The following is a 42,135-nucleotide window of genomic DNA, read 5'->3' as shown; positions in this document are numbered from 1 at the left end:
CCGCTGCAAATATCGGCGGCTGAAACCGGTGAAGAAAGCCCGTCGCGCCTACAAAAACGCGGTCCGGAAATACCCTGCCATGTTCCGACACTGGCAGTGGACACCGCATGCCTGGCGAACAGGATGACAAGAGCCGGGTAACGGGAGGCTGTTACGCCCGGATCTGTGGGAGCCCAGGGGTGAGATTCCCCTGGGCCACCCGACTGGCATAGCCCTGGTCAGGAGTGGTCCGTCGTTTTGGGCTATGGGGCAGTGTGTTTGGTGCTTGGCTTGGCTGCCGATGATGATGGTCGGCGCGGTGGAGGTTGTGGTTCGTGGCGCTGGGGTGTATGCAGCACCAACACGAAAACCGGCTTGTACCAGTGCGCTACGCCATATCCGCCCAAAATTCGGCCGATACTACGGCGACCCCAAGCTGTCTGGATCTGATCGCCGAACATTACGACGACCTGCTCCGGCTTGCGGGATCGCTGAAGTTCGGGCACGTCACCGCGTCACTACTGGTCGGCAAACTGTCGGTCTCCGGGCGGCAGAACGCCCTGGCATCTGGAATCCCAAACCGAACAGGCGTGGCGATCATGCCGCTGATGCCAGCGTTGACGTCTTCGCTGGTGATGTCGACGACGGTGGCGTGCATGATCTGCACGATGTCACCGACCTGGTCAGTGAAGATGTTGGTGATGGTGAGCAGGTCCTTGCCGGCGATACGGCGCACCGAGACACCGGGAAAAGCATTACCGATCGGGCGGCCGGTCGCTACATCCCGTACGCGCACAGTTTGTTCCGTGAAGGGTATCGGGCCTTTGATCCCACCCGAGGTTGGTTCGCCAGCGTCCACTATCGCGTTCGCCTACCGACGGGGTGAGCCCTGAGGCCGTTTGCTCCTGGCGAGTGGATGCGGTTCGCCGGTGTGTACTTGGCCCGGTTCAGACATGAAGTCGCATCGAGCCGATGCAGGCCCCGCCCGACCGCGGCGACGATCCCTCCGTGCTAGCCGACGTCGGCATCGGGAAGGTGTCCGGGCCTCTCAATGACACCCACCGCGCGGCATTTTTGCCCCCGCTAACGTGTCCGAACCCCTGCCAAAGACCAAAAAACACGGTTCCGTGGCAGATTTGCCACGGAACCGTGTTATTGAGTGTCCGGAGGGGGTATCGACCAGTACGCCAACCTGCTGCAACACCGAAAACTGCTGGTCATCGGCCAATAGCTTTGCCCGCTTGAATCCGCCCCGTTTCGGACGACCGCCGTCACGTGATCGTTGTGGTACCCGCGATGCCACAACGGGCAGTTGCATGGATGAGTTCGTGCGCCTCTCGATGCGCGTTGTTGATCTCGATGAATTCGATTGTGGTGGAGTCGGTTCGGGGGCGCGTCTCGTTCCGGTCACCTGTCAGGTGTGCGGAGGCAAGTCGCCGTTTTGTCTGGCGAGGAGCCGGTCGGTCAGCTCGTTGGTCGCGAGGTACCACCAGAAGATCCAGTCGAGGTAGGCGGTGTCGTAGTCGATCTTCTGTTTGGCGTCTCGGTGACGGATGCCGAACTTGTTTGCGATCAGGAAGAGATCGCCTTCGTCGGCTTTGAACAGTTCCTGCTTCAGCAGTGCGCGGCGTTCCTCGAGCAAGCCGGCCAGGGTGACGCACGCGCTGCGCTTCTCGTCGATCGTCGCGTTGCGGCTGCGGAACAGTGCGATTGCGTGGGCTACCGAGGCTTTGCGTGCCGGGGCGGGGGTGTTCATAGCGGCCTCGACGAGATCGGCTCGTGCGTCGTCGGTCTCGCTGACCAGGCGGCCGACATCTTCTCCGCTCTTGGCGAGACGTACACCGATGTTGTTGCGTGTCAGGATGCGATTGACGGTCCATCGGTAGAGGATCCGGGCAGGTCGGGGAGTGAAGTTCGAGTAGTGCCATCCGCAACCGTTGTAGTTGTGGAAATGGCGCTGTCGTGGTCGGGCCACGAGGTCGTGGAAGATCTCGACGAGGTCGAAGAACGTTGCCTCCTCCCAGCTTTCGGGCCGAGGTGACCACAGACCTCGCTGACGAAGCCGGTCGGTGATCACGGTGTCGAGGACCTCCTCCGGGAACCCGCCGGAATAGTCGTCATCGACACAGGGATCGGGTGCAGCCTTTCCCAGATAGCCGCGCTGTTGGAAATCATTGATCGCGGCCACCCATTCGCGTTGCGCCGACTCGAGATCAGGTTCCACCAGCGGCACGTGAGTTGTCGGACCAGCCATGCGCTGCGAGTAGTAAAGCTTCGGAGCATGCTGCTCGGGGAACTGCGATGAGGTAGCGACGAGTTGTTCGAGGAACTCGCGTTCGGGGAAACTTGAAGTCTTGTGCGGTGGCGTAGCTGATCCCCACGGGTCATCAACCTCCGGTTTCGCCCGTGCCGACGACACCGGCCATGCCGAGTCCAGGTTCTCGAAATCCTGTGCCGGTGTCTCGGAAACGAACGCTTCGGTCAGAAGAAGACCGACCTCACCGACCCACCCCCCGCTCTTTCCAAGGGACGGAGGTGCTCCGGCCAGAAGCGCCTTCGCTTCCAGGACGAACAGTTCCCGCGGCCACCGCAGGACATAGTCAGCAATCCGATCGGCAATGTCGAACACAATGCAGACACTAACGAACTCACCAAGAGTCCCTTGCGCCAAAGGGACGGATCCGCGGCAACTTCGATACGTTGGCGATGTTTGGCGAGGTGAGGGCACCTCTACTCAGTACGGTGTTGCACTATGGTGCGATTGCGCTACCTCACAGACTGTGACGAAGCCGTCCGATCGAAGGTCCTCGGCTGGGCACACACCGACGAATACGTTGCGCGGATCGGGATGCCCGACCGCTACCTTCAGTGCCCGCCTGGTGCCGAAAACTCGCTCGGCGGAAGGATATTCAACTGGGTGATCTTCGCTGGTGAACAGCCGGTGGGGGTAGTATCTGCGACGGTCCAAGACCGGCCGTACAACCGATCCGATACGGAAATGGACGATCCAGCCGACTACCCGTCGCTGGGTATGGTGACCTACATAGACCCGGCGCACCGCTGTCGCGGATACGCCTCGGCATCCAAGCAGGCCATCAGCGAACATCCTGCGGCGAGTGGAGTTCGTACTTTTGGCTGTGTGATCGCCGCCGACAACACCGCCAGTCTGAAATCGATCGAGAAAGCCGGATATGAGTGCGTCCGTGTCATGCCCGTCGAGGGCAAGCCGGATCGGCTTCATTTCCGACGCTGGACGTGCGCTCGCTAGAGCATTGCTGCGGGCCGATGTGCCGGAGATCCCGCCACCGCGGCGAGTTCCTGCCGTTCCGTCGCCGGGCGATCCGGTGCACCCGGTACCGGTCGCTGCTTCGCCGAGCTGATCGAGATTAGTCGCTATCGGGTGGTGGGATTTCAATCACCCTGTCGTCCTCGGGTTTCGGATCGAGTCCCTCGTCTGGGTATCCGGTCATGTGAGGTGCGGAAGGCTTGGTTCGGCAGGGGCGGAAGAGGTCATGGACCTGGGTGCGTCGAGTCCGGTCAATTGCTCGTCGAAGCCGATTTCGCCCTGGGCTAAGGGGCGATGTGGTGTGCAGCGAGTGGTAATCGTCGGTGAATACTCGGTTTGACGTCCGTCGGCGCTAGCTGGTTGCCTGCAGTTCCCATCTCCGTCCAGCGGTGGGCGACAGTCGGGAAACTCGACATTTCGATAAGTACGTGTTCCTTGTCTTATTCGCGAAGTATGACAACACAAATGAGATGCACACAGAGTTGGCTGGGCTTGGCGCCGAAGCTGAGAATCTGGGTGCTGGCGTCGACGTATCCTCCGCCACTACGTTTCAAGCTGCGCGGAAACTGATCGTCGAGGCGCTTGCGGACACGGGCCTTGAAGCCAAAAACGATGCGGCTGTCGCGGAGTTGGTGCCCGAGGATGTCGTGGTTGCGTAAAGCCGGGCGGGCCGAGGTCGTCGGCGGGCTCAGCGCCGCCTCGCCGCCACGAATTGAGCGCTCGGCGTCCGTCCGGTCACAGCGTCGGTACCGGACGATGGAGTGATCGGTGCCGGCGCCCGACCAGTTCACGGCCGTGCCGCAGAGCTGCAGCAGGGGAGTCCTCTCGGGTTGGATGTTAGGTCCGTTAAGAGGAAAGCCGGTGGCTGACAACACAATCGTGAGAGCATCTCCGATGTGAGCATCTTGTCGTGCATGGTCTGTGGGGCGAGCGAGGGAGCACAGGAACGACCTGTTCCTCTCCGGACCGTTGCCTGCGATAAATGTTGGGGCGAGGCGGTCAATTTCCCCGACCGTGAACCTGAGAAGATCGATATCGAGCTAACAGCTGACCAACTCCGTGTCGCCCCAGCCGCTGATATCCGAGAAGGCACGCCAAGCGCCTGCAAGCATTGCGAGGCCGAATGCTCCTGGCATCGAACGGTGCATGGGCGCTGGCTGCTGCTTGAACCCGGCGGTTACCCCACTTCAAAGATTCCACCAGGCAAGCGCTGGCGCGTCGCTGGGGACGGCACAGCTGTCAACTTGGGCGGCGCCAACCCGACGGACGAATGCAGGATCACCCACTTCGACGTCTGCCCTGCTAAGCGAGCTCCCGAAGACGGCGCACTGTTGCTCGCTATATGGCGCGGTAATCACAGGGACTGGATGGCCAGACAGGCTCACTGACAACTGAATCCCCCGGCGAGTCCGGGGACTTCATCTTCTGTGAAGGATGGAGTCGTGTCGTCGAGGAAGAAGTACACGGCCGAGCTGCGTGAGCGGGGTGAGGTGTGACGATCGAGGCGATTCCCTCGTTCGTCGGTCCGCGTCAAACAATCCTTTGATAGTCGACTGCATGGAAGGTTGAACTCCATGGCGGCCCGTACCGATCCGATCAATCCCATCCAACTGGAGGTTCTCCGGTGGGTGGACAGCGGTTGTCCGGATGGCGTAATGACGGGCAGCGCTTACAAATTGACGGCGAAGGCGCTCGAATGGCGCGGGTTGGTCGCGGTGTCGAAGAAGCAGGGGATTTGGCGGGCCGAAATCACCGAGGCTGGCCGGCACTACCTGGAGTACGGCCGATACCCCGACGGTCATGGGGCGAAGAAGCCCTTACGGCGGCGAACAACTCGTACGACCACGCGCGATGCGTCGAGTGCTCCGCCATCCGCTTCGAAGACGACCGCGGCGAAGGCCCCATCGGATGACGAAGGATCCGGGACGGGGCGGCGCGCTCCGACGGCGCGCATCTCGGCAGAGCGACGCATGGCCGCGTGTGAGCTGATCGAAGAGCTGATCGTGAATGAGCAGTTGGTGATCCGCCAACCTGACGAATCGGAGGTCGCGCGGTGGCGGAGGACCGTGGACTTCGCCAAGCGGCACAAGATGGTTCCGGACGGGCATCGTCTCGAGAAGCAACGCATGTATGGCGGCGATTTGCGGATCATGCTGGTGAAGGGGGTGCACTTCAATACCGCGGCGGCAGCCGGCCCGGCCCCTGCCGCCGAAGTGCCGGACACCATCGAGGAGTGGCATACCTTGCTGGTCGACCTGAAGGACCCGAACGGTGCGTTTGAGGTATCGGCGCCGTTGGTTTCGCGTGTGTTGCGGTTCCTCCACGTGTTCCTAACCGAATGCACCAATCGCGGATGCGTCGTGCAGTGGGCAGAGGGTGTTAAGAACGGGATTCGGATCGAGGTGGAGGGTTTCGAGTATCGTCTGACGGTTGCCGAAGAGATCGAGAAACGTGACGTCCTGCCGTCTCCAGGCGAGTTGTCGGGGCGGAAAACGTATGCCTGGCAACGGGTTCAGGCCGAATCCCGGATGGTGCCCAATGGGCGGCTGGTGGTTTCACTGTTCAGTTCGCGCTGGAGCAACCACAAGTGGGCAGATCGTACGCGCTGGACCATCGAAGACAAGATTCCGGCGATGCTGGCGAAGATCGATGATCGGGTCGCAGCGGAACGTGAGCGCCGAGCCGCTGCCGAACGAGATAGGAAGGAGCAAGAACGCCAACGGGAAGCTGCCATGGAACGCGCAACCAGCCGCTTTCGAGAAGATCGGAGGATCGCGGCGCTGGACGCCCAACTCGGCGATTGGGAGAAGGCCGCGATGATTCGCGAGTTCTGCGACGCATGCGAGAACAGCTCGACGGCCGGCCAGGATGCCACGGGGACAGACGCGTGGTTGAAGTGGTGTCGTGACTATGCAGACCGCATCGACCCGATGGTGCAAGGCGCGGTGGCTCCTGCCGAGAAGGAACCGAATCTCGACGACCTGCAACCCTATCTACCTCGGGACATGCAGAAATACACGCCGGGGACTAGCCAGGGGTCTCCTGCTGCCGGGCTTGCTGGAGGGTCTCTAGCGGGATACCCAGTTCCTTCTCAATGGCATCCGCGTCGGCGCTTTTGGCACGGCGGAGGGCGGTGATCGCACGCTCTATGAGCGTGCCGAGGCGGAGCACCTCGGCGCGCAGCGCGATGAGTTCGTCATGTCGGTCACGGGCCTCGGCGCCGCACCACTGCCGGACGAGTTCACGGACAGGAACCCATCTCTGGCGTGTTTCGGCGCAGATTTCGGGAGATATCCAGTACTTTCCGCTTTGGTACCCGTAGCGACTTTCCCGTTGATCTCGTTGTTCGTCAGCATCGAGCTCGGCTAGCAGTATGTCGGCGTGCTTCTCCGCGATGCGACGCATGATCGTCTCGGACAGCCGCCATGGAAGGACCCAACGTCCTTCCTCGTCGATGAAGGCCAAGTCGTCATCGATCACGGTGTTGCGGTCCAGTTCGAGATCGGTGACGAGGACGTCGAGGTTCGAGATGCTCAGGACGCCGGAGGCGTGGTAGTCGAGTTCCTTGACCAGAGAGACACCGCGCAGGTTGTCGAACACCATGTGCCACGCGTCCTCCTCCATCTCGGAAAGATCCGACGCGGAATACACCGCCGACCATTGGCTTTGCCGACGCTGCCACGCATCCACACCAGCCCACGGGACCTTGAGCCGGGCTGGTGGAACCCATTCCTGTCGGCCTTCAAACGCGTCATCGACGAATTTGATCTGTACTCGCGCAGGTTTGGTGGTGCCGAGGCGAACTACTTCGACGCATGTAACCGGGTCCGTCTGCTTTTGCCGGTAGGCCCACCGCTCGCCGACGGTCAGGTCACTCAGATCGCGAGGCATGGGGCACTCCCAATAGACGACGGATTCGACACTGCCACTGTAGTTTCGGTAGGCGTCCTATCCAGTACCAGCCGCGAGCGAGTGCTGATAGCAAGCGCATCAAGAGGGTGGCGCATGGAACGAGTCCGGAGCTGTTGCGACAGGTAATTACAGGCGGCGGTTGCCGGGCTGCTGGCGATTCTGTGGAATGTCAGGACCGGGTCCGTCCGTGGGTGTCGCGAGTACGGACGCCGCGTTCGCGCAGCCGGCTCAGCACAGTGACCGGATCGACGGCGAGGTGTCGGGCGACTTGAGCGAGGGACCAGCCGAGGCTGTACAGGTCGATCGCCTCGTCAACTTGTTCGGGGGACAGGCCGCGTCGTCGCATCGGAATGTTGTGTCGATGAAGGATCGCGCTGACGGTACGCCGGTCTATACCGAACCTGTCGCCCAGCTCATATGTCGTCGCGCCCGCAACGTAGCCCTCGACCAAGATCGGGATTTGGTCCTGATCGGGCTGGCGTGCCCGCCGTGGTGGGAGCCGGTCGGCGTGCAGCTTTGTCCACCGAGACCGGACCGGCGGATTCGATAGCAATCGTCTTGACCCACCGCCCTGGATGTCGCATGGCTGCGATGGAGCTGTCGATTGTCGTCGAGGGACGGTGGTCGTGCCACTGTTGATCGCGCTGGACACGGCAGTCGACCTGGGCGGTGCCAACCCGATTTACGAATGCAGACCCAACCATTCCAACGACGTGCGCCCGGCCAATGGCAGCGCCCTGGCCGAGCTGCTGCGCCCTTGCCTCCCCGTTGTGCACGCCGCCCGCAGCGCAAGTTGAAGGGGTAGGTTGCTGCGTCGGCTGTGGCCTCGCTCTCGCTAGTCGAGGAAGTAGGCGTCGACCTTCTCGTCGGAATCCAGGATCTCGTCCGGAGCCACGCCGAGTTCCACCGCTAGCTCGACCGATCCGACCAGCGCGACCTGCACGTCGGGCGAGAAGGCTCGTTCGAGCAGCCCGAGATAGTTCGACATGCTCTGGTCCAGCTTTTCCAGTATGGCCTGGTACTCCGCGGCGAGTTGTTCGTCGAGCGTGCGCTGCTCGTCGAGGTAGTGCTCGATCAGTGCCGCCTCTCGCTTCGTCAACGACGTTGCGACGGCCTTGTACATCACAGTGCCGACCGTGGTGCCGATGACGGCGCCTAGAACCGGGATGGGGATGGTCGCCTGGCCGACGAAAGAGGACAGCGCGCGTACTGCGGCCTCCAAGGCGATGATCTCGGAGTTCTCGATGAACTCGAGTTCGTCGATCTGGTCCCGGCGCAACTTGTTCGCTTGCTCTGCGATGCGCAAGGATGTGGTAACGATCGAGCTGGCGACGGCTGCAGAGGTCGCGGTGAAATTCGTGAGCGCGTAGATGCTCAGTCCTCGGACGCCACCCCTGCCGAAACCCGAGCCGGTCTCGCCTGCGAGGTCGATCCAGTCGCGCCCGCTGAACTCATTGAGCCGCTTGCCTTCCCGACGCTTGGCGACCACGGCCAGTACGAACGCGGTCCCGCCCGCGGTCGCGGCGGCCGTGAGTGCGGCCGTGCCTCCTTCTCGCAGCGTCGGCCGGCTGCGCTCGTAGGCATCGTCGCGCAGGGACCGGTCCGTGGCGCGGAGCAAGTCCTTTTCAGCCGCCATGGTCGAGGCGTAGACATCGCGCTGCACTTCGTTGTACTCGAGCGTCGAGGGTTCAAGCGATTCGAAGCCGACCGACCTGTTCTGGAAGAACGCCTGGACCCGCTGCCAGTCTCTGAGGGAAGGTCCATCGCCGCTGCGTGACAGTAGCTTGCTCGCTTCCTCGGGCGACAAGGCATGTAGCCGCTGGATCACCTCGAAATGATCACGAGGGATCTGGTATTTCCCACCGTTGCGCACGTATTCGGGATACTTCTGGAAGTGCTCGGCGATCGCGCCCAGCGAGAAGCGGCCACCCGCTGCGACGAACTTCTGCTGGATCTCGACACTTCCGCGCATCAGATCGACGGGTCCGTTGTCGTTGACCCACTGGTAGACGGCCTCGTGGCCGAGGATCTGCTTTCGGGCGTTGCCAATCCCGACCTCGGCGATCTCGGCGATGAAGCCGTGCATGCCATGCTGTCCGCCGCGGTTGGCGGCGACCACCTCGAGATCGATCTTCCTGACGGCTTCATCGACACTGGTGAGCGCGTCCCGAAGGTGCTCGTCCTGCTGGCTGAACGCGCTCAAAAGGTTGTCTATGCGGAACTGGTTGAGATAGCTCACCCAGGAAGCAACTGCCTGCTCCTGGGTGCCCGTGACGAACTCGGCAGCGTCACTCACTATCGGCAGCCTGTTCGATGCGCATGCTCAGCATGGTCGCGCACGACTTCGTGTTATTCACCAACGTAGCGAGTGTCGACCGCTCGGCAGGGGCGAGCGCGTGGAAATCGGCGCGGAAGTGCACCAAGGCTTCGCCGTAACTCTTTACCAGCCCTTCGCGGAGCAAGTTCGTCCGCTGGAGAAGGTCGTCGATCTGAGCATCCATGCCTTTGACAAGGGCGGTGTTGTGCTTTATCGCAGTCAGCGCTTCGTGCTTCGCCTCTCGATTCTCGAACTTCTTCTTCGCGAACAGGGCGATCGACGCGAGTAGAGTTGCGCCCGCGATTGTCCAGCCGATCGGGCCGGCAAGCGCGAGCAGTGTAGTGCCTGCCGCAGTGCCGCCGCCACCGGCGGCCAGCGCGCCGCCACCGAGCCACGCCAGTGCTGCCTGACTGGCTGCCGCCCCGGAAAGAGTCGAGATCGCGGTGCCGGTCGACGCTGTCCCGAAGGTGGTGGCGACCCACATCGCCGCCGACGGCGCCAGGCCCGCTACCGCGGTGCCCGCCGCGAACCCGGCGCTGGCGCCGGCAGCCGACAACCGCGCCGCTTCCAGCTCTTTCTGAGCGAAATCCTCCGCGTTCAGGAACCGTTTCCGATGTACCTCGATCTCGTCGAAGTCGGTATCGAATGATTTCGGGGTATTGGCGATGCTGTTCACCAACTGCTCGACCAGCTCGATCAGGTCAGTCGAACGTTCGCGCTGACGCAACAGAGACAGGCCCCTGTCGGCCATCACCGTGAAGACGCCGTTGTATTCCGCCACGGCCACTTCGTAGGGGTCTGGCCCTTTCGCGGTCAGCTTCTCGACCCTGCCTCTGGCAGCGTCCTTGGCGTTGCCGACCTGCCCGGCGAACTGCGATGAAGCGGTTCGCGCTGCCTTGCCGATACCGTCGACGGTCCTGCCGATGCCCTCCTTGGCGTTGCCTACGTTGAGCTTGGCGTTGCCTACGTCGCGCTGTTCTACCATCGCCCCCTCCAAGACCATTGCGGCTCAACGACATAACGGAGACTATCGACCAGGTGTGACAGATTGGACGGGATGCACACTCCGATCCACCCAGGGCGGCGGCCCCCGGGTTGACTCACCGAGTGCCTTTGCCGGTCCGCTCCACGGCTCGCCTTCGTAGGGCCAGCCCCCGCCGGGCGTGCCGCTACGAACGAATCGAGATACCCACCGCCGCAACAATAGAACCCCGACCCACACTCCCACCACGATCCGAGCGACCACCAGCAGGCCCGAACCCCTGAGCTGTCGATACTTTCAGCAGCGAACCGAACCACATCAACCGTCGGGCAGGCTCTCTGCTGCGGAGGCAGGGCTGAGGATCGCGGAGGCGAGTGTGTTGACGCTGTCGCGTTCGGTGGCACCGGAGTCGGCGTCCTCGCTGTCCGGCCTGAACTGTCGGAAGCAGTGCCGCCGAGCTCGCGTCTAGCGAGAAGCTGGACTGCGCGCTCCCGGGAGGCCGTCTTGAGCGTTCTGCTGACCAAGGAAACTCCGGTTGCAGGTTCGTGACCACAGGAATCGAACCTGCAACACCCCACCTGGGGTTTTGCGGCCAGCGGCGGCCTCGCGTGGGAGTGTGTTGACCCGGAAAACGTGCTGACCTGCGGCAATTGCTGTCGCAGGTTGGTGCCCTCGGCAGGGCACCACAAGGATGGGACCGGCGCTGAACAGCGGTTTTCGTGGGGAACGCTGACGATTGAAGCGGGATTCGGTTATTCCAGGTCGGACTAATCCCCTTTAGGCATATTGTGACTGGACCGTCGGGGGCACCTGATTTTTGTGACTCACGTGTCCCCGACGTGCTGTCCGAGAGCGGCGAACGCTATCGCAGCGAGGCACTCTGTCGAGCGGTGCGCGATAGCTTGCCGCGTCGGTCAATGATCAGCTGGCGATGACCTTGTTCGACTTGCTGCGGTTGCACCGCCAGCACAGGGTCTGGAGGGTTGTCGGGCGCGGTCAATCCGCCTTTGGACACCGGCATGATGTGGTCAACCTCGAGCAGTAGGTGAGGCTCGGCTGCGAGCGAGATGGAGCAGTACTTGCAGGTGTGGTTGTCGCGCCTTGATCGTCGTCCGCAGCCTTGAGGTCATCAGTGCCCGCTGACCCGCCGCGCTCTTGCGGTCCTCATGGCGTCGCCAGGCGCTTGTCCTCGACGTACTTCGGTGCTAGTACTTCCATTTGGTCGATGACCTGCCGAATGGCGGCGGGCTGCTTGTCCGGCGGGTAGCCGTACTTGCGGAGTAGGCGTTTGATGGTTGAGCGGAGTTTGGCGCGGACGTCGTCGCGGACGGTCCAGTCAGTCTTCACGTCACGCTTCATCACGGCGACCAGTTCTCGGGCGATATCGCCGAGGACATCGTCGCCCAATTCGATGACAGCGGACTCGTTTTCGTGGACGGCGTCGTAGAAGGCGAGTTCGTCTTCGTCCAGGCGTGGGTTGAAGGTCGCCCCGCGGTCGCGTTCTTTCGCCGCTTCCCGGGCCAGCTCGATCAGCGCGGAGATGACCTGAGCGGAGGTGAGTTGCTGGTTGGTGTACTTGTTCATCAGTTCGCGCAGGCGTTCGGAGAAAGCCTTCTGTCGGACCAGGTTGTTGCGGCGCGACGGCGACTCCTACCGCCTCAACAATCTCGACCTGCCCGAACTCGATCTGGTCACCATGGGCGCCAGCTTCCACTGGACCGACCGAACCGCCCTGCTCGCCGTCCTCGACCACCGTGTCACTGCCGGGGGCGCGGTCGTGTTGGCCAGCGGGGGAGCACCGGCCACCGCCACACCACCGCCCTGGGACGACATCGTCACGCAGGTACGCACCGCCCACCTCGGCCCGCAGCGCCGCGCCGGCGACACCACCTACGTCCATCCCCGCCTCACCCACACCGAAGTCCTGGCCACCTCGGCGTTCTCCGAGATCGACACCCGGACCTGGAACTGGGACATCCACCGCGACATCGACTCTGTTGTCGGGCTCCAGTTCTCCTTCTCCTACAGCACACCCGCCCAATTCAGCGACGAAAATGCCCGCGCCGCATTCGAATCCAACTTGCGGGCCGCACTGGTGGATCGGTTCGGCAGCGAAGCGGTGCTCACCGAACACCTCACCACCGAACTGATCATCGCCACCCGCCCGAACGGAGGGTCATGACCCGCATCCCGCTCCGGATCACCCCGGTCGCTGACACCGACACCAATCGTGTCGTCATCGAATGGATCATGAGCAGCGTCTGCAACTACGCCTGCCACTATTGCCCGATTTACCTGCACGACAACCGCGTTCGCTGGCCCGACTACGACTCCGTGCACCAATTCGTCGCCACCGTCGCCGAGCACTACCGCGGCAACGACATCACCTTCCTGCTCAGCGGCGGCGAAATCACGCTGTGGCCGCACCTGCCACGCATGGCCGCCGACCTCCGTGCCCACGGAATCGACGTCGCGATCCTGTCCAACGGCACACGCCCCCTGACCTGGTGGAAGACCCACGCACCGACGTTCGACCACGTGCTGCTCAGCTACCACCACGAGCGCGCCCAGCCCGACCACTTCCGCGCTGTCGTCGACACCATCGCCGCCACGACCAGCGTCGATGTGAACATCGTGATCGACCCCGCCGCCTTCGACACCACCATGGACCTCGCCGCGACCATCCAGGCCGACGGCAACGCGCCGGTGCACCGCAAGATCATGTTCCTCGACGGCTGGGCACGCCCCGCCGACTACGGCCCCATCCAGCACACCGCGCTCACCGAAGCACTCGCCGGGGAAGTCGACCAGCCAGGCTCCCGCGAAGTCGCCCTACTGAAAGGCGATCTCGACATCGAATACATCGACGGCACCCACCAGGTCCTGACCCCGTCGCAGATCATCGACACCGGCTCCAACAGTTGGCCCGGCTGGACCTGCAACGTCGGCGCCGAATCGCTGTTCATCCGATTCGACGAGATCTGGCCCGCGTCGTGCCGCGAAGGAAGGCGTATCGGGTCGATCTTCGACGCCAACCTGCGCCTGCCCACCGCGGGCGTCACCTGCGCCGCCGAATCCTGCAACTGCATCGCCGGCATCAAAGCCACCAAAACGGCACCGACCGCCGCCCACCACTGATACCCGAGGTGAACAGCATGTACACCGTTTCCGACCTACGCCAACTCCACCTCGAGGTCTCCACACGCTGCAACGCCGAATGCCCCATGTGCGCCCGAAACCTGTTCGGCTCCACCGCACCCGGACTCGTCGAGACCTCCATGACGCTGGACAAATTCCGCACGTGTCTACCCGACGACGTCCTGGCACAGCTCGAGATCGTCGACATCTGCGGCGCCTACGGCGACCCCGCGATCGCCCCCGAACTGCTCGACATCTGCCGCCACATCCACGCCACCAGTCCCACAGCCCGCATCCGGATCTACTCCAACGGTGGTTTGCGCACCCCGCAGTGGTGGACACAGCTCGCCGAAATCCCTGACATCGCCACGATTTTCGCTATCGACGGCCTGGCCACCAACGAGGTGTACCGGCGCAAGGTCGACATCGACAAAGTCCTGCGCAACGCCAAAGCATTCATCGACGCCGGTGGCCGCGCACAGTGGGACTACATCGCCTTCGCGCACAACGAACACGAGATCGACGCTGCCCGTGCCCACGCAGCCGAACTCGGGTTCGACGAGTTCCAGGTCAAGAAGACCGCTCGCTTCCTGCGGCCGCTGTATGAACCTGCACCGGAGCTGCGCCCTGGCGACGGTATCGACGCCGCCCCGATCTACGACCGCACCGGCAGGGTAGTCGGGGAATTGCGGCCACCGGCTGACGAGCGGCTGGTCAACGAGGTCGTGCTGTGGGCACGCAGCATCGAAGCCCGCGCCGAATACTTCGACGAGTTCTTCGATACCTGCACCATCCAATGTCAGGCCCTGGATTCGAGTGCGATCTTCCTCGCCGCTACCGGACACGTCTATCCGTGCTGCTGGCTCTACGTCCAAGCGACCCTGCCCCAGCTCTACGGCACACAAGCTGTGACCGACCAACAGGTCCATGATCTGCTCACCGCATCCGGAGGACCCGCCACCCTTGATGCCGCGCAACACCCCCTCGACGACATCCTGGCCAGCAGCTTCTTCACCGCCGTGGAACGCAGCTGGACCGCCGACTCTATTGGCGGCGGGAAACTCAAGGTGTGCTCGCGGGTCTGCGGCGAGGGGTTCAGTGCCTACCGGCGCCAATTCGACCGTCCCGACCTTGTTCCCTGATGTCAGGAACCGCCCGCACGGGAAGGGCCGGGATCGTTGGGCAAGCCCATGCATCGGAAGTTTTATCGGATCGCGAGAGTAAGGAATGATGACGCCATGACCGAGACCTCGTCGTCTGCGTCAACTCCGCCGAGCTGGCCTGTGCAGCCTGGTTACCGCGAGGATCTATTTCGTGGGACGGCGGAGTACTACAGCCGGTATCGCCCGGCCTACCCTCAGCCCCTGTTCGAGGACCTACTGAGCCGGTCGGGCGAGGGTGGTCTTCTAGTCGACCTCGCCTGCGGCACGGGAGAGATCGCGATACCGCTGCACGAACGGTTCACACACGTCCAAGCTGTTGACCTCGAATCGGACATGATCGAGGTCGGGCGCACCAAGGCTGTCGAGGTCAGTGCGGACAACATCGCCTGGAGCGTCGGCAGGGCAGAGGACCTGACGGTCACCGAACCGGCGCAACTGGTCACGATCGGTAACGCCTTCCATCGCCTGGACCGACCGCTAGTCGCCGACCGCGCCCGCGAGTGGCTGGCACCTGGTAGGTGCCTAGCGATCCTTGGCAGCAGCACGCCCTGGAGTGGAACCGAGCCGTGGCAGACGATCGCCGTCGATGTCGTGGCCCGGTGGTCCGGCGAACCAGGACGCCCACCCAGTGCATCGGAACCGACCGCTGGTGGCGGCGGCCCAGCGCGGCGAACCCATGAGGAGATCTTGTGCGAGGCAGGGTTCGCCGACGTCACCGAGTACCAGTTTCCGACACCACACGCCTGGACGGTGGACGAGTTCCTCGGTTTCTTGTGGTCGACCTCGTACACGGCCCGGATTCGCCAGGATCCTGCTCTCGCTGAAGAATTCGAGAAGGACCTTCGAGCGCAGCTGCTCGAATGCGAGCCGTCTGGACAGCTACGGGAGTCGATCGCGCACTACTACATCCTTGCCCGCAAGCCTGACGCTGCGCGTTGATCTCAGTGGGCGGGGGCAACCGTATCGATGCCGCCCGCAGCGGCGGCCAGCGTCGCGGCGATGCACGGTGACGCGCGGCCGGTATGCCGGTCACCCACGAAGAAGCGACAAGCTAGCCGGGGGCGCGCGAGGAAGCTCGACCGGATCTCGGACAGTATCCGTAAGCTGTCCGGCTAGCGCGTCCTCGAACCCGGAATCCGTCGATGTGAGGGAAGTAGCGGTGCAGCCGTAGATGGTTTCTGCGCCATCGGGTTCCAAGCATGTCGAAAAGTGAATGAAAATTGGAGGATTGAACAGAAAGTACGCTGGTCAGGAAGTGCGCTCCCCGCACGCGCGGGGATGAGCCCATCGACCACTGGCCGTGCATGTGGTCGACCTCGCGGTCCCCGCACGCGCGGGGATGAGCCGAAGGCGTGCTCGTACCAGCACGCAACTACTCCGCGCTCCCCGCACGCGCGGGGATGAGCCCTTGACCGTGTGCTGCCACTGGGTGACGGTCTTGCGCTCCCCGCACGCGCGGGGATGAGCCCTTGATCGCATGTGGGTTCGCCGACAAGGTGTCGCGCTCCCCGCACGCGCGGGGATGAGCCCATCGTGAAGTGGGCGGACCTTCCGAAGCAGTACGCTCCCCGCACGCGCGGGGATGAGCCCTGCTCAGCGGCAACGTGGTTCGCGGCTTCCATGCGCTCCCCGCACGCGCGGGGATGAGCCCTACCCCGACGCCAACCCCACCGCCTACCAACCGCGCTCCCCGCACGCGCGGGGATGAGCCGCCTACGAGCAGGGTCTTTCGCTGTTCGACCTCGCGCTCCCCGCACGCGCGGGGATGAGCCCTCTGCTAGCTCCGGCTGGCTGAGTCCGGCTCGGCGCTCCCCGCACGCGCGGGGATGAGCCCACCAAGCAGTTGGAGGCCATCGGGAAGGCGATGCGCTCCCCGCACGCGCGGGGATGAGCCCGACAACGACCGCTCCCTGGCCGACCTCATCGCGCGCTCCCCGCACGCGCGGGGATGAGCCCGCGACCTGGACGAAACCCGTTGGGCTGCGCGCGCGCTCCCCGCACGCGCGGGGATGAGCCCGTTGCCTGTAGTAACAGACGAACGGGCGCGGCGCGCTCCCCGCACGCGCGGGGATGAGCCCAAAACCTGGTACCGGCTTAGGCTCTGGATTGAGCGCTCCCCGCACGCGCGGGGATGAGCCCACGACGGCGTCGGTGGGAGAACTTGACATGGCGCGCTCCCCGCACGCGCGGGGATGAGCCCTTGCTGAGCATGTCTTCTTTGCGGTGCGGACGGCGCTCCCCGCACGCGCGGGGATGAGCCCACCTGACGTTCCATTTTCGGTATGGCGGTCTGGCGCTCCCCGCACGCGCGGGGATGAGCCCGGATTGTGCGACGGGTCGAGATGGCGTCGACGGCGCTCCCCGCACGCGCGGGGATGAGCCCCCTGACGGCTAGCCGTGTCGGATCGGTAGCATGCGCTCCCCGCACGCGCGGGGATGAGCCCGTATTCGCCATGATTACCTCCTATTTGGAAGGGTGCTCCCCGCACGCGCGGGGATGAGCCCAGCGATAAACCAGGGGCGTTGCGCCACCGTCGGCGCTCCCCGCACGCGCGGGGATGAGCCCAACGCGAACTATCACGTGATCGGTATCGAGGCGCGCTCCCCGCATGTGCGGGGATGAGCCCCTCGCCGAGATGGGATCGATTGGGCGGCAACTGCGCTCCCCGCACGCGCGGGGATGGGCTGTGGATCCCGGTCGTTGCAGTGACCGATCGAGTGCGGACGTCCCATACTCCGTCAATGGCGAACTGGTGTCGATGACCGAGCACAACGATCCTGGGAATGGAGGATTCCAATGGGCCGTAGGCAATCGGTGGCATGCTCCGACAGGTCTACGCTGCAGATAGCTTCGACTGCAGCGCTTCGTCATTCGAACCCGACGAGGTTCAGCGGATCTTCGGAACCAAGGACGTTGTCGGTGGGTAGCAGTACGCTGCGGGCGATTCTGTTGATGTGACACGCTATCCAGTGAAGGTTTGCTGTGCTTTCAGCTTCGACGTTGTCTGCGTGGGCGAAGACCGACCGAGATGGGGGGAGTTTGTCGCTGGTGCGGCATCTCGCGGATTCGGCAGCGGTCGCAGGGTATGTGTGGGATCGCTGGTTGCCGGCCAGTACCAAACGCGCGATCTCGGCGGAGTTGCCTCGGGGTGTCGAGGATGGGCGAGTGTTGCTGCGTTGGCTGGCGGGTGTTCATGACATCGGGAAGTTGACTCCGGCGTTCGCGTGTCAGGTCGGGTCACTGGCGGAGGTTATGCACGACAAGGGTCTGACCATGCGAAGTGCTCCAGCAAACCGGAAGGCTTTGCCGCACGGGTTGGCTGGCCAGGTCGAGGTGGAGCGGTTCCTGATCGAGCGCGGGTGGGGCAGGAAAGTCGCGAAAACATATTCGATCGTTGTGGGCAGTCATCACGGCAAACCGCCGACACTGGCCGAGTCACATGATGCCCCGAGACAGCGAGTGTTGCTCGGCACTGATGCTGAGTGGGCGCGGTGCCGGGATGAATTGCTCACGCATGTCACGGTTTCCGTCGGTGCCGAGGAGCGCCTTGATGAATGGCGGTATGTTCCGCTATCGATGACCGTGCAGGTGTTGTTGACCGCGGCAGTGATCGTGTCGGATTGGATCGCGAGTAACCAGGACTTGTTTCCCCTCGATAGCGCGCGTCTCTCCGACACCGCGGCTGGTGTGGCATGGGATGAGCTGGGGCTCGCGGGCCCGTGGACCCCTTCGGTGACAGTGCCCGACGAGGGGTTGTTTCGGGCTCGGTTCGATCTGCCCGAGCATGCGATCATTCGCCCTCTGCAGGCTGAATGTGTAAGTCTCGCAGCGCGAGTGCTCGAGCCGGGGCTGATGATCATCGAAGCGCCGATGGGTGAGGGTAAGACGGAGGCGGCGTTGCTGGCCGCCGAGATTCTCGCGCGCCGGTTCGGATTCGGCGGGGTGTTCGTGGCACTGCCCACGATGGCGACCTCCAACGCGATGTTCGATCGAGTGCGTGAGTGGGCCGACCGGCTCACCGATTCACCGAGCAGCATGTTCCTCGCCCATGGGAAGGCCGCACTGAATCCGAGCTTCGTGGAGCTCAAACACAAGGGGTTCGCCTCGATCGGCGCCGATTGTGATGACGACGGCGTCACCGCCCACTCCTGGTACGTCGGCAAAAAGGGCCCGTTGGCGAACATCGTGGTGGGCACGATCGATCAGATCTTGCGGGGAGCGCTCAAAGCGCGCCACGTCATGCTCCGGCACCTGGCGTTGGCGAACAAAGTGGTCGTGATCGATGAGGTGCATGCCGCTGACAGTTACATGTCGACCTACCTGTGCCGCTGTCTGGAATGGCTCGGCGCCTACCATGTTCCGGTACTACTTCTCTCGGCTACACTGCCACCGGCACAACGGGTTTCGTTGATCGAGGCGTATCAGAGGGGCAGGTTGGGGGGCGCGGTCGAGGCCCTTGTCGCGCCGCCGCAGGGTTACCCGAGTATAAGTGTCTGGCCGTTGGAGGGGACTTCCATAGGGGTGCCAGCTTCGGGCCGATCGATCGAGGTTCACATCGAAAAGATCAGCGACGACATCGCCGAAGTGGTTGCTACGGTGCGCAAGACAGTGGCGGCGGGTGGTGTTGTCGGGATCGTGTGCAACACGGTCGCGCGGGCGCAGACGGTCTTCGGTGCGCTTGTCGATGATGAAGGTTTGGCAGCGGATCAGTTGTTGTTGCTGCATTCTCGCTTCGTGGCGTCGCAACGTACCGTGTTGGAGAATCAGTTGCGCACACTACTGGGGCCGCCGGAGAAGGCGACTCGGCCGACCGGGGGGTTCGTGGTCGTCGGGACGCAGGTGATCGAGCAGTCCCTGGATATCGATGTGGACCTGCTGATCACCGATCTCGCCCCGATCGACCTGATGCTGCAACGCATCGGCCGTCTTCACCGGCACGCCCGCGACAACCGCCCCGACGGAGTTACCTCGGCGCGCTGTCTCATTCGTGGCGCCGACTGGTCAAGTACCGCACCAATTCCGGACAAGGGTTCGGCAGCGGTATACGAATCCGCGCGCTTGCTGCGGGCCGCCGCCGTGATCGACACGCAACCCCGCGCTGTGATAGCAGTTCCCGACGATGTCCCGACATTGGTTGAGCAGGCGTACGCGGAGCCGTTCGCGACACCGCGGGGATGGACCGACGTGATGGACACGGCCGAGGACAGGTGGCGCACGTTTACCACCAAGCAGCAGGAGCGGGCACGAACATATCTGCTGCCCCGCCCGTATGGGGAGGAGTCGACCCTGTGTGGCTGGCTGACCGCCGGCGTTCCGGATGACGTCAGGGGTGTGGGAGGTCAGGCGCAGGTCCGCGACGCCGAGGACACCATCGAGGCGATCGTGGTCCGGCAGGTCGGCGGTGCGGTGTACGCGCTCTCGGAGGTGCCGGACTATGGAGGCCGGTTGATCCCGATCGAGGGACCGCCCGAATCGGGTTTCGCAAAAGCACTGGCGGCCTGCACCATTCGACTGCCCGCATCGTTGACGAACTACGGGCGTATGGAAAAAGTGATCAACGCCTTGGAAGCCACGTATTACCCAGGTTGGCAACAATCACCGTGGCTTGCCGGAGAACTTGTCCTGGCGCTCGATGAGGAGAACTCGGCAGTCGTGGCCGGTTACCGGTTGCGCTACGACGAACGGTTCGGGCTGCTGATCAATCAAATTGAGAGCGAGAGATGAGCACTCCGTCAATAGGTTTCGATTTGCTCGAGCAACCGTGGATCCGGGCTAACGACCGCGATGGTCGTCCGCGCACGTTGTCGCTGCGTGAGGTCTTCCGATACGCCCATGAGCTGTCGGCGTTGACCGGAGAGGTGCCGACGCAGTCGTTGGCGATCCTGCGGTTGCTGCTCGCGATCCTGCACCGCAGCGTCAAGGACCGCACTGGTGTCACCGCGGAGATCTGGGGAGATTTGTGGCGCACCGAGACGACGGTGAGTGGCGAGAAGCACAGGACGCTGCCACTCGAGGAGATAGACCGCTATCTCACCGATAACGGCGATCGGTTTGGTCTGTTCGACCCGAAGAAACCCTTCTTCCAGGTCGCCGGCCTGCGGTCGGAGAAGGACGCGGTGAGCGGCTTGGACAAGTTGATTGCCGATGTTCCTAACGGGGAGAAGTACTTCACTACACGTGCTGGAGTGAGCGTGGACCGGATCGACTTCGCCGAAGCGGCGCGATGGCTGGTTCATGTGCATGCGTTCGACCCGTCCGGGATCAAGACCGGTGCGGTCGGGGACCCGCGTGTGAAAAAGGGGAAGGGCTACCCGATCGGTGTGGCCTGGACCGGGTGTTTGGGTGGGGTTTTCCTCGAGGGTGCGACGCTGCGGGAGACGCTGCTGCTCAACCTGGTGTTGCGCGATATGAACGCGGAACGTTTCTCCGACAACGACTTTCCGCCGTGGGAGCGCGAACCCGACGGCGCGGCGGCGCGGGGGAGCGCGGCACCGACCGGCCCGGTCGATCTGTGCACCTGGCAGAGCCGCCGAGTTCGGCTCGTGCATGACGGCACGCACGTGACCGGGGTCGTGCTGTGCAACGGGGATGCGCTGGAACCGTTCAATCAGCAGCGTTCCGAGCCGATGACCGGGTGGCGTTTCAGCGAGCTGCAGACGAAGAAGGCGGGCCAAGCCCGCCACTACCCCATGACGCATGAACCGGAACGTGCACTGTGGCGCGGGCTTGCCTCCCTGATCGGTGAAGTCGCGAACCCGACCGGAACGGGGGGTCGGGCGATCGCCCCGGGAGTCATCGAGTGGCTGTCGTATCTGGTCGTCGAGGACGAACTCGACCCCACACATCCGGTGCGGCTGCACGCCACCGGAATGCAATACATCAACAACCAGTCGGTCGTCGGCGATATCTTCGACGACGCGATCGGATTCCGGGTCGCGTTGCTCTCAGCCGACCCGGAATTACGCACCCTCGCAGTCAATGCGGTGCAGGTCGCCGACAATGCGGTGTATGCCTTGGCGACCTTGGCGGGGAACCTCGCGACCGCGGCCGGCGGAGAGTCCGACGGGGCGCGGGGCAGAGCGAAGGAACGCGGTTACTTCGCTCTCGACGAACCCTACCGACGATGGCTCGCGGCATTGAAGCCCGCGGGCGCGCCAGATTACGACGAATACGACGCCGGCTGGGCGCGGCTTGTTCGCAGCGTGATCGAGCCGCTCGGAGCTGATCTGATCGCCTCGGCAGGTCTACCTGCGTGGGTCGGCCGCGAGGCACGTGGTCATTACATCGATTCCAGTCAAGCTGCGCGTTGGTTCCGTCGACGGTTGGAGGAACTCCTTCCCGCCGCATATCCCCGTAGTGCCGACGAAGGAGGGTCCGCAGCGTGAATACCTACCGGGACAGAGATATTGAACTGGAAAAGTTCGTTGGTAGCCGTGTCGTCGAACTCCAGGCCCGCTACCTTCGCGATGAAGCGGGAGCAGTCGCTGCGATGGCCCGCCTGCGGCGCGGTGTCGGGGCCGTGCCAGGCAGCCGCCCAGACATCTGGGAGTGGACCTTGGGGGACCTGCCTGAGGCGCTCATCGATCGCAGCGATTACTCACGTGCCGAACGCGATGGTGCACCGACTTCGTGGGAGGCGGCGGCCCACGACGCAATCACCTTGCACGCCTGGCACCAGCAGTCACGCTCTGAACCGATGCACCTGCGGGGCAGGACCTTCGGCAAGGCGGTATGGACACTCGGCGAACGAACCAACTCTGCCGAGGCCGTCCGACGCCGGTTTCATGCACTAGGAACCGCAACCCAACATGACGCCCGACTGACCTATCTACGGGCACTCATCAATCAGTTTCGCGCGCACTCGGTCCCACTCGACTACGCCAAACTCGCACGCGACCTGCGCCGACTCGACGATCACACCTATGCCGCCAATGTGTTGCTGGAATGGGGCCGCGACTACCACCAAAAACCACCGGTGACCACAGATTCCAACGGCAAGCAGCACAAAACCCCGAAAGGCGAAGACCAGTGACCCGACTGTTCGTAGACGTGCACATCTTGCAGACAGTGCCGCCCAGCAATATCAACCGTGACGACACCGGCAGCCCGAAATCCGCTGTCTACGGCGGTGTTCCGCGTGCGCGGGTGTCGAGCCAATCATGGAAACGCGCTACTCGCCAGATGTTCCGCGAACTCCTGGATCCGGCGACCCTTGGCGTGCGAACCAAACGAGTGGTCGAGTTGATCGCGCAACGCATCACAGATCTCGCACCAGATGTCACCGAGCCCGAGGCGCTGGCCGGGCAGGCGTTGAAGGCCGCGGGGATCGAGCTGGAGAAGCCCACTCGTGCCAAGAAGCGCGAGCCCGCGGCCGAGGAATCGGAGCAGTCGAAGTACTTGCTGTTCCTGAGTGCCTCGCAAATCGAGCGGCTGGCGACGCTGGCTATCGAGTCGACCCGCACCGAGTCCGCGATCGACAAGGCGGCAGCGCGCGCGGCGGCACAGGGCGCCAACAGCATCGATGTCGCTTTGTTCGGCCGGATGGTCGCCGATGCGACAGATCTGAATATTGATGCCGCCGCACAAGTCGCACACGCGATCAGCGTGCACACGGTGAACAACGAGTTCGACTACTTCACCGCCGTTGACGACCGCGCACCCCAGGACAACGCGGGCGCGGGCATGATCGGCCTGGTCGAGTTCAACTCCTCGACTCTGTACCGCTACGCCACCGTTAATGTGGCAATGCTGCGTGAAAACCTGGGCGAGGACACCGCCACCGTCGCCGCGGTCGAATCCTTTCTGACCGCCTTCGTCAAGAGCATGCCCAGCGGCAAGCAGAACACTTTCGCCAACCGCACCCTGCCCGACGCGGTGCTGATCAGCATGCGCACCGATCAACCGGTGAACCTGGTGACAGCGTTCGAAGAGCCAGTCAACGCCGCGGGTTCTGCGCGCGCGATCGCCGCGGCAAAGGCTCTGGTCGCCCGCTACACGGCCATCGAAGACGCCTACGGAAACGGATCCACCCAGACTTTCGTCATCGCGGCCGGCGACGGGATCAACGAACTCGCCGAACTCGCCGAACCGACACCGTTCCGGGACACCATCGGCGCAGTCGCTGCCCGCGTACAAGCCGTGCTCGGTGAGAAGTCGTGAGCGTTCTGCTGTTGAAACTCGCTGCGCCACTGCAATCGTGGGGTGTGGCGAGTAGATTCGCGCGGCGCGACACACAGCAGTACCCCTCCAAGAGCGGGGTTCTCGGGCTGATCGCTGCCGCGCAGGGGCGGCGCCGCACCGATCCGATCGAAGAAGAACTCGTCGGGTTGGCTTTTGGTGTTCGTATCGATCAGCAGGGCACGATGGTTCGTGACTTCCAGGTGGCGGTGAGCCTCGATGAGCGCACCAAATACCCACTGTCCCAGCGGTATTACATCGCTGATGCCGTCTTCATCGCGGGCATCCAAGGTGAACCGAGCCTGCTCGAAGGCATCCGAGACGCACTGCTACGCCCCAAGTTCCCGCTGTATCTGGGCCGCCGCTCGTGCCCGGTAGCCGAACCCCTCGTGCTCGGCGATCTGCGCGAAGGTTCCCTGCGGGATGTTCTGCTCGACACCAGCAATTGGCAAGCCTCCGAATGGTTCAAGCGACGACAACCCGCGCTCCTTCGCCTGCCGATCTACCGCGACCGCCTGCCCGACGAAATGCCCGACGTGCTCGAAGAGCAGGTCCGAGACGTCCCGTTGAGCTTCGATCCCGTCCGCCGCGAATACGGCTGGCGCACAGTCCTCAACGAACACGCACAGGTACTGAACCCTCAGGGTAAGGCCGCTAACCATGATCCGTTGGCCGCGTTCGGAGGTGCCTGATGTATTTATCTCGTGTCCCCCTCAACCCAGCCCGCCGCGGCACCCGTAAGTTCCTCACCTCACCACAGGTGATCCACGCAGCCGTCCTGAGTTCCTTCCCGCCCGGCACACTGGAACAACCCGACAACCAGGGCCGCGTCCTGTGGCGGATCGACCAGCACGACAACGCTATGCACCTCTACGTCGTCAGCCCCGCCGAACCGGACTTCACCCATATCGTCGAGCAAACGGGCTGGCCGACCACCACGGCATGGGCGACCCGCAAATACGGCGAACTACTCGACACCCTCGTCACCGGGCAACGCTGGCACTTCCGCCTGACCGCAAACCCCGTCCGGCGCACCATGAATCCGACCGGTGCGTCAACGAGAAAGCGCGGGGCTGTCGGCGGATTGAAAGCTGACGAGCAGCTGGACTGGCTGCGTCGTAAAGCATCTGATAACGGATTCGAGCTCGCCCCGTGTGGCCCAGTTGATCTCGTGGAGGACGATGTCAGGATTGTCGGTCGTCAAAGCTTGCAGTTTCGTCGGGGCGCCGCCAGCGTGTCGCTGTCGACGGCCACGTTTGAAGGGGTTCTGATTGTCTCCGACCCCGCGCGGCTCCGCTCAGCCCTGACTCATGGCATCGGACGTGCCAAGGGCTATGGCTGCGGCTTGCTGACACTCGCGCCTAACCGGTGATGGAGGTACACAGTCGACCCCTTGGTCACTCGCCAGAAAGTGAATGAAAAAGGCGCGATCAATCAGACAAAGCACTGTTCAGGAAGTGTGCTCCCCGCACGCGTGGGGATGAGCCCCCACCCGTTCATCAGGAAAGGAAAAACCATGCGTGCTCCCCGCACGCGTGGGGATGAGCCCCTACCGCGACCGAGACCCACGCGTCCGACATGGTGCTCCCCGCACGCGTGGGGATGAGCCCCGAAGGGGGCAACAGAAATGAAGATCGTGACGTGCTCCCCGCCGCGTGGGGATGAGCCCGGTATGACTCGCGCGGGCCGGGTGGGACTCAGGTGCTCCCCGCACGCGTGGGGATGAGCCCACCGGATTTCCCGGTACCTGACCGCGCCTGCTGTGCTCCCCGCACGCGTGGGGATGGGGGTTCCGGTAGTAATCGCGCGGAAAACAACGACAATGGCTTGACCAGCGGTTATTTCGGTGAGTTGGCTGTGTTCAGAACCACACTTCGGTTCCGCCGCGCCGTTCTCGTCTAGGGACGCCAACTTGCAGGGGTCGTCGACTGGCTTTCGCGGAAGATCGGGCGGATTTGCCGTAGTTGCTGGTTGAGGGCGGGTGCGGGGTTCAGGTTGTGGTGAGGTGGCGGTAGATGGTTTTGCGGGAGACGCTGAAGGTGTCGGCGATCTGGGAGACGGTGTATTTGCGTTTGCCGTGGTGGTCGAGTTCGTCGTACATCTCGCGAGCCTTGAGCGCCTGCAGTGCGGTCAGGGCGGGTGGCCGGCCACCGATCCGGCCGCGGGCTCGTGCGGATTCCAGGCCTTCGAGGGTGCCTTCGCTGATGAGGTCGGCGGTCATCTCGTCCATGGCGGCGATGACGTGGAACAGGAATCGTCCGGCGGGGGTGGTGGTGTCGATGCCTTGTTTGAGCACGATGAGGTCGATGCCGCGTTCGTCGAGCGCGGCGGCGAGTTCGGTCATGTGCCGCAGCGACCGGAACGGCCGGGAGAGCCGGGTGATGACCAGTTCGTCGCCGCGGCGTAGGTGCTCGAAGCATTTGTCCCATTCCGGGCGGCGGGCGAGTTTGCCGGAGGCCTTGTCCACCCAGATCCGTTCGCACCCGGCGGCGGTGAGGGCGTCAGTCTGGGAGTCGTCTTTCTGCCCACGTGTGGAGACCCGCGCGTATCCGAACCGTGCCATGCCCGGAACTGTCCCATAAAGGGGTGACATGCCGGGTTTTCGTCCCGTAGATTCCGCACACGAGTTATGACCCGCTAACGGGTTTCGCTGACCTGCAGATTCGTTTGTCGATGTTCGAAGTCGTCTGCACGCATGTCCGAAGTCATCTGCACCCAAGCTGATCTGTAGGGCGGCATGCGCCTGCCGCCGCAGGTGTGGGCGCTGCGCCACCTACACTGCGGTCATCCAGCTCGGTAAGCCTGCACGAACTCGACACCGCGCCGCTCAGGGCCTGGCCTGAGCGGTCTCAGCACCGGGGGGAGTCGCCCGCTAGCTGGAACTCGAACCGGATCGCACCTGGGCTCGGCGAGGGCAGCCCAGGGCTGAGCAGACTGCGGCAGCCGAGGCTGATAGCAGGGCGAGAACGCTGGCGCTCACGCTGATCATGACTGCCGCGAAACCTGTGGTGTAGCGCGCAGACGACTGCGAACAACACGCTCACCGTAGGTCCATGAGCTGGCCCGCGGTCGGTCTAGCATTGATGGAACGGTTGGACCACCAACGACCCCAGGGGCGTGGCCAAGATGACCAAGACCGCCGGGAAACACGACTCCTCCGACGAGGCTGACGATCGACGAATACATGAACTAAGTTCAGATGTCGCCAACGCCGTCCGCGGTGCGGCGGATGTCTTTGAGCGCGAACTATCTTCCAGCCTGGCCGGAGCACGCACCCTTCAACGACAACTCTTCGACGACCATCGGGTCCGTGACGAAGACTTCACGGCAGTTACCGGCCGCTTTCGGGAGACCGCTCACCAAACCATTACTGCGTTCTCGGATCGTCTCGCCGATCAGAGTGCTGACGGGAACAAGGATCTCGCGCACCGGTTTTCCCGTGACGCCCAAGATGCCTTCGACGCCTTCATGGATTTGGTGGACAGGGCACCGTCCCTGATCAACTTTCTCGCCAAGAGTGCCGAGAACCTCAGTCAGCGAGTCAACTCGACTACACCCGCCCCCGGGACAGGCGAGGATCAGGACACCGGACATAAGTGAACGAGTGCCGCGCAGTCGTTGAAGAGTCACTCGCACGCTACGCCACGTTGTCGCGAGAGACCCTCCTGCGAGACTTGCCCCGACAAGACCCCGCGTATCTCTATGCTTTGCTCGCCGACTATCCCGGGCGGAGCGCGAAGAGCCTACGCCCCGCGCTGTGCCTTGCGACCTGCGGAGCTTTCGGGGGTGACATTCGCCGGGCTCTCAACTCCGCCGTCGCTGCCGAACTGTTTCATAACGCCTTCCTGATCCATGACGACATTCAGGACAACAGCGATCAGCGCCGTGGCTTGCCTACTCTGCACACCCTGCATGGTGTCGCGATTGCCCTGAATGTCGGCGCGGCAACAAACCTGCTTGGGCTGCAGCGCATCATGGCAAATCGTGAGGTTCTCGGCAGCCGCCTGGCGTGGGAGATAGCCACCGAGACCCAATCCATGATCCGCCATTCTTTGGAGGGACAAGCCCTCGAACTCGGGTGGATCCGCGACAACGTTTGCGATCTCAGCGACGAGGACTACTACCGTATGTGTCTGAAGAAGACCAGCTGGTACACGTGTATCTACCCGTGCCGAATGGGGGCGTTGATCGCCGGACGACCAACGCCTTACGGCAGCAACCTCGACCGGTTCGCGTGGTATCTCGGCGCCGCGTTTCAGATTCGGGACGACCTGCTCAACCTGACCGGCGACTACGACGTCTACGGCAAGGAAATCCTCGGGGACCTGTGGGAGGGAAAGCGAACCCTCATGGTGATCCATCTGCTGCAAACTCTCGACGAACCCGACGCGACGCGTCTACGCACGTTTCTGGGGCTGCGCCGTGATCAGCGCACGGATCGGCAGGTGCGATGGGTGCTGGAGAGCATGCTCAAGGCTGGCAGTCTTACTCATGCCGAGCGGTGCGCCCGCGAGCTCGCGGGCGCGGCACGAAGCGAAATCGATGCGGCCCTCGATGGTACGTCGGAATCGGACGATCGTATTTTTCTGATGTCCATGCCTGAATACGTGATCACCCGAGATCATTGACCCCCAGGGCATCCACGCCCTTACCTAGATCTGCTTCATTGTCGATGTTCGAAGTCGACTACACGGATGCCCGAAGTCCTCTGCCTACTTCCACTCTTGGGGTACGATTGGCAGACTCCACACCGTTCGATGGCGTCGAAATTGACCAGCTCGCAAAAGCCTGTCGCCGTGCCGAACCGTTTACGAAATTGGCCCGGCAACCGGGATATCAAAATTCGTCGGATCAGCCAATGAGAGGGCGTAAATGACCGCAGAAACTACAGGTTTCGACAGGCCGACCTTCGAGGACGCACAACTGCTTGTGCAATTATACGCAATGTATCAAACAGGCCCGATTCGAAAAGGGTTTCTCTGGTACCTCGACAATTTCAAGGAAGACATCGACCCGTCCCGGGTCGACTATGCTGCGCTAAGCGCGCGCCATCCGCGAATATCGGATGGTTACGACGGATGGACGTCGGTCGCGTCCTTCTTCGAAACAGTCGGCGTTCTGGTGCGCAACAATGTCCTAAACGGTGGTCTGGTGTACGAGCGTTGGCCGATCGAGTGGTACTGGCGGTACCTCGGGCCGCTGGTCGACGGGGAACGCCAGAAAGGCAGGGTCTGCGACACCGCCTGTTTCGCGGACAATTTCGAGTGGCTGGCGGAACAGGCAAAAGCATGGCGGAGCAGTGATCAGGCGAAAGCCAAATGGCTGTCCCGGCTTTCGCTCGAAAACCGGAGTTCCGGCGACGACCTCGAAGAATGACGTCACCAGATTTCTCGATCGACGCACCACGCCCCGACGTCGGACTCATTCGTCCGATAACCGACGACGAACGGGAAGTGTTCAAACGGGACGGTGCCGCCGTGGTGCGCGGCATTATTCCACTAGAATGGATCGACTACATCCGAGCCGGGGTGATTCGATTGATGGAGCGGTCGGATTCGTCGTCGCAAACATATTCGCCAGCCAGCGAACCGCGGTTCTTCGGACAATCGTTTCCCTGGCTGCTCGACGATGTCTTCAAAGACTGGGCGCTGCACGGCCCGCTCGTCGATTTGGCTTGCCAGGTGATGCCGCAGGCTCGAAGTCTCAACTTCTTCTACGACCAGATCTTCGCCAAGGAGCCGCACGCGACGGCAACGGCCCCATACCATCAGGACGCGCCGTATCTTCCGTTGAAAGGCAGCCAGATACTTCGCATCTGGACACCACTGGATCCCGTGACCCAGGACAGCGGCGCTGTGCACTATCTCAAGGGGTCGCATCGTTGGGGAATCATCTACCACCCTCGTGGATACAAAACGGTATCCGAATATCAACCGGATTTCGAACGCGACTACGACGACTACGACTGGCTCGTTGGCGAATCCACGCCCGGGGATGTGCTGCTGCACGACCCCCGCGTGGTGCACGGGTCAGGCGGAAATCATACGAGCCTGTTCCGCCGCGCCCTCACGACCATCTACACCGGTGATCGGGTGACCTGGAACCCCGGCCCCGCCAGCATGTTCAACAACAAGGAACAGACCGGCCACATCCGGGTCCCTCGCCTGACGCCGGGCGGCCCAGTCGACAGTGAGCTGTTCCCGCGGGTTTGGCCCACAAGTTGACGGTGCCGAAGTCCCGGGCGTGCTTATTACGGGCTCGCGGTCGAGCAGATGCGCCGCGAAGGACGCCGCAATGATGACGACGTGCTGGCCCACGTCTCGCGCACAGCGAGAACATCAGCTTCGGCACCAAGCGCCAGCGATGCGTAGGTTCCACTTGTACAGCCGCTCCCCTCTACCCTGAACACCCACCACAACCTCGCTTGCGCCTACCGGTCGGCGGGCCGGCTCGCCGAGGCGATCGACCTGCACGAGCAGACGCTCACCGATTGCGAGGGGGTGCTGGATGCGGCTCACCCGCTTACCGAACGGGTACGCGCCAGCCTCGCCGCGGTGCGAGGTCGAGAGCAGTGAGTGTCCGTCTGGGGTACACCCCAGCACCACACGCTCGACCGGCGCGAACAGCGTCAGAATAGGGTCGGTTGCCAAATTTCTTGACGTGTGTCTGTTGGGATCTTAGAGTTCATCCTGACATTTCGGGGGTTCGGAAGGGCGGCAGCGATGCGGGTCGGCTATATCAGGGTCAGCACGGTCGATCAGAACACCGTGCGGCAGCTCGACGGGATCGAGGTTGAACGGTCGTTCGTCGACAAGGCGTCGGGGAAGGACACCGCGCGGCCGAAACTCGACGAGCTGATCGCGTTCGTCCGCGACGGCGACACGGTGATCGTGCACTCGATGGACCGGCTCGCCCGCAACCTCGACGATCTGCGCCACCTCGTCAGGTTGCTGACCGGCAAGGGGGTGCGGGTCGAGTTCGTCAAAGAGTCGCTGACCTTCACCGGGGAGGACTCGCCGATGGCGACGCTGCTGCTGTCGGTGATGGGTGCCTTCGCCGAGTTCGAGCGGGCGCTGATCCTGGAACGCCAGCGCGAGGGCATCGCCGCCGCAAAGACCCGCGGCGCCTATACCGGCCGCAAACCCGCACTCACCAGCGAACAGGCCGACCAGCTGCGAGCCCGCGCCGCCGCCGGTGAGAGGAAATCGCTGCTGGCCAAGGAATTCGGCATCAGCCGCGAAACCGTCTACAGCTACCTGCGGGCCGAAGCCGTCCCGGCGGTCACAGGCTGAGCCGGGCACGTAACTGTTCGAGGTCGTCGCCGCTGAACCGGTAGCGGCGGGTGTCGGTGATGCCGTGTAGCAGCCGCAGTTCGCCGATGAAGAGGGTGATTTCCCGGGTTACGTCGTCGCGGTCGAATCCCTCGGTTTCCAGGATCGTTCGCATCACGGGGCGGGTGTAGGGCGGGCGCGGCCGCCGTCCTGGGTTCGTCGGAGTGTTCGGTGGGGTGAGGAATTCGGGCGGGATGCCGATTTCGCTGATGAGGAACCGGCGCCGTTCGGCGATATCGGTGTGGGGGTCGAGCGCGGTGAGCGTACGCAGCATGCCGCGGGCAGGTTCGGGGTCGCTGCGGGCCGCGTTGATCCAGGCGTTGATCCAGGCGTTGACCCCTGTCATGAGGTCCGGCGCGTTCTCGGACCGGTGGAGCCGATCTTGTCGGCGCTGCGGCGGGCGAGGGGCGTCACCGTCGTAGACCGGGGCGTGCGCTGGTTCGGTCAGCACCGGGCCGAGGCTGCCACGCGGGATGATGCGCCGTTGCACGGCCAGTGCGATCGCGACCGCGGCAGCGTTGAGCAGCTTTTCCTGGATGTTCCAGGGCAGGTTCTCATATGGCGCCCAGACGGTGATCCCGGCACGCTCGCGCTCCCCAGCGGCGGCCCAGATCTGTTCGAGGGTGTGGCGGGCGTGCAGCGGGCGCAGTGTGGTGAGCGCGAGGCTGAGTTCGTCGAGTAGGCAGCGCAGCAGCCGGAACCATATCCCGGCGTGCACGGTGCGGCCCGGCAGTTCCACTTGCCCGCCGATCAGCGCTTGGTGGGTGTAGCCCTCCAACACCGCCAGTGGTCCGGTGATTGGAACCGGTTGGGGTTGTTCGTCTTTCATGACGGCGGCCAGGATCTGCCCGCCGGTTTCGAGGCGGCACCGATGTTCGAGGCAACCGATGGTGAGCGGCAGATCCCAGTACAGTGCCCGCCGCGGGTCGAACTCGGCCGCGCACAGCGGGCAGGTCCGGGTGGTCGGTTCCGCCGGGATCCACGGGCCCCGCCAGTGGCGGTGGCGGGCGACCTGGAATTGGGTGGCCTCGCCCAGAGCGAGCAGCACCGAGTCCTGCCGGACGTAGGTGTAGAACATCTCATCGGCGTCGCGTTGGGTGGCGGGATAGGCGTCGAACAGCCACGGCACCCACCCGGACAGTGTCATCGCGCGCAGCTGCGCCACACCGACCCCGGTCCGCTCGGACAGCACGGTGAAGATCTCCGGCGGTGGATCCTCGTCGAGAACATGGGAATGCTGGGCGATCGCACCGAGATTCGGGCCGAGCAGGTCGGCAACGCGCGCCCCGTAGAGGCGGGCGATCCGCACCAGCCACGACGACATCGACTCCAGTTCACCCGGGGTCGGGTGCAGCGGCCAACGGCGCGGCGACGACCTCACGCGAGTTCGCGTTCGAACATCCGGCGTCGCTCGGTCGGCCCCTCGTACGGGGCGAGCAACAGGGTGCGTTCGTTGATCGCTTCCTCACCGGATTCGATCGCCGCGATCGCCGCGTCGGTGAGCAGCGCGGTGAGTTCGCCGATGGTGCCCTCGCTACGGGTGAGCAGGTAGGCCGCCATGTCCTCGGTCGCGATCGGCGAAGGTCGCCGTAGCGGGAACGAGGCGGCGAAGCTGGCCAACAGCGCGCACGCCTGCTGGCCTGGCTCCCAGCGCGGCAACGTGAACGGCGCGAACCGGTTCTCCAGCTGGGAGTCCGACCGGATTGCCAGGTAGGCGTCGCGGGTGCCGACCCCGACCAGCGGGATCCGCAGCTCGTTGCCGAGGAACCGCAGCAGGTTCAGGAACTCGCGGCGGGTGTCGCCCCGGCCGCCGAGGATGTTGTGCAGCTCATCGATCACCAGCGTGCGCACACCGGTCGCCTTCAACAGTCGCAGCACGAGCTGTTCGAGTTCACCGATCCGGGGTGCGCGCCGCAGCGGTGCCCCCAACGCGGCGAGCAGCGCGAGGTAGAAGCGGCCCACCGCGGGCTCGGAAGGCATCTGCACCGCCAGGACCGGGATTTCCTCCCGGTCGAGGTGCGAGACGACGGGATGGGTGCGGCGGAACTTCTCGATGATCATCGACTTGCCGTTGTTGGTCGGCCCGATCAGCAGCAGGTTCGGCATCCGCTGCTTGTCCGGCATCCCCAGCAGCGTTTCCAGCTGGTTGAGGGCTTCGGTGGCGCGGGTGTAGCCGATCCACCGGTCTGCCCGCACATACCGCACCCGCTCGGCGGCCGGGAGCATCGCGATCCGCTGCGCGGACGGATGCAGATGTGACAGATCAACCGGTTCACCGATCACCACTGCTCGATCACCTCGAACGGCGCCGCAGTGGCCTGACCGGGTTCGCAGCTGGGCGGCGCAGGTACCGCGACCGCGGCCGTGGTGTGGGTGCGGGGCGTGTTCGCTCGACGGCGTTCGACGGTGCGGCGGGCCTTGCGGCTGGCCGCGGCGGCGTCGTCGGTGATCCGGCGCATCTGATCGACCATCGCGAACAGTGCGTTCTCGTCGACCTCGGCGCGGCCCCGTTCCCGCAACCGGGCCACGGCCGCGGTGTGCTCCCACACGCTGATCGCCGGGCGTGACCACGTCCGGTACGGCACCTCGAGATATTCGCCGGACGTGGGATCAAGTGCCCAGATCCGGGAGATATCGCGGGGGTCGCGGCGCAGCACGAACCGGTCCAGGCGTTCCCGGCGCGCGATCCACGGCTTGAGCGCATCGCAGTAGTACTGCACGTGATCGACCTGAAAACCGGTGCGGGTCAACGACCGCCGGATCACCGGCAGGAAATCGACCAGGAACGCCGTCTCGTTGGTCACCGTCTTCGGCGGCCCCGACTCCCCGACCCGTTCGGTCCACACCCCCGCCGGAGTCCGCCCGCCCAAACCGTTGTGTGGTTCACCGTGATAGCAGGCCACCGCCAGCGCGAGCCAGCGATGCAATTCCCGCAGTGTCAGAACGGCTTTCGCGGTGCTGTCGTAGTCCCCGCGCTCACGCGGATTGGAGAACGTCGTGCCCGGAAGTTCGTGCAGCATCCCCATCATGGTGCCGATCAGCCGTTCCACTACACCGCCGAAATGCGGTTGTCCCGGCAGCCGGTAGTCGATGCGGATGCCGTGCTGCTCGCAGCCGCGCCGCAACGCTTCGCTCTTGAACTCCGAGGCGTTGTCCACATACAACTCAAGGGGTTTGCCGCTCATCGGCCACACCGCCTGCACATCCAGCCGTTCCAGCCAGGCGCGTTTATCAATGGTCATGTGCGCCAAGCACAGCCCGACCGAGGTCGCCGAGGGCGCTTCCAGGGTGACCACGAACCCGGGCACGCAGCGGGTGGCCTCATCGACCGCGGCCGTGACGTATGGTCGGCCGATCGGTCGCCGGTGGTGTTCGTCGACCACGATCACATCCGCTGGGGTGTGGTCTATCTGCACCCGCTCCAACAACCCGGCCACCGGTGGCGGTACCCCGCCGGCCGACTGCCGCACCCGCGCGGCGTCCCGGCCTTCCCTCGCGGTCGTAACCTTCACCGGATCGAGCTTGGTGATACGCCGCACCACCGCGGCCCGCGACGGGGGCCGCAATCCCCGAGCCTTGCACTCTCGGTCTATCTCGCGGCACACCGACGCCACCGTGCGCCGCTGCCTGGTCAGATACCGTGTCCGCAACACCGTCCGAACGATCGTCTCCACCTCGGCAGGCAACCGCTCACCACCCCGGCCACCACTCGACTTGCCCGGCAATAGATCCGAGACCAGACCATCCCCGGCCCGGCAACGCTGCACCAGCGTGTACACCCGCCGCCGCGTCACGCCCAACTCGGCGGCAGCCTGATCGGCCGCCACGACACTCACCCGGTCCAGCACAGCGAGACGGCCGATCACCTCCGCCCGACGCACCGCCAGCTGCCAACGAGTCCCGTCCGCAGTGAGCACACCACGCTCCGCCACCGAATCATCGGCCATCCCGGAATCCGATCCACACCGCCGTGAACACGAGTACAAGCGAAAAGCACGGTAATGCACACGAGTTCAAGACACGCCGATGATCGAAGCCCCATTCACTGACACACCGAAACCGCAGTTCAGCGGTGAGCATGACTTCGAACATTCACATCGTTGGTCGCTGCGGGTGAGGGTTGGTGTGGGTCGGAAACGTTCGTTTTCGACCCACACCGGCTCAGCGCAATCAGGCGCGCGCAAATGTCTCGCGCGCCAGTTCGACAGCCTTTTATCGGCGGGCGATCACCCGACTTGCGTGCCTTGGCGCATCAGCAGACGTCCCTGACGGAACCGTTCCCCCTCGCGCGGCTCGCGCAGCATCCGGCCGACTTCGATGAATCCAGCTTCGCCGGCCAGCGCCGCGAGGTCGTCGATCGGCCATCGGTAGGCTGCTGTCACTTTGTGGTCGAACTCCGTCACCGGGTCGTTCTCCGACTCGAAGAAGCCGAGCAGGAGGTGGCCGCCGGGCGCGAGAACCCGACGGAACTCGGCGAAGTACGAAGGCATGTCCTGTGGTGGAGTGTGGATGACCGAGTACCAGGACACGATTCCTTGTAGCGTTCCGTCGGCCATGTCCAGGGCGTCCATGGAACCGACCTCGAACCGCAGCCGGGGGTATGTTTCGCGGGCGATATCGATCATCACTGGTGACAGGTCGACGCCGAAAACGTCCAGCCCCAGCTCTGCCAGGTGCGCGGTCACATATCCAGGGCCACAGCCGAGCTCGGCGACCGTGCCTGGACCGGTCGCCCGCACCAGCTCGGCGAACGCGGCGAGTATCGCGCGATCCAGCGGAGCGCCGTCGAGCGCATCGAGGAAAAGTTCGGCATAGAGAACGGCAACGGCATCGTAGGCATCTGCTGTCACACGAACGTGCGAGGAAAGTTCAGTCACAAGCAACGACACTAAGACCTCTCCACCGCGCTGCCGAAAGCCCACCGAACAGGCCCTCACCCAGGTGTCCACGAGGGACTGGCAGCCGCAGGTGAGCGAGGTCAGAACAGCGTGTCGCGGACCCGTAGCGGCCGGTATCCGGTTGGGCCGAGTGCGGCGAGTTCGGCGTCGATATCGACTTCGATGGCGCCGAAGAAGTTGATGTTCTCGCTGTGCGCCGGGGAGATGTGGGCGAGCACCTCGCTGTCGATTCGGCGCCCCGATCGCCGCATCTGCTCGACCGCGAGCCCGTAGTACTCCGTGGTCCACGCGATCACCGCGTTGGTGGCCAGAGTCAGGCACCACGCCTGTTCGGTCTGGGCTTCCAGGTGACGCGCCCGGAACGCTCCCTCGTGGGCGTAGATGAGATCGCGTTTGAGCGCGTGGATCGACTCGCCCTTGTTGAGTTGGCGGGAGATCTTGCGCCGATAGTCCGGATCCGACAGGTACCGGGCCGCGTAGATTGTCCGTCGCATTGCCCCGTACTCCTTCAACGCCGCGGCCAGAGCGTTCTGACGGGTCGACGCGGACAGCTTGCCCACCAGCAGCGACGCGGTCGCGTGCCCGAACTTCAACGACCCGGCCAGCCGCAGCAGGTCGTCGTAGTGCTCAGCGATCAGATCCAGATTCAGCTTGCGGGTCAAAAGCGGCCCCGCGCAGGGGAACCGGGCCTCGGCCTCGGCGCGCGGGCCCGGCCGGTAGAGAGTGATCCGCCCCAGGTCCCGGATGCGGGGTGAGAGCTGCATGCCGAGCAGATCGAACAACGCGAAGTTCACCAGCGTCACACCATGAGTGTCGGTGGCGTGTTCGGTGATCGGCAGATCCGTGGCGTTGCCCAGGATTTCGTCCAGCACGTAGTGGGCTTCGCGGCGGGTGGTGACGATCACCTTGGTGCCGTAGGTGGTGTGCTGATCGGTGACATGGGTGTAGGTCGACAGCCCCTCGTCGGCGAACCATTGATTGGCCACGCGAGCGGTCGTGGACTTGCCGCGCGTAGGGAACCGTTGCCCGTCCGACGACGACAGCATGCCCGAACCGAAAGCGCTGGTCAGGGGTAGCCGCTGGTGGTAGCCGATGATCGCCAGATTCGCCGCCCGCAGCGTCTCCTCCCGCACATACCACTCCGCCGTCCAGGCCAGGATGTCGTAGGAGATACCGGACGCTTCGGCCATATTCGTCAGGCCGAGGTTGGTGGAGTAGGCCAAAAGGACCGCGATCAGGTTCCGTTTCAACTCCGGGCTGCGGGCTTGCTTGCCACCGGCGTGGGTGAAGCAGTCCAGGTAGCCGGTGCGTTTGTCCAGCTCGATCAGCAGCGACACGATCGGTGCGAACGGCAGCATCTCCGTCAGTTCGGCCTTGAGCGTGATCGCCTCGGTCGGGATGTCCTCCGCCGATAGCGGCGAGATCACCAGATCACCGGCCTCATCCAGGCGCACCGGCCCGTCACCATCGGCGAGTACCTTCTCCAGTTCTCCGACCGCCTCATGCCACTCGTCGGTGAGCGTGGCCAGCGCGCGAGCCGGATCAGCCGGTTTGTCGATCAGGCGGCAGAATTCAGCACGCTGAGATTCCCACTGTTCGCGGGTGAGCAGATAGGCGGCCGGGTCGGCGTAGCGGCGCGATCCAGGCACGAACACGTCCCCGGTGCGTAGCCCGTCCCGCAGGCCGACCAGCACACACAGCTCCCAAAAGTGGCGGTAGGCAACGGCATTGCCGGACTTGCGGGCCTCATCCAAATATCCGCGCCACTTGGTTGGCACGAACCCTGTCGGGGCGTCGTCGAACACCTTCCGGCGACCGGTCGCGTTCAGCTCGCGCAGCATGTCCACCGCGATCAGCAGTTCGGTCGCCGAAGTGCCGCCGGCGAACCGCACCGCCGACAGCACCGCCGGAGTGAACCGCCGCAGATACGTATACGACGCATCCAGGGCAGCCAGGTGCCCGTGATCGCGCGGCAGCCGCGGCCGGGCTTGGGCGATCGCGGCACGCAGCCGCTCCCACCCGATGCCCTGACCTCGGATCAACCCGCCGATGTCCTCGTCGGGGATCTGCAGATCGGTGACGATGGCCAGCAGATCATCCAACAGCGCTTGCCGGTCCTCTCCGGTCTTGCCGCGCTCGGCGAGTTCGTCTTTCATCCGGTTCTCGGCGGCACTGAACTTCGCCGACAGCGCCTGATCGAACAGCGCCACCACCTCATCGAGCACATCGACGGCCGACTGAGCCACCACCGTCAGCAGGATCGGATACCGCCGCTCCGGGTCACGGCGTTCCAGAGCCTGCACGGTCAGCCGCCGCCCCAGCGTCGCCAGGAACCGGCGTCGCTCGGCTGGAAGCACCGACATGTCCAGGGTGTCCGCGCCCAGGCCCCGCAGGAATCCCAGCTTCTCCACCTCGTTACGCACCGCGGCCGCCGACGCCTCCACCGGACCGGTCGACAACCACCGCAGCCGCGACATCCCGATCGACACATCAGCGACCAGCAGAGCGTCCAACTCCGCGCAGCGCTGCGGAGTCAGCTCATGTGAAATCCGGTCGTAGGTCTCGCGCTGCGCCTGCTCGCGGGCATGCACGACCCGGCGGACAACGGTGTCCGGGCTGGGCCGGATCACCTTGCCCGACAGCAGATACTCACACCCCAGCCGGAACAACAGCGTCGGCGAATCGTGCTCCATCGCCCGCGCCAACAGGAACTCGTCCAGCTCCTTCAGCTCCATCGCGCTCGCCGGCCGCCACCCCAGATACTGCGCCGCCAACCGCAGATGCTCGGTGCGCGTCTGCGCCCGCTTGCCGTACGAACGAATCATCGACGCATCAACATCCAACTGATCCGCCAACCGAGCCACCGCCACCGGCGGCGCATCAGCCACCCGATCCGGCACGAACCCCAGCCACGGCAACGAACACAGCGCCACCGACAGACCAAGCCGCTCCGCCGGGCCACGCCCCCGCCCAGGCGTGAGGAACGCGACATCAGCCGGGGTGAGCGTGAAGAACCGGAACAACTCCTCACGGCTGATATCGGGAAACTCCCGCAGCCGCGCCAACTCCTCGTCCGCAAACACCCGCGTCGCCACGAAACCCGACCTCCAGCACAACCGACCAACCAACCAACCTCATCGGCAGCCAGCCAAGCACCAACCGAGCCCATCCGCAGCCCGAGCCATTACGGGGATATAACCGCAGGTCACGCCATTGTCGTTGTTTTCCGCGCGATTACTACCGGAACCCCGGATGAGCCCGACGCCGAGGTCGTCTTGCCCACCCCCGGCTTGTGCTCCCCGCACGCGTGGGGATGAGCCCTCGTCACCGTCGACGACGCCATGCGTGTTCGCGTGCTCCCCGCACGCGTGGGGATGAGCCCAACTCCGTCGACCTCAGCGTGGAGGATGACATGTGCTCCCCGCACGCGTGGGGATGAGCCCGTGTGACATCGCACGGTGATGTGCCGGTTCAAGTGCTCCCCGCACGCGTGGGGATGAGCCCCCGGACAACCCGCAGCACTGGTTGAAGGTCGAGTGCTCCCCGCACGCGTGGGGGATGAGCCCCGCCGGAAATATTCAAGGTGATCGAGGATGAAGTGCTCCCCGCACGCGTGGGGATGAGCCCATCGTGAGCTGGCGTGACCCGCCGAAGCAGTAGTGCTCCCCGCACGCGTGGGGATGAGCCCGACAGCCCGCCCGAGTTGCTGCCGCCGGTCGAGTGCTACCCGCACGCGTGGGGATGAGGCCCAATCACAGGCCTACGTCGGTGTCCGGCTGACGTGTGATCGAATCCTCGATGAACTCGACTGCACTGTCCTCATGAGGAATTGAATGTTGATGCAGTCGCTGTTCGTCTGCTTGCTGGGTGGAGGAGAGTGTGGCTCGTCGCTGCTGTTCGGCCTGTAGTTCATCGATCTGCTGCTGGTAGTCAGCGGTTCGTGCGCGGCCATCGGCGTCGAAGTCGCCGATCTGAGGCGGCGGCTGATTGGCGCGTTCAGGTGTTGGGGTGGCCAGAATGCGGTCCCACTGGTTGGTGGCGCCGGCGTGCAGACAAAGCCCTGTTCAGGAAGTGTGCTCCCCGCACGCGTGGGATGAGCCTGCGAGAGTTCTACTCGGGCCCTCAGCACTGGACGTGCTCCCCGCACGCGTGGGGATGAGCCCACGTCCCGGACGGATGTCCGGCGCATGTCCATGTGCTCCCCGCACGCGTGGGGATGAGCCCTGAGGTCAGCTCGGCCCAGAGTTCGCCGTCGAAGGTGACCGCGGTCGAATCGTCCCACGCCTGCAACTGCATCTGCGGGTCCAGGTGGGCGGCGGTGCTCGGCACCGACACACGGTTCGTGCACGACATCGATCCATCATGCGTCGGCACACAAACATCATCATGCGCATCGAGCACGACGTGCCGCAGCAGCTGAGACCTGCTGCAACTCAGCACATCCGGTAGTCGACTTCCGTGCGATCGAGCTGAGATACGACCGTATCGCTGAGTGTCCAGCTCCAGAGCGATCGCGGCGACATGGAGGTGGAATGGTGGGCGCGGAGGCCGGACCTGGGTCGTGATCGGGCCAGAATGTTGACCCTGATCGGTCTGAAACTAGTTCCACCAGGGGCTAGGTCGAGCGACAGCGGCGGATTACACCTGTTATCCAGCGCCAATCCGCAGTGTGCGCGGCGTGCACGCCAGTGGTCGGGACCGGTGTGCACTCGAGAGGTAAGGCAGGTGGCCGCCGTTCATTTCATAGAGGGCAGAAGGGGCGGTGTGCACGGCGTGCGTACCCAGGGTGCACAACGCGTGCACATAGATGGCCCAGTGCACCCGATGCGTGCACTGGGCCATCTATGTGCACGGTCGTCGTACCTGCTATGTGCCGCGAAATCACAACCGCTGCTTACTCGCGCGCCTGTCGACGGTCAGCGTCACGCACATCAGTTTCCTGTGCGCCCGGATCGCTGCTATGGCTCGGTGGCGGCTGGTGCTCGCCGCGCACACAATCCGGGATGTTGTGCACGGCCCCTGTCACCGACGACCATCCGTCGGCTCGCGCTTGCTTGACGAGTTCTGTCAACTCCGGCCCGAACGTGACCCTTTTCTTCCGCTTGGGTTCAACAGCTTGTCGCAACACTCCTGGTAGTAGACGGGTGTGCGAGTGGCTGGTAGGCGTGGAGCGAAGCGTCGGTTGGCGTTGGAGGCGAACTACTGGGAGCTGAATGCTCTCGTCGTCGGGGAAATCCTTGCGCAGCCGGCGAGAGATCTGTTCAGGAGAGTGCTTGTTGACCAACCGTGGCTTCCACGGCCTTTCGCAAAGCGTGGTTGCTCGCCAGTTTGGACTGTTTGGGGCGCGCACGAGCGATCCAGGCCCGTTGATGGGCTTGATGAGGCAGATAGAGGCCTTCGACGCGATGAGCCCGGACTTCCCGCGAGACCGTGGACTTGTGCTTGCCGATTCGGCTAGCGATCTCGGTGACCGACTGCCCAACGGTCAGTCCGTCGGCGATCGCCAATCGATCAGGCAGAGACAGAAACCGGTCATTGAACACCATGGGCGCATCGTTGCTGATCTCGGGCACCGGACCTGCATGGTGCTTCCCGACGCGATATTCCACCACGGTGCCATCGGCGCGAATCCGCCCGCCCTGCGCAGTTTTCCGCACCCCGTCACGCCAATCTCGCGCAGTGCGCACATTCACGCCGACCTCGGCAGCCGCCTGCGCCGTCGACCAACCCGACTCGATCAACTCGAGGAACCGTTGCTTGGCCGCGGGCTTCCCCCGCTCAGCCTTGACCGCGGCGAGCAACCCCGCCGCGACCAAGACCCGACTGTCAACGGAACGCGAATCATGACCACTTTCCGGAATCCGAATCCTGACCCCCTGGCCGGTGGGTTGATGGTTCATTCTTCTGTTGTTCCGGCAGCGGGAACGCGGCCGAGGTCGCGGTCTTTGAGC

General features: G+C 64.0%; 34 protein-coding genes, 3 pseudogenes and 1 CRISPR repeat array. Of the genes and pseudogenes, 21 read left to right on the top strand and 16 right to left on the bottom strand.

Annotated elements, in window-relative coordinates; genetic code table 11:
* Positions 1 to 419: 419 nt before the first annotated feature.
* Positions 420 to 554: pseudogene (locus tag ACLMAL_RS36145) on the top strand (Tn3 family transposase); the annotation flags it as partial.
* A gap of 839 nt (positions 555 to 1,393) precedes the next feature.
* Here the strand turns inward: ACLMAL_RS36145 and ACLMAL_RS36140 are convergent.
* Positions 1,394 to 2,608, bottom strand: a complete 1,215-nt coding sequence (locus ACLMAL_RS36140; RefSeq protein WP_412003161.1) for a hypothetical protein — start codon at positions 2,606 to 2,608, stop codon at positions 1,394 to 1,396.
* A 123-nt stretch (positions 2,609 to 2,731) separates the two neighbouring features.
* On the opposite strand from ACLMAL_RS36140, the gene ACLMAL_RS36135 reads away from it, so the two are divergent.
* Positions 2,732 to 3,247, top strand: coding sequence for a GNAT family N-acetyltransferase (locus ACLMAL_RS36135; RefSeq protein WP_412003160.1), 516 nt, complete (start codon positions 2,732 to 2,734; stop codon positions 3,245 to 3,247).
* Between the two features lie 458 nt (positions 3,248 to 3,705).
* Here ACLMAL_RS36135 and ACLMAL_RS36130 read toward each other — a convergent pair whose 3' ends face one another.
* Positions 3,706 to 4,056 (bottom strand): hypothetical protein, encoded by a 351-nt coding sequence (locus ACLMAL_RS36130; RefSeq protein WP_412003159.1) that lies wholly within the window; start codon positions 4,054 to 4,056, stop codon positions 3,706 to 3,708.
* Between the two features lie 123 nt (positions 4,057 to 4,179).
* Between ACLMAL_RS36130 and ACLMAL_RS36125 the strand changes: the two genes are divergently transcribed.
* Together ACLMAL_RS36125 and ACLMAL_RS36120 are read left to right on the top strand one after the other, a co-directional pair.
* Positions 4,180 to 4,653 (top strand): DUF6083 domain-containing protein, encoded by a 474-nt coding sequence (locus ACLMAL_RS36125; protein ID WP_412003164.1) that lies wholly within the window; start codon positions 4,180 to 4,182, stop codon positions 4,651 to 4,653.
* Positions 4,654 to 4,839: 186 nt separating this feature from the next.
* Positions 4,840 to 6,402: a hypothetical protein gene (locus ACLMAL_RS36120; RefSeq protein ID WP_412003158.1), complete on the top strand. Its 1,563-nt coding sequence runs from the start codon at positions 4,840 to 4,842 to the stop codon at positions 6,400 to 6,402.
* On the opposite strand, the gene ACLMAL_RS36115 is transcribed toward ACLMAL_RS36120, so the two are convergent.
* Complete coding sequence (locus ACLMAL_RS36115) at positions 6,293 to 7,156, bottom strand: hypothetical protein (protein ID WP_412003157.1); 864 nt, start codon at positions 7,154 to 7,156, stop codon at positions 6,293 to 6,295. The two genes, ACLMAL_RS36120 and ACLMAL_RS36115, sit on opposite strands and share 110 nt — an antisense overlap.
* Before the next feature lie 190 nt (positions 7,157 to 7,346).
* Positions 7,347 to 7,523 (bottom strand): hypothetical protein, encoded by a 177-nt coding sequence (locus ACLMAL_RS36110; protein WP_412003156.1) that lies wholly within the window; start codon positions 7,521 to 7,523, stop codon positions 7,347 to 7,349.
* Positions 7,524 to 7,803: 280 nt separating this feature from the next.
* Between ACLMAL_RS36110 and ACLMAL_RS36105 the strand changes: the two genes are divergently transcribed.
* Positions 7,804 to 7,974 (top strand): hypothetical protein, encoded by a 171-nt coding sequence (locus ACLMAL_RS36105; protein ID WP_412003155.1) that lies wholly within the window; start codon positions 7,804 to 7,806, stop codon positions 7,972 to 7,974.
* 38 nt (positions 7,975 to 8,012) lie between these two features.
* On the opposite strand, the gene ACLMAL_RS36100 is transcribed toward ACLMAL_RS36105, so the two are convergent.
* The 4 genes and pseudogenes from ACLMAL_RS36100 to ACLMAL_RS36085 all read right to left on the bottom strand — a co-directional run.
* Positions 8,013 to 9,473 (bottom strand): hypothetical protein, encoded by a 1,461-nt coding sequence (locus ACLMAL_RS36100; protein ID WP_412003154.1) that lies wholly within the window; start codon positions 9,471 to 9,473, stop codon positions 8,013 to 8,015.
* Positions 9,466 to 10,479 carry a hypothetical protein gene (locus tag ACLMAL_RS36095; RefSeq protein ID WP_412003153.1) on the bottom strand — a complete coding sequence of 338 codons (1,014 nt, stop codon included), beginning with the start codon at positions 10,477 to 10,479 and terminating at the stop codon, positions 9,466 to 9,468. Before ACLMAL_RS36095 ends, ACLMAL_RS36100 begins: the two co-directional genes overlap by 8 nt.
* Positions 10,480 to 11,397: 918 nt before the next feature.
* Positions 11,398 to 11,636, bottom strand: a pseudogene (locus ACLMAL_RS36090) (HNH endonuclease); the annotation flags it as partial.
* 4 nt (positions 11,637 to 11,640) lie between these two features.
* Positions 11,641 to 12,111, bottom strand: a pseudogene (locus ACLMAL_RS36085) (type I restriction enzyme endonuclease domain-containing protein); the annotation flags it as partial.
* Between ACLMAL_RS36085 and ACLMAL_RS36080 the strand changes: the two are divergent.
* The 10 genes from ACLMAL_RS36080 (at position 12,044) to cas6e (ending at position 25,327) form a co-directional block, all read left to right on the top strand.
* Positions 12,044 to 12,658, top strand: coding sequence for a hypothetical protein (locus ACLMAL_RS36080; RefSeq protein WP_412003152.1), 615 nt, complete (start codon positions 12,044 to 12,046; stop codon positions 12,656 to 12,658). The pseudogene ACLMAL_RS36085 and the gene ACLMAL_RS36080 sit on opposite strands and share 68 nt — an antisense overlap.
* On the top strand, positions 12,655 to 13,614 hold the full coding sequence (locus ACLMAL_RS36075) for a radical SAM protein (RefSeq protein WP_412003151.1): 960 nt from the start codon (positions 12,655 to 12,657) through the stop codon (positions 13,612 to 13,614). Before ACLMAL_RS36080 ends, ACLMAL_RS36075 begins: the two co-directional genes overlap by 4 nt.
* A 17-nt stretch (positions 13,615 to 13,631) precedes the next feature.
* Positions 13,632 to 14,756 (top strand): radical SAM protein, encoded by a 1,125-nt coding sequence (locus ACLMAL_RS36070; protein WP_412003150.1) that lies wholly within the window; start codon positions 13,632 to 13,634, stop codon positions 14,754 to 14,756.
* Between the two features lie 96 nt (positions 14,757 to 14,852).
* Complete coding sequence (locus tag ACLMAL_RS36065) at positions 14,853 to 15,716, top strand: class I SAM-dependent methyltransferase (RefSeq protein ID WP_412003149.1); 864 nt, start codon at positions 14,853 to 14,855, stop codon at positions 15,714 to 15,716.
* A gap of 318 nt (positions 15,717 to 16,034) precedes the next feature.
* A CRISPR array of direct repeats spans positions 16,035 to 17,465; the repeat unit is 29 nt; unit sequence GCGCTCCCCGCACGCGCGGGGATGAGCCC.
* A 295-nt stretch (positions 17,466 to 17,760) separates the two neighbouring features.
* A complete protein-coding gene (cas3, locus tag ACLMAL_RS36060) occupies positions 17,761 to 20,502 on the top strand; it encodes a CRISPR-associated helicase Cas3' (protein WP_412003148.1) in 2,742 nt (913 codons plus the stop codon).
* A complete protein-coding gene (gene casA, locus ACLMAL_RS36055; RefSeq protein ID WP_412003147.1) occupies positions 20,499 to 22,163 on the top strand; it encodes a type I-E CRISPR-associated protein Cse1/CasA in 1,665 nt (554 codons plus the stop codon). The genes cas3 and casA overlap by 4 nt, the downstream gene beginning before the upstream one ends.
* Positions 22,160 to 22,810 (top strand): type I-E CRISPR-associated protein Cse2/CasB, encoded by a 651-nt coding sequence (gene casB / locus ACLMAL_RS36050; RefSeq protein WP_412003146.1) that lies wholly within the window; start codon positions 22,160 to 22,162, stop codon positions 22,808 to 22,810. The genes casA and casB overlap by 4 nt, the downstream gene beginning before the upstream one ends.
* Positions 22,807 to 23,937 carry a type I-E CRISPR-associated protein Cas7/Cse4/CasC gene (cas7e, locus tag ACLMAL_RS36045; RefSeq protein ID WP_412003145.1) on the top strand — a complete coding sequence of 377 codons (1,131 nt, stop codon included), beginning with the start codon at positions 22,807 to 22,809 and terminating at the stop codon, positions 23,935 to 23,937. Before casB ends, cas7e begins: the two co-directional genes overlap by 4 nt.
* Entirely contained in the window at positions 23,934 to 24,647 is a 714-nt protein-coding gene (gene cas5e, locus ACLMAL_RS36040) for a type I-E CRISPR-associated protein Cas5/CasD (RefSeq protein WP_412003144.1), read from the top strand. The genes cas7e and cas5e overlap by 4 nt, the downstream gene beginning before the upstream one ends.
* The gene (gene cas6e, locus ACLMAL_RS36035) at positions 24,647 to 25,327 is read left to right on the top strand and encodes a type I-E CRISPR-associated protein Cas6/Cse3/CasE (RefSeq protein ID WP_412003143.1); all 681 of its coding nucleotides are present in this window, start codon (positions 24,647 to 24,649) and stop codon (positions 25,325 to 25,327) included. Before cas5e ends, cas6e begins: the two co-directional genes overlap by 1 nt.
* A 618-nt stretch (positions 25,328 to 25,945) precedes the next feature.
* On the opposite strand, the gene ACLMAL_RS36030 is transcribed toward cas6e, so the two are convergent.
* Positions 25,946 to 26,518: a recombinase family protein gene (locus ACLMAL_RS36030; protein ID WP_412003142.1), complete on the bottom strand. Its 573-nt coding sequence runs from the start codon at positions 26,516 to 26,518 to the stop codon at positions 25,946 to 25,948.
* A 554-nt stretch (positions 26,519 to 27,072) separates the two neighbouring features.
* Here ACLMAL_RS36030 and ACLMAL_RS36025 point away from each other — a divergent pair.
* The 6 genes from ACLMAL_RS36025 to ACLMAL_RS36000 all read left to right on the top strand — a co-directional run bounded on the left by ACLMAL_RS36025 (position 27,073) and on the right by ACLMAL_RS36000 (position 31,247).
* Positions 27,073 to 27,555: a hypothetical protein gene (locus tag ACLMAL_RS36025; RefSeq protein ID WP_412003141.1), complete on the top strand. Its 483-nt coding sequence runs from the start codon at positions 27,073 to 27,075 to the stop codon at positions 27,553 to 27,555.
* Between the two features lie 107 nt (positions 27,556 to 27,662).
* A complete protein-coding gene (locus ACLMAL_RS36020) occupies positions 27,663 to 28,583 on the top strand; it encodes a polyprenyl synthetase family protein (protein WP_412003140.1) in 921 nt (306 codons plus the stop codon).
* 244 nt (positions 28,584 to 28,827) lie between these two features.
* Complete coding sequence (locus tag ACLMAL_RS36015) at positions 28,828 to 29,331, top strand: hypothetical protein (protein ID WP_412003139.1); 504 nt, start codon at positions 28,828 to 28,830, stop codon at positions 29,329 to 29,331.
* Positions 29,274 to 30,179: a phytanoyl-CoA dioxygenase family protein gene (locus tag ACLMAL_RS36010; RefSeq protein ID WP_412003138.1), complete on the top strand. Its 906-nt coding sequence runs from the start codon at positions 29,274 to 29,276 to the stop codon at positions 30,177 to 30,179. The genes ACLMAL_RS36015 and ACLMAL_RS36010 overlap by 58 nt, the downstream gene beginning before the upstream one ends.
* A gap of 177 nt (positions 30,180 to 30,356) precedes the next feature.
* On the top strand, positions 30,357 to 30,530 hold the full coding sequence (locus ACLMAL_RS36005) for a tetratricopeptide repeat protein (RefSeq protein WP_412003163.1): 174 nt from the start codon (positions 30,357 to 30,359) through the stop codon (positions 30,528 to 30,530).
* A 147-nt stretch (positions 30,531 to 30,677) separates the two neighbouring features.
* Positions 30,678 to 31,247, top strand: a complete 570-nt coding sequence (locus ACLMAL_RS36000) for a recombinase family protein (RefSeq protein WP_412003137.1) — start codon at positions 30,678 to 30,680, stop codon at positions 31,245 to 31,247.
* Here ACLMAL_RS36000 and ACLMAL_RS35995 read toward each other — a convergent pair.
* The 7 genes from ACLMAL_RS35995 to ACLMAL_RS35965 all read right to left on the bottom strand — a co-directional run bounded on the left by ACLMAL_RS35995 (position 31,237) and on the right by ACLMAL_RS35965 (position 42,084).
* Complete coding sequence (locus ACLMAL_RS35995) at positions 31,237 to 32,667, bottom strand: TniQ family protein (protein WP_412003136.1); 1,431 nt, start codon at positions 32,665 to 32,667, stop codon at positions 31,237 to 31,239. The genes ACLMAL_RS36000 and ACLMAL_RS35995 overlap by 11 nt on opposite strands.
* The gene (locus ACLMAL_RS35990) at positions 32,664 to 33,512 is read right to left on the bottom strand and encodes a TniB family NTP-binding protein (RefSeq protein WP_412003162.1); all 849 of its coding nucleotides are present in this window, start codon (positions 33,510 to 33,512) and stop codon (positions 32,664 to 32,666) included. Before ACLMAL_RS35990 ends, ACLMAL_RS35995 begins: the two co-directional genes overlap by 4 nt.
* 53 nt (positions 33,513 to 33,565) lie before the next feature.
* The gene (locus ACLMAL_RS35985) at positions 33,566 to 35,233 is read right to left on the bottom strand and encodes a Mu transposase C-terminal domain-containing protein (protein WP_412003135.1); all 1,668 of its coding nucleotides are present in this window, start codon (positions 35,231 to 35,233) and stop codon (positions 33,566 to 33,568) included.
* A gap of 279 nt (positions 35,234 to 35,512) precedes the next feature.
* Entirely contained in the window at positions 35,513 to 36,163 is a 651-nt protein-coding gene (locus ACLMAL_RS35980) for a class I SAM-dependent methyltransferase (protein WP_412003134.1), read from the bottom strand.
* Positions 36,164 to 36,264: 101 nt separating this feature from the next.
* Positions 36,265 to 39,279, bottom strand: coding sequence for a Tn3 family transposase (locus tag ACLMAL_RS35975; RefSeq protein ID WP_412003133.1), 3,015 nt, complete (start codon positions 39,277 to 39,279; stop codon positions 36,265 to 36,267).
* Positions 39,280 to 40,306: 1,027 nt separating this feature from the next.
* Positions 40,307 to 40,537 (bottom strand): hypothetical protein, encoded by a 231-nt coding sequence (locus ACLMAL_RS35970; protein ID WP_412003132.1) that lies wholly within the window; start codon positions 40,535 to 40,537, stop codon positions 40,307 to 40,309.
* 908 nt (positions 40,538 to 41,445) lie between these two features.
* Positions 41,446 to 42,084 (bottom strand): helix-turn-helix domain-containing protein, encoded by a 639-nt coding sequence (locus ACLMAL_RS35965; protein WP_412003131.1) that lies wholly within the window; start codon positions 42,082 to 42,084, stop codon positions 41,446 to 41,448.
* Between the last annotated feature and the right edge of the window lie 51 nt (positions 42,085 to 42,135).

This window comes from Nocardia sp. CWNU-33 (assembly GCF_046764895.1).
In the GTDB taxonomy this organism is placed as follows: Bacteria; Actinomycetota; Actinomycetes; order Mycobacteriales; family Mycobacteriaceae; genus Nocardia.
This window is presented reverse-complemented; position numbering and strand designations above follow the sequence as displayed.

Excerpts from the sequence above, each read along its gene's own strand:
- ACLMAL_RS36065 (WP_412003149.1), top strand. The coding sequence starts at position 14,853 with ATGACCGAGACCTCGTCGTCTGCGTCAACTCCGCCGAGCTGGCCTGTG.
- ACLMAL_RS36075 (WP_412003151.1), top strand. The coding sequence starts at position 12,655 with ATGACCCGCATCCCGCTCCGGATCACCCCGGTCGCTGACACCGACACC.
- ACLMAL_RS36110 (WP_412003156.1), bottom strand. The coding sequence starts at position 7,523 with ATGCGACGACGCGGCCTGTCCCCCGAACAAGTTGACGAGGCGATCGAC.
- ACLMAL_RS36070 (WP_412003150.1), top strand. The coding sequence starts at position 13,632 with ATGTACACCGTTTCCGACCTACGCCAACTCCACCTCGAGGTCTCCACA.
- ACLMAL_RS36115 (WP_412003157.1), bottom strand. The coding sequence starts at position 7,156 with ATGCCTCGCGATCTGAGTGACCTGACCGTCGGCGAGCGGTGGGCCTAC.
- ACLMAL_RS35965 (WP_412003131.1), bottom strand. The coding sequence starts at position 42,084 with ATGAACCATCAACCCACCGGCCAGGGGGTCAGGATTCGGATTCCGGAA.
- ACLMAL_RS36125 (WP_412003164.1), top strand. The coding sequence starts at position 4,180 with ATGGTCTGTGGGGCGAGCGAGGGAGCACAGGAACGACCTGTTCCTCTC.
- ACLMAL_RS36000 (WP_412003137.1), top strand. The coding sequence starts at position 30,678 with ATGCGGGTCGGCTATATCAGGGTCAGCACGGTCGATCAGAACACCGTG.
- ACLMAL_RS36135 (WP_412003160.1), top strand. The coding sequence starts at position 2,732 with ATGGTGCGATTGCGCTACCTCACAGACTGTGACGAAGCCGTCCGATCG.
- ACLMAL_RS35990 (WP_412003162.1), bottom strand. The coding sequence starts at position 33,512 with ATGCTCCCGGCCGCCGAGCGGGTGCGGTATGTGCGGGCAGACCGGTGG.
- cas6e (WP_412003143.1), top strand. The coding sequence starts at position 24,647 with ATGTATTTATCTCGTGTCCCCCTCAACCCAGCCCGCCGCGGCACCCGT.
- ACLMAL_RS36030 (WP_412003142.1), bottom strand. The coding sequence starts at position 26,518 with ATGGCACGGTTCGGATACGCGCGGGTCTCCACACGTGGGCAGAAAGAC.
- ACLMAL_RS35985 (WP_412003135.1), bottom strand. The coding sequence starts at position 35,233 with ATGGCCGATGATTCGGTGGCGGAGCGTGGTGTGCTCACTGCGGACGGG.
- ACLMAL_RS36010 (WP_412003138.1), top strand. The coding sequence starts at position 29,274 with ATGGCTGTCCCGGCTTTCGCTCGAAAACCGGAGTTCCGGCGACGACCT.
- casA (WP_412003147.1), top strand. The coding sequence starts at position 20,499 with ATGAGCACTCCGTCAATAGGTTTCGATTTGCTCGAGCAACCGTGGATC.
- ACLMAL_RS36095 (WP_412003153.1), bottom strand. The coding sequence starts at position 10,479 with ATGGTAGAACAGCGCGACGTAGGCAACGCCAAGCTCAACGTAGGCAAC.
- ACLMAL_RS35970 (WP_412003132.1), bottom strand. The coding sequence starts at position 40,537 with ATGTCGTGCACGAACCGTGTGTCGGTGCCGAGCACCGCCGCCCACCTG.
- ACLMAL_RS36120 (WP_412003158.1), top strand. The coding sequence starts at position 4,840 with ATGGCGGCCCGTACCGATCCGATCAATCCCATCCAACTGGAGGTTCTC.
- ACLMAL_RS36015 (WP_412003139.1), top strand. The coding sequence starts at position 28,828 with ATGACCGCAGAAACTACAGGTTTCGACAGGCCGACCTTCGAGGACGCA.